Raw genomic sequence first — 57,671 nt, 5'->3', positions numbered from 1 at the left:
TCCGTGCCTAAGCAACCCAATTGCTGAAAACTTTCGTACATAACCCGAAAATCTTGAGCAAGCCATTCAGGCAGCATCGTAACCGCTTGCTGATACCATGCATCTAGATTATCTCCGGCATACCGTACAGTAGTGCCCATATGGCGACTATAGGTTTCAGCAATTGCTTCTCCTGTTAACACTTCGGTTCCATACAGGGGGTAAGTCTTTCCTTCATATCCGCTAAGAAGAAGTGCATTTGCGGCTGCATAAGCGATATCACCTGTATCCACTCGGTGCAATCCTACCGAGCCAAGTGGTTGAGGATAAATTCCGTATTGAAGAATTGCTTCACGAAACGAGTAATCATTTTGAAAGAAGTTATTTGGTCGTAAAATCGTGTATTTCATGCCTGATTGCTTTATTGCGTCTTCGATCCTAATCTTACTTCTTATATGAGGGATGTGTATCATATGGTCATATAGTGGCGCCGACAAGTAGACGATTTTGGAAACACCAGCATTTTTGGCCGCATCAATTGCTGTAATTGCCTGGCTCGTTTCGGTCCTGGACATACCGATTAAGAGAAAAACGGCATCCATTTGATCGAATGCCCGATCTAAGCACTCAGGGGCTTCCAAATCCCCTTGAACCCACTCTGCATTTTCATACAAATGCTGCGAATTGACTGGATTCCGTGAAAGGATGCGGACGGAAGCATTGCGGTTGAGAAGCTCCGGAACCAGATGACTTCCTACAGTACCTGTACCTCCAATAACCAGAACATTCATAACCTATAACCCAATCCTTTCTGTTTTGTTTTCTTCCAGTGCGGCTTGCAGTTGCAACCAGGCTTTTTGATCCAAGCGAGACTCTGCTAATCCCAACATTCCTGCATACGCTTCTTTCGGTGCAAATTTCTTCATTTCGCTAAACATCCCTACCCGATCCAGATGGCTGATCGCTGGAATCATATAGTGCATAAAAATCGACATCACTTGCGGCGGAATGGATGAACGAATATTTATAGAGATTACTTTTAACTGGTCATCACTCAAATTCTCCCATAACGCCTCCATTCCAGGTCCCTCTTCGTGTTGAAGATGGATCAAGTAATCAGCGGTAAAGCGGTTCAAATCTTTACCAATTTGGTACCAGATCTTCTGATGGTGGGAGGGATCTTGCTTATTCATATCCAACTGATCCACAAGTTCAATAAGCTTCTCAAGCTTTAGTTCCAATACACTGTGCTGTTCCTCCAATTGATGCAACGTCTCAGGTGCATATTTTTCATAGGCTTCATTCAGATGCGTATCCTCATCTCTCGAGTGGGCATCTAGAATGAGCACGATCCGCCGAAACTCTTCAACAAATGAATTCACTCTTTCCTTATCAGAACCATCTACCGATCCTGCTTGATAACATAAACCGCTTAATGCCAGGCGGATACCCTTGTGCACTTGAGCATAAATATCAAAACGACCTAACATGTTTAACTCTCCTTTGTGTTTATTATTTATGGAACATTCGTTCACATGAATAAAGTACCATCATTGAAATTAGGAGAGAATCGAGTAAATTACGTATTCATTTCATTTGAATTACGTAATTTTTGCTTTTTACACCGTTAATACGTAATAAGCCGCTACTACCAGACTAGGTCGGGTGAGTAGCGGCTATCCTCAGTAATGGGTTTTGATTATTTTTCAAGTGACTGATCGTAATTCATCAAATATTTAACCAGGGAGGCTCTGGAGTTGATATCAAGTCGCCTGTAGATTTTTTCAAGATGGGTACTTACAGTCCGTGGACTAATGATTAGAGATTCCGCAATTTCGATGTTTGTTAATCCTTCCGCAACCAAACGGGCAACTTCCATTTCTCTCTTACTCAATTCTGTTTCTTTGTTCGCAGAGCTCTTCGTGCCAGGTTTAGGAAAGCGGACTCCAAGTTTTTTCATAATTGCTTGCGTCATGTGCAAATCATAGTCAGCATCCAGATGTTCAAATATCTCCATACATTGAAGTAATTTATTTTTGGCTTCTTCTGGATCGTCCTCCAGTATCATGTCGGCATGGATACGTATTGATCGTGCATATTCTAAGGGTATGTTTAGTGCTTTGAAATAGTTGGCTGCTTCATGGATGTGGATCAACGAGGACTCCTTGTTTCCTAAGGCAAAATGGACCTTACTAAGTAATCGTTCTCCTAAAGCCCAAGAGAAAAGATTTTCTTCCATCTTGCCAAGCAAAAGTTCCTTGGCCGTTTCCAAAGCCCCCATTTGATCACCGGCGGACAATTGAATCTCTCCCCACAAGGCCATATTTAAAAAAGGAAGTGCCACGTAATAGGGTTGAGTTCGATTCATCAATTCATAGAACTCCGCTGCTCTTTCTGTACCCAAGGCAATCATCATCTCGGTCGGAGCGAGCATATCCATTACGTGCCCGTCTTTTGTAGGAAAGGCAGGAACAAGACGCTTCATTTCATCAAGGCAAAGCTGGGCTTCCGTGAAATTTCCCATCCATGCATAAACGATCCCTTTGGTAATATGTGCATAGATTAACGGCCTGCCAACGTCGATTCTCCTTGCTTTAGCGAAGCTCATCTCAATTTTGGGTAAAGCCAATTTCCAATTACCGCTTAAGAGATCTGCGAGAGCCTGTATCCAGTAACTGCGGATCTCGTATTCCAGAATACGCATTTGCTTAGAAACTTCCAAGGCTTTCTGTGAATAGATTCTGCTTAATTCGTATTGACCGCAGAAGATAAAATTAATAGCACTTACGAAGCAACCACGAAACAGCGTCTCATCCTCAACCTCCATCTTTCCAAGCTCTTCAATCAATAATCGAACCCTACCAGGCATGTAATTTTCTTTGTAGACGTAGGACGTCCAATAATCGATTTCCGCAACTTTTGCTTGTGCGGCGGCTTGGGGCGTTCCAACCAGCTTGTGAACCTCTTGAATCTCTTCATAAACCTGGTAATATTCCTCTGATCGTTTGAGTCTGCTTAAAAAGATCAGACTTGTATGCAAAAGTTTGTAGCGGATTTCAGGGGAGTCAGATAGTCTTCTAGCGATAGCCAAACCATCTTCTAAATATTGCAGGGACTGCTCGATTTCTCCTGATTCCCAAAAAATATTCGATAATAACCCGTGCAAGCGTGCAATTTCTATCTGGTCGTCATATTGAACATACGTGCGTATCGCCTCCAGACAATATCGCTGGGCCTCACTGCGTTCTCCCAACATTTTATGAGCTTCTCCCAGGCGTTTGAGGAGGAAAGGTATTCGGCTTTTTTCCTCTGTCATCTTTTTGGTTTGGATCATCTCCAGGACAGCCTTATAATACTTTGCGGCAGATGCATAAGCGTGCAGCAAAAGGGATCTCTCTGCTTCCTGGAGGAATACCATTATGGTGCGAGCAGGATCTGCTTCAGGCCCAGCACCATAGTACAAATGAGCCAAAAGCTCTACATCATTAAAGCTGCTCTCCTCCAGTACTTCAATGAAAAACTTATATGCACGCCGACGAACCATAATGGGGAGCTCGTCAAAAACAACTTCCTTTACTAAAGCATGGTAGATACCGTAATGTACCTCCATCTCTTGAATTTCTTCAAAAATAAGTCCTGCAGATTTGAGCTTTTGGATGGATAATAAAAAATCATCCTCACTCATTTGTGTGAGACGATGGAGGATTCGGTGGGATACAGTCCCCTTCGATATGGCAGCATAGAGGAGGACTTTTTGATCACTGGAATTAATTCTTTGAATACGCCCTTTAATCAGCTCTTTAATTCGATAGGGAATGGTTTCGATTGAGTTAATTGAGAGAATCCAGGCCCCGTCTTGCATCGATAATACACCTGTTTCAAGCAGCGAAAGGAGTAATTCATCAATAAACAAAGGTACTCCTTCAGAATGTTTCATAATGAAAGCAATAAAGCCATCCGGTAAGGCTGTACCCAGTCGGTTTGTAACCAGACGGGTGACTCCCTGTTCACTCAGGCGGTCAAGGTGGAATTCTTTAAAAAATTCTTCTTTACGTAAGGATTGAATAAAGTTACTCGCAGGTGTATTAATAGATAGACCAAACGTATCAATGGTTAACACCAGTAACAGAGGCGAGTTATTCATTCCACGGCTCAAGTAATGGAGAAATTCCAGGGAAGCAGGATCAGCAAAATGCAAATCATCCTGAATAATTACAAGTGGTTGTCCTTCCGCCATTCTTTCCACAAGACAGACCAATGATTCAAACAGACGTGTCTTTTCTAATGCAGGATCGCCTACTTTTGGTGGCTCAGGGAACTGAAAACGGCGAAACAGTTTCCCTAAGTCGGGCAGGTCTTTCGTCCACGTGGTTACTTTCTCTGAATCTACACCTCTGAAATTCTGATTACACATTTCGATAATCGGTGTATATGCAGTATCACTCCCGACAGAGTAAGAGCGGCCATGAAAGACTTTGCATCGATGTTCACTTGCTATATTCATGATTTCCTGGGAGAGCCGGGTTTTCCCAATACCAGGCTCTCCCATGATAGTAACAATAGAGCCCTTTCCATCTACCAGGTTAGCAATCATTGCAGAAATCTGGGTTACGTGTTTCTCTCTCTCAACAATCGGTGATTTCATTTCTGTCATTTTTGGAAAACAATCCTTCCCCGAGAAGTCGTGGTTCATTCGATATCTCAAGTAATAAATTCCTCGTGATACAACTTTTCCCTTTATATTTCCTGTTCTTACATGTATATACAAAAGCTAAAAAACAATAACTACGTCATTCACCTGATAGATGACCTGCATCATTTCACGTACAATTATCCTTAGTATGAATTACAAGTAGGGAGTGTTTGTTTCTGCGTAGGATCATTCCATTTTCAGAAGCGCAAGCAGAGGATGCTATTGGCGGAAAGGCCAAAAACCTTGTGCTTCTGTATCAGTCGCAATTCCCTGTTCCCAAAGGTTTTATCATCAAGTCATATGCGTTTGAGCTTATCCATCATAAAAATCAGGGACCACATTTGATTATTTCTGAGCTATTGCGTCAAGAAATTGAGGAAGCGTATCAAAAATATGTGACCCCTCCTGTGGTCGTTCGCTCTTCCTGCGCCACAGAAGACCTGGAGCTGGCCTCGTTTGCCGGACAATATGAAACGATTCTATCTATTACTTCGGATAATTTACTAGAATCGATCAAGCGATGTTGGCTTTCGATTTATCAGGATCATGCCCAATCGTACCTGACACAGAGATTCTCTCAAGTTGACGAGGCACCAGCAATGTCCATAATTGTTCAGGAATTAGTAAATGCAGATGTAGCCGGGGTTATTTTTAGTAAAAACCCTATTACAGGAAATGGAAATGAAATTGTAATCAATTCGAATTTTGGATTGGGTGAGGCAGTAGGTTCCGGCCTTGTTACCCCAGACTTTTTCATCCTCTCAAAACAAGGCACATCGATTCGTAAAATGGTACTGGGCGAAAAAGAGTGCAAGATTGTCCACAAGCAGGATGGGACACATTCAGTCGCAACGACCCCTGAAGAAAAATCGAGTTTTAGTTTGCGTAGTGAACAGTTGCATGAATTGCAGAAAGTAACCGTGGCCATTGAAACGCTTTTTGGTCATCCCGTTGATCTTGAATTTGCGTACAAACAAGGAAAACTCTATATTCTGCAAGCAAGACAGATTACAACCTAAAGGAGAAAAGAATGAGTACCCATTTATCAGAATGGAAGAAAACCTTGATACTGGGCGAAAGTGAAAAACAGCAAAGATTTTGGATGCTAGATGATACTCACTTCTTCAAACCACTTACGCCATTGTTTGCCTCTTTTATGATACCAGCCGTAACAACAGGAACAAAAAGGGCATTTGAAAACATGAAAATGCCAATTACGCAATTTTTAGTCAAGTCCGATCATGGCTATTATTATCAAACGATGCCTCTTCACCCAGAGCCATATGAAGAGAGGATTATCAAGCATAAGAAAATAATGGAGGCGTCTTTTCCTCAGATCAAGTCGAATATGGATCGCCTCGTGAATGAATTCTTTATGCCATTTTATCAGAAGTTGTTTGAACGATCTGTTGGGTATTTATCGCTGAAAGAAGCCTTGCACTATGTAGAAGAACTACAGCACTTCTATACGAAAGCATGGCAATACCACTTTGAAATCGTCATTCCCAGAATATCTTTGGTGATTGCATTGGAGGAAGTTTACAGGCAGGTGACCGGGGCAAAGGACACAAAGGAGATCTACGATTTCATGCAGGGGGTAATGAATATGTCCCTCGAAACCGATCGTGGGTTATGGTTATTAGCCAAGCAAGTGAAATCCTCTGCCGTTCTATGCTCTCTGCTTACTTCATCCAAGAATCCAATCGAAACGCTGGGTCTTTCCACGGAGGGAAGGGAATTTCTGAAGGATTTTGAGGATTTCTTAAGTATCTATGGTCACCGAACGACTCGCACTCATGAGTTCACGGAAGAGACATGGTTTGAGAATCCAGCCATTGCCCTGTCAATGATTAAGAACTACGTTCAAATCGATTACGATTTCGATGGACAGTTCAATCAAGTGATTGCTGAACGCAAAGCAAAAGTGAACGATCTGTTCGAACGTCTTCCTGCTGGGGATATGACAAACCAGCTTCATACTATGTACAATTGGGCATTAAACTGTTGGGGTGTTGACGAGGATCATCATTTTTATATTGATGCGATGTTGGCTGCAAAATCACGATACTTCCTTAAAAATGTAGGGCGCACCTTGGTTCAGCATCAGATTATTGCATGTGATGAGGATATTTTCTATTTATACCTAGACGATTTGCTTGAAGCTTTATTTGAGCCGAGAGCTCTCGATGAGGTCGTTCGGCAGAATAAAAAAAGATATCAACATTTTCTGAGCCTACAGCCGAAGCCATTCTTTGGTACCCCACCCAATTTACCGCCTGATCCGGTAATTGAACGGATTTTTGGAATGTCCCAGAACGTAATAGTCAATCAAACCAAATCCTTCAAGGGATATGCTGCTTCTGCGGGATTGTATACGGGAAAGGTCAAGGTCATTTACGGGCAGGAAGATTTCTCTAAGCTTGAAAAGGGCGATATCCTCTTGTGTAAAACGGCACCACCTTCGTGGACGGTTTTATTTTCAATTGCGGGAGCCCTCGTAACCGATGCTGGTGGTATTCTGTCGCATGCCAGCATCGTTGCCAGGGAATATAAACTTCCTGCAGTGGTTGGAACAAAGGTAGCAACATCTATCGTAAAGGAAGGGGATCAAGTCACGGTGGATGGTACGAATGGAGTTGTTTACTTCGGTTCATAAAATACTGCATATAAATCAGCCCAAGTACAATGGTACCTGGGCTTTTGTCTTTTACGATTAATGATGATTTTTTACTACTTCTTGTCCGCGCACATTCCAAGTAAGGGCAAAGATGATGGCTGCAAGTGCACAAGAAGCTGTTAATAAAATAAATCCTGCATTCCAACCAGATGCATCTACGATGACACCCATTAAAGCATTAGCTGTTACAGTACCGCCCAGGTAACCAAATAATCCAGTTAGTCCTGCTGCAGTACCGGCAGCTTTTTTGGGAACAAAATCAAGTGCTTGCAGACCAATTAACATGACCGGACCATAAATTAAGAAGCCAATTGCAATTAAGCATAGCATATCGATAGTTGGGTTACCTGCAGGATTAAACCAGTAAACAAGAACGGCAACCAATACCCCTAGCATAAATACAAATCCAGCAGGTCCACGGCGTCCTTTAAACAGCTTGTCTGAGATCCAGCCACACAAAAGCGTTCCTGGGATACCTGCCCATTCATATAAGAAATAGGCAAAGCTTGTCTTGCTCATACTGAAACCTTTTTCTTCACTTAAGTAGGTTGGTGCCCAGTCTAATACACCATATCTAACGAAGTAAACAAAAACGTTGGCAATGGCGATGGCCCAAACCCATTTATTATTTAAAACATATTTGAAGAGAATTTCTTTCGTAGTTAATTCAGTTTCGAACGTTTTTTTCGTAGCACTTGGATAATCATCGCGGTACTCTTCAATTGACGGTAATCCTGCAGATTGTGGTGTATCTCGCAACAAGAAGTAAGAAATGATGGCAACAATAATGGCTACTAGAGCGGGTAGAATAAAAACGCCTTCATACCCGGCGGCGGAGCTTCCGGCAATTCCAGCCCATATAGCAACACCTATACCAGCAAGCGGTGCCATTAATCCTCCTCCAACATTATGCGCTACGTTCCATATTGCTGTTTTATTTCCTCTTTCATTTACACTAAACCAATGAACAAGAATACGACCTGATGGCGGCCATCCCATTCCCTGAAACCAACCATTTAAAAACAGCATGATAAACATAATAGCTACAGATGAGGTGAAGAAAGGCACAAAACCTAATAGTAAACTAATGATTGCAGATAGAATTAGCCCGGCAGGCAAGAACATCCTTGGATTACTTCGGTCCGAAATGGTGGCCATCACAAATTTACTGATTCCGTAAGAAATGGCAATGGCAGATAGCGCAAAACCGAGCTCCGCTTTGGTATATCCTTCTTCGATCAAGTAGGGCATAGCAAGCGAAAAGTTTTTTCGAATTAAATAATACGCTGCGTAACCAATGAAGATTCCCAGAAAAACTTGAAGTCTGAGTTTCTTGTACTCAGAATCAATTTTTTCTTCGGGCAACCTGTCAATAGGCGGAGCTGGCTTGAAAAGTGAGAGCATCTCTTTACCTCCTTAGTATTACTAACGATGAAGAAAATAAAAAACCCATACTTTAATGGCGCTCTCTAAATGAAAGCGCTAAAAAAGTATGGGTCTCCACTTCTCCGTCATCGTTAACTTGTAGAAACAATATTAATAGTTGCTGCAAACGTTGTCAATTTTTTTTCAAATCATAATGATAGTTTGTTAGAATTCACCTATTCTTGGGATAATATCCGCTTCTCCCCGGTAATCGCTTGAATCGGATCGATATTTTGAGTGAATTCGAGGGTACCGATGTACTGTCCGTTCTCATCACGAACAGCGAAATAGCGAATATACACATATTTATCACGGAACTTGATCCAGAAATCCTCGCTGTCTTTCTTTCCGGATTTAAAATCATTCAGCAACTCTTCGACGATATGAGCGCTCTTTGGCGGGTGGCAATTTTGAACGGTACGCCCGATAACCGCCTTGGTTCGTGCAAAGATCCGTTCTTTCCCGTGGGAGAAATAGCGGACAACATCGTTATGATCAATGAAGGTAAGGTCTACCGGTAAATGGTTAAATAGTAGCTCAAGTTGCTTTAGGGACAGAATTCCTGTCTCCATTTTAATGTAGCCCTCAGAAATGGCATTTTCATCCAGTTCTAATCGTTCAGGCTTCCATTTTTCAACGGAACTAATCAGGCAATATCCGATTTCATCACTCTCATGAGCAATTTTAATCCATTCATCTTCGGTAAAATGATTCATGGCCATTGGGAAAAGAATTTCTTCTTCTCTGTAGATCATTTGATGGACTTCATTGATAAAGTAGTTGCAGCCATTGATAACGACTTGTTTGTCTCCGTTGTAGTTTACTAATTTTTGTTTCGTTTCTTTGATGGCATCACGGATATAATCATTAATTCTCCACATATTCGTAGATGGACCGAAAATACCGTACTTTTCGAGATAAGGGAAAATCAGATGCTCTTTGCGCATATAGTGCTTATCAATGTCGAGCAAGAGATTGATATCTTCCAAGAGCATGTAAATATGATCAGCAGAGTCGTCCTGAATAAATTGTGTCAAATGCGGTTGTAGACGGGAATGTAACAGCTTCTCAAGTTCTCGATTTTCTAGTTTGAATGTATGAATCGGATGTCCTGGCTCTTCCTTGGGAAGGGGGAGATCTGTGATATTCCCTTTCAGAATGGACATATGTCCGGAAGACAAATGCAACTCTTCACTTTTTCCAAGGGATCCATTCTCGACGAAAGTACGATGAAGTTCGGAAAGCTGTGAGACCTCATCAATAGTGACTTTCCCAATCTTTTCATCGAACTGGGCCTTTACCTCGTCTACACTCTTTCCGCTATGAAGATCCGTAAAGATCTCTTTTAGTTTTTCCTGGCGTTCTGATTTTTGATTTATATGTTGTTCACGGTTGTTGATTAGCTCGCTCATAAGATGCTCCTTTACTTGAGAATTAGCATTATGTGGCTGATAAACTTTCTCATGTTCAAGGTAACATGTATGGCGATAATAGTTCGTGATGGGGGTCACAAAGAGAAAAAATCTATGGCAGTTTGACTTCAAGTTCGATTGAATAGATCATTAATTCATACGGGTCTTGGAAATCAAATACGATGGACTCAGCATACTGGCCTGTGTTTCTCACGTTTATCAGCATAGGCACAGGTGTCTGCCCATCGGGAACCCATCTGGCCGTAGCCTTGTATCGACCAATCGGCACACTGCTCAGACCGTATCCTTCTGCTATTGGCATAGCGCGTTTCGTTATTGTTTGACCGGTACTGCCGTCCAGCAACGGGGAAACAGGCGTGAGTGTCACTTCGATTTCGCCTACCTGGGGTGGAGGCAGATTTTCATCATAGGGATTCGTGAAATCTGCAGTATAAAGCAAGACATTGCCATTAGCGGTTTTCCAAGTAAAGTTACGAATGGCCCCAGTATTACCTGCAAATGGCAAATCGGTGTCAGAGCTTAAATTGAAGCCGTACATCTTGCCGTTATATTCATGCTTGATATCGGCACTCATATTCCAACTGGTGGCAATGCGTTCCAATTCTATCCGATAGCGCCCATTCTCGTCGGTGACTCCTAAAATATTGCTGTTATAGAGTAATTGGTTATCCGCATAAATCATAACTCCTGGTTGTGGATGACCTTGCTTGTCGACTACTTGACCTTTCACGACATAAGGTTCTATTTTCTCTTTGGTTGGCGTTGGTTTGGCAACTTTATCGCTACCTCCACCACCGTCTCCGATTTGAATCGTCGTAACGCCATGATCATTGGAGTATGAAACTTTATAGCCGCTGTTCTCCGATACAAAGCGCAATGGGACTTCATATTGTTGAATAACGCCTAAAACGATAAAACCGAAAAGGATTACAAAAATTGAACTTAGTATCCATGTTCTCCTCATGAATGATAACTCTCCTTTATCGCTTAATAGTTAATTTTGCGATGAGGCCACAAAATTCTGCAAAAGTTGCTTTCATATGAAGCTGCAATGCTTTAAATATATGTGGTACAGTAATAGGTGCTGTAGCTTGTCTGGAACAAACAAGATTGATTGGAGGAAATATAGGATGTCTACTTTGCCAAATTGCCCAAAATGTAACTCAGAATACACGTACGAGGATGAAAATCAATTGGTGTGTCCTGAGTGTGCCCATACCTGGAGTTTGAATGAAGGAACCGAGCAGGGTGAAGAGCAAAAAGTTGTCAAAGATGCCAATGGAAATATTTTGAACGATGGAGACACTGTAACAGTCATCAAGGACCTCAAAGTAAAGGGAACCTCATCCGTCGTAAAAATTGGGACAAAAGTGAAGAATATACGGTTGGTTGAGGGAGATCATGATATTGATTGCAAGATCGATGGTTTTGGTGCTATGAAGTTAAAATCGGAGTTTGTTAAAAAGGTGTAAGAGGTTGCAAAGAAAATTATGGACGTGATTAAGCCAGGCGCAAAGCTTGGCTTCTTTTTTTGATAGGATGAATATCGCTGACAATTGGCTCAATACCGCGCCTAAATTTGTAAAAATTCCGACAAATGGTTTATATATTCACAGCTTGACTGTATAATGAGTTTATGTAAATTTTTGGTATTTTACATAAACAAAATTACCATTTGTGGGGGAATAAGATGAAAAAAGCAATCTCACTCGCAGTAGCGTTAAGCTTAGCGGTTCCCGTAATGAGCACAACCTATGTTTCGGCGTTAACGACTCCAGTGGTGCATGACTACAATAAAGAAATTCAGGTGAACCAATTCCGACCACATGGCGGAGACAAGGCAGAAGTAGCAGAAGTCTTAACAGCATTGGTCAAAAATTTTGCCAATACAAAGGAACTGGAAAAGCTGTTGGCTCAAGACTCGGCCTTAAAAGACGGGGTGAAGGAATACCTGACTGGACTCTCACAGTTCAAAGAAATAAAGCTTGTTGAATCAAAAGTGGAGAAGCTGTATACCGTTACGGACTATGATGCGTATAACAAGTACCGTGCGATCGTCAAATTCAAATACCTTGGCTATACGAAAGATAATAAGGTCATTGAAAAAACAGACTACATTGGTTTGGCAAAATTGGGTAAGGAAGCGACTGACTGGAAGCTGTGGGGCGTTCTCTGGAAGGATACGGGAATTGATGTCTCGGATGTGAAGCTGGTCCAGCTTGAAAAGCCTGCAAAAGGGGAAGAAATTTGCGTTGTGACCACGGATGCAGGGGTAATCAAAATCCGACTATTCCCGGATAAGGCGCCGAAAGCAGTGAAAAATTTCAAGGAGCTTGCACAAAAAGGGTTTTATAATGACAGGGCATTCCATCGGGTGATCAACGATTTCATGATTCAAATTGGTGGTCAAGAGGGCACGGAGGAAGAGAACGAAACTGTATTTGGTGGGGAATTTGAGGATGAATTCAACAAAGATCTCTTCAATTTCCGGGGAGCACTTTGTATGGGGAATGCAGGGCCCAATACGAACACCAATCATTTCTACATCGTTCAGAGTCCAAAGGTAGATCAGGAATATCTTGATTTATCGGCGCTCCCACTGAATGCGGAAGCGAAGTACAAGGAGATTGGCGGACGTGCATATCTCGACATGAGGCATACCGTATTTGGTCAAGTATTTGAAGGGATAGAGGCAGTGGACAAAATAGCGATCCAAAAAACAGATGAGAACGGCAAGCCGATTCAAAACGCAATGAAAATACTGAAGGTTGAATTTGTGAAATACCAATAGAGAAACGAAAATAGCGAAGTAAAGAGCTATGATACGAGCTAAGCACGCATTGTGCCTAGCTCACTTTTTTGCGTAAAATTGACGGTTTTCCTGTGTTCCTAAAAATTTTCCAAGACCAGTTTGCCAATCATATCCCCGGCAAGTACCTTCTCATGTGCCAATTGCAGGTTGGCGGCATTGATCGGCTCCAGGCGTTGGGTCATGGTAGTTTTCAGTTTCCTGTTATCAACAAGATCAGCTACTTCATTAAGCAGGAGATGCTGTGCGAGCATATCATCGGTTTGAAACTTGGCTCGGGTAAACATCAGCTCCCAATGAAATGAGACGCTTTTCGAGAAAAGTAAATTCAGGTTAACGGGCTGACTGGCTGGAACAATGGAACAGATTTTGCCTTGTGGGCGAATGGCCTCAGACATGTTCTCCCAATGCAAGCTTGTATTGTTCAGACAGAAGATCGTATCGACTGCATCAAAGCCAAGCGTCTTTAACTGCGGGACAAAGGCTTCTCGATGATTGATCATGTAGTCAGCACCATGCTCTTTGACCCACTGAGAAGATTCTTCTCTCGAGGCAGTTCCGATGACTGTTAATCCGGCAAGTTTGGCGAGCTGAGTTGCAATAGACCCTACACCACCCGCGGAACCGATTAGCAGAATGGACTTGTTGCGATTTTCCTCTTCCTTTCGACTGATTTCCAGTCGGTGAAACAATCCTTCCCATGCAGTGAGTGAGGTTAAAGGCATAGCGGCTGCCTCTGCAAAGCTAAGGCTTTTCGGTTTTTTGCCCACGATACGCTCATCGACGAGATGGAATTCACTGTTACACCCGGGGCGATCTACATCGCCGGCATAATAGACTTCGTCGCCAGGCTGAAATAATTCGCAATCAGGCCCGATCTGTTCGACGATTCCCGCCGCATCCCAGCCAAGGATTTTCGGCTTATTCTCTTTATTTGCATTGGAACGGGACTTCACATCGGCAGGATTGACCGATATGGCTCTTACTTTTACCAAAAGATCTCTGCCAGAAGGACGTGGCTTTTCTATTTCAAGATCGATCAGGCTTTCCTGACCAGAGAGTGTGCGGGTAAACCCGACTGCCTTCATAATTTGCTGATTACTCATTTAATTCATCTCCCATGGGCTTTAGCCAGCTATCATGCAACCACTTTTCCGTCACTCGGCCATTATTCCAGACAATCCCCTGTTCAAAAGTAATTACTCTTCCACCGGGACCAACGATTACCCAGGCGTAATCATCTTTTTCATTCAAATAACACTTGTATTTCATGCCCGATACGGTGACGGTACGTTTATCGATGTTTCCTGTACCCGTCAAGGAAATTACTTCGTCATGCCTGTCAATCCACAGGTTCTGCAATTTCTCAAACATACCTGGCTCGACCTTTTCTAAAAATGCTCTGGCAATGGCGGTTGTTTCTTCTTTGCTTGGAAGCTTCCCTTCCGTCAATCGTTGATCCATCCAAGTAAATCCAAGGAGGTTATAATTGTTTTTTTCAACAACAACTGAAAAATGCTCACCGCCCAACCCATTATTTTCTCCTGAACGTTTTTCAAATCGGAAAACCCATACGTCGGTTCTGTTTTGTTTTTGACTTTGAACGGTTACTAATGTGTACTCGTCTGGAACAGTCAATAATTCAAAAACCCATTCCAACGCATTGCTATATTTTTGGTCTAATGGTTTGTTCATTTTGATCACCTTCACAGTTCGAATAGAATGGAAAGGAAAAGGCACCCCGATTGGTTCGTTACACAAACCAAATGAGGGTGCTTATTTGCTGTAATGTAAGGGCTATTCAGGGGTGGATATTGGCTGAGTAATTCGGCTCTTTTCTAAAAAATCCGGGTCAGATGCAACTGTACCTGCTTGCCCCCAATTTGCTACCGGTGTTTCCCGTAAAATAACCAGTACTTTGTCAGGCGGAAGATTGAACATATTAACAGTTACGTCGGACAATTCCTTCACCCATTGTTTTTTTTGTTCTGCTGTAAAACCTTCCCAACAATCAATGTTGATAATCGGCATGAAAGCCCACCCCTTAGACAAATGGTTTCCAAATACTTGAATGTAGTTTGGTTGCATTTATTGTAACAAATCTACAATTAATGTCAATAATTTTCCTTCCGTTGTAAATATACTTCAAATGACGTAAAATATTATCAGGAAAAACTACAATAGAAAGTGGTTATTTTATGAGCGGAAATGAACAAGCAGAAAACATCTTGCTGGACTTTGAATTGTTAGGAAAATTGGTTGTTGGTATTGGAGAAGTGTCAGACATAACAGGGGTTCCACAAAGACAAATCAGGTACTGGGAAGAAAAGGGGATTATTCACTCCTCCAAAGAAGGGGAAGGGACAACAAGGAAATACGACTATTTAAACATCAAAAAGATTCTTTTGGTGAAGGAATTAATGGATGATGGCTTTACCCTGGATGCAGCATCGAGGAAAGTAGAAGAACGAATGAGGACAATTAACGAAGTGTTTGCGAAGCTTTCCCATCGAGGTACAAAAAAAAGCGATGAAGAATAACCCTGCATATTTACTAATGCAGGGTTGTTCTTTCAACTTCAACGATCACTCGAAAAGGCTATTTGGATGGCTTTTGGCTGATCAGCAACTCCCTAAGTGCTTCATCGAATCTGGCAGTATCCTTTGACAGAAGCCATTTGTCAGGAATCAGAAAAAAGCTGCAAGAGTTACTATGTAAATAGCTATAGATGATCTGTGCTTCATCAATTTCATTTCTACTGACTTCTGAGAGAAATGAACGGGGTTTTGCCTTGAAGATGTCCAAAATATTAGTCTTGATCTTTTCAAGCAGGTATTCGATGTCTGTGCTTTCCAGATCATACTTTTCACGGTAAAGTATTTCGCTCTGTTTAATCAAAAAAAACTTGGCTGTACGATCATGTAGGTGCTCGATGACTGCGATTAACTGATTTTCTATCGTGAATTCGATTACTTTTTCTTTGTTGATGAGACTGTTGATTGCATCGATCGTGTTTCGATATTTGGCGGCCGTCTCAAATTCAAATGACTCGGCAGCCTCGAACATGCTTCGCTTTATTTCTTCCAATAAGCTTTTGTCTGATCCATCAAGTAAATCGGCAATCCTTTTTATCATGCGATTGTACTCTTCCACCGCACTTCCCCCTGCGCACATGCCAATGCACAAACCAAGTGAATGGTTCAAGCAGGCTGTATGCTTGGAAGAAGGGCTGCTGCACAAGATTTTGCAGTATTCCTTTATCCCTTGAAGCGCTCGTTCAACCGTGGTCCTGCTCGCTGTGTAAGGGCCGAAGTATAGATTCCCTTTTGTTTCGCCGGGATGATTGGTTATGACGAGACTGCGTAGCCCGTGCTCCATTTCTATGCCAATATAGGGATAAGAAAGCGGGCTCTTCATCTTCTTGTTGAAATGCGGCTTTAGGTCCTGGATTAATTTGCATTCAAGCATGAAAGCTTCAAATTCTGTGTCGGTAAGAATCAGTTCAAGATCCTTTATGATTTGGACAAGCTTTTTAACCTTTGGAGAATGAGCTTTCGAGTTATGAAAGTAAGACTGCACTCGATTTTTTAAGTTTTTTGCTTTCCCTACATAAATGATCGTACCAAGGGAATCTTTCATCAGATAAACGCCAGGGGAAGAGGGCAGGTTTTTTAGTTTTTCTTGTAGATTCATTGTACGTTCCCCTTTCAAGGCTTCCGTTGACCATAGTGATGAGAGGCTGAACACAGTCATACCTATATTGACACAAAAGCACAGAATATGGTATTTAAAAGATGGTTAGCACTCAAGTTGATAGAGTGCTAAAAGATATTCAGTTATCATTTTGAAAGGAGAACCACAAATGGAAAAAAAGCAATTTCAAGCAGAATCAAAACGGCTTTTGGAAATGATGATTAATTCCATTTACTCTCAGAAAGAGATCTTTTTACGAGAGTTGATTTCGAATGCTAGCGATGCCATTGATAAGATATATTACAAAGCGTTAACAGACGAAAATTTACGTTTTGATCAGGACAGCTACTATATTAAAGTAGAGGCTGACAAAGAAAACCGGACGCTGAAAATCTCAGATACGGGAATTGGGATGACAAAGGAAGAGATGGAAAATAATCTGGGGGTTATTGCAAAGAGCGGCTCTTTGGCATTTAAAAATGAGACTGAATTGAAAGACGGGCACAATATCATCGGACAATTTGGTGTCGGCTTCTATTCTGCCTTTATGGTAGCGGATGTTGTCGCAGTCACCAGTAAACCGTTAGGCAGCAGTGAGGCGTATAAGTGGGAATCTCAAGGCGCAGACGGATATACGATTGAGCCTTGTGCAAAAGCTGAAGTGGGAACAGAGATCATTCTTAAAATCAAAGAGAATAGCGAAGATGAGAACTATGACGAGTATCTGGATGAGTATCGTTTAAGAGCAATCATCAAAAAATACTCCGACTTCATTCGCTATCCGATCAAAATGGACGTTTCAGGCAATAGGCTCAAAGAAGGCAGCGATAATGAATTCGAGGAGTATCGTGAAACACAGGTAATCAACAGCATGGTTCCGATCTGGAGAAAGAATAAAAACGAACTTACTCCAGAAGATTACGAGAACTTTTATATGGAAAAGCATTACGGGTTTGACAAGCCGATCAAACATATCCATATCAGTGTCGATGGAGCCGTAAGATACAATGCGATTTTGTTTATCCCTGAAAAGATTCCATTTGATTATTATTCCAAAGAGTTTGAAAAGGGATTAGAGCTGTATTCCAATGGCGTATTGATCATGAATAAATGTCCTGAATTACTTCCTGACTATTTTAGCTTTGTCAAAGGTATGGTTGATTCCGAGGACTTATCTCTCAACATCTCTAGAGAAATTTTACAACATGACAAACAATTGAAGCTCATCGCCAAAAACATCAAAAGCAAAATCAAGAGCCAATTGCAAAGCTTGTTAAAAGACGAACGGGAGAAGTACGAAGAGTTCTATCAATCGTTTGGCAGACAGTTGAAGTACGGGGTTTACAGTGAATTCGGAAGTGAGAAAGAAGTATTGCAAGACTTGTTGATGTTCTACTCTTCCACAGCGAAGAAGCTGGTCACACTCGACGAATATGTATCCAGAATGCCTGAGGACCAAAAATATATTTATTATGCATCTGGTGAGTCAAATGAACGAATCGAGAAACTCCCGCAAACAGAGTTAGTTGCTGAAAAAGGGTATGAGATTCTGTATTTCACCGATGATATCGATGAATTTGCTATCCGTATGCTGATGACGTACAAAGAGAAAGAATTCAAATCAGTATCAAGCGGTGACTTGGGGATCGAAGCCGATGAGAAAAATACTGATGCCGAAACCAGCGAAAACAAAGACCTGTTTGACTACATGAAAAATACGCTGGCAGGCAAAGTAAAGGATGTACGAGTATCCAAACGGCTAAAGACCCATCCAGTCTGCATCTCTACGGATGGTGAAGTGACCATCGAAATGGAAAAAATACTAAAAGCTATGCCGGCAAGCCAAAACATTCAGGCCGAAAAGGTCTTGGAGATCAATACCAATCACGAGGTCTTCCAATCATTGAAGGACGCTTTTGAAAAAGACAAAGAGAAGCTCGCCTTATATACCAATCTGTTGTACAACCAGGCCCTTCTGATTGAAGGCCTGCCCATCAACGACCCTGTAGAGTTTACCAATAATATATGTAAAATCATGGTGTAAAAAAACAGTCCCCTCAGCTGAGACAGTAGATTCAAGACGTGCTACTGCTTTGTCAGAGGGGGCTATTTTGTGTTTAGTCTTATTAAACCAGTGGAAATATGCTTTAAATATGGAAATAGCAATACAACTGGTTTATGATATGTAGGAATATTTGGAACACAATTTGGTGCAGGTGGTGTCGGTTGATTTTACTAGACTACATAGTTAATCTCTCTATTTTTTCATTAACGGTAAGTACGCCGTTAGTCATTCGCTCGTTCATCAATCATAAGCCTCTCAAGCAGCTTCACCTCTGGGCAGGTTTATATGCAGGAGTCGTTACATTTTTTATTGTCATGATGTCTATTAAGCAACATGGATATTCCTATGATTTACGATACGCTCTTGTTATACTGGTTTTTGCCTATCTGGGGCCTGTTGCTGGAATCATTACCGGAAGTTTTGCTTTGCTCACCAGACTTGCCTTTGGCAGTAACTGGCCTCCAGCTATTATCGGTTGGATCTTGGCCATGGTTGTATTCTCCGGCATCCATTGGTATGCTTCACTCCTCACACCCATAAAAAAGAGTGTGATCATGTTTGTAAGCTATATAGCTGTTTATTTGATTTCCGTATTTAGCTTTAACATACTTACCGATGATCTGCTCTTTCACTTTCAATACCTGGTGTTTGTGATGTTAGGAGTCGCTATAGGCGGATTATTGATTGAGTCGTATGAGAAGTTGCATCGTATCATTATAGAAAAAAAGCATATGGAGAAGTCATTAGAAGCAAGTGAATCCAAATACCGTTTAATCGCAGAGAACACTTCGGATTTGATCATGGTGATGGACAAAGAGCATAGGATCAGTTATTTTTCTCCTTCTCACGAGCTCGTATTAGGATATCAAAGCGATGATTTAAAGAATATTGCATTGTGTATGTTAATTCATCCAGATGATGTAGACATGTTCCGAAATACGATTAAGCTGATGTTTGATAATCACGAATCTCACTCGATGGAATTCCGTTTTAAACACAAGGATGGTCGGTGGATCGAATTTGAGTCCCGCTGTATGCCTGCCAAAGGAGATAACAATATCATCGAGCATCTCGTCATTGTCAGCAGAGATATCTCTGAACGGAAAAAAGCGGAGGAGTTTCTTTTGCAATCGGAAAAACTGTCGATCGTCGGGGAGCTGGCAGCAGGAGTGGCACATGAAATAAGGAACCCGCTCACGACCATTAAAGGATTTATCCAGCTTTACAAGAGAGAAAATAGTTCAATCGGATATAGTGAGTTGCTTCTAAGTGAACTCGAACGTATTGAGTCGATTACGAGCGAACTGCTTTCTTTGGGGAAACCGCAAGCGACCCAAATGGTTCGTGCAAATTTGCGAGAATTGATTGAGAGTACGCTTGAGCTGCTGTCCCCTCAAGCCCTGATGAGCGACATTGAATTTAAACTGAGCAGTGAGGGATCAGTTTTTTCTGTGACTTGCGAACAGAATCAAATAAAGCAAGTGTTTTTGAATATTCTCAAGAACGCCATTGAGTCGATGCTGGACGGGGGAGAGATTCACATTCATCTGCGAAATGGTTCCAAGGGGGAGTGTATTATTTCTGTTCAGGATCAGGGCTTCGGTATCCCTGAAGAACTGCTTCCTCGTTTAGGTGAGCCATTCTATAGCTTGAAAGAAAAAGGCACGGGGCTTGGTCTCATGATCTGTCATAAAATTATTAAGCAACATCAAGGCAGCATCACGTATCAGAGCAAAGTAGATGAAGGAACCCTGGTTGAGATCAAGTTGCCATTAGCGAATTGAGAGAGAAATAACATACGTCGAGATGTTTTCCACAGAGAAAAGGCATATACATAACATGTCCAAGAAAAAATTGGAGGTGATTGTATATGCCTTTTACTCATAAAGCCTTGGCTATCCTGCTAGGAAGTTTGATTTTATCGATCGGAATCAACTTTTTTCTGTCCCCCTTCGAAGTGCTTGATGGTGGGATTATTGGAATCGGACTCATCTTTAATTACCTTTGGGGAGTTAAGGCGGGTCTGACCATTATCTTGTTTAGTGTGCCGATATTGGTACTTGCGTGGTTCAGAAACCGAAGTTACTTTTACAATAGTATTCATGGCATGCTGGTTTCATCGTTTATGATTGACCTGTTGGAGCCATTTAAGCAAATTGTCATCGTCAATCTCCGCCTGCCCTCCCTCTATTCTTCTGTGCTCGGTGGGATTTTAGTTGGAATTGGCATTGGAGTCATGCTGAGATACGAGACAAGTACGGGAGGAACGGACCTGTTGGCACAGTTTTTTGCTGATAAATTCCGACTGAATGTAGGGATCGTCATTTTTTTAATTGATTCGATTGTTATTCTTATGGGTGGTTTACTAGTGTCAAAAGAGACATTTTTGCTTTCTGCCTTGGCAATTACAGCAGTAGGATTTGCAACAAGTGTGATCCAATCCCCCTCGTTCAATCGAGATGCATAAGCCTTTGCACCTGTTTGGACAGAGCAAGCAATATCAATCCAAGGGCAATCGAAGCCAGTCCGAGGTAAGTAAAGATTTCGAGATAGCCGAAGGAAGTGGTTAATGAGGCGATGTAGCCGGCCAAATAGTTTGCAGCAGCGTTGCTCAAAAACCATACGCCCATTAGTAATGAAGCGATTTTGACAGGTGCCAGTTTGCTTACAAGCGATAATCCGATAGGCGATAAGGCAAGTTCGCCAAGCGTATGAAGCAGGTACGTAACGACCATAAACAGCATGCTTGCCTTTACAGTCGTATCCGTTTCGCTGCTGCCAGTAATCATCACGGCTGGAATCATGACCATGAACCCCAACCCAAGTAGTATCAAACCAAAAGACATTTTGGTTGGAACGGAAAAGTCACCACGGGGTGTACGAGATAATTTGAGCCAGAAAGATGAAACCACTGGTGCCAGCAGCAGGATAAATAATGGATTTAGTGATTGGAAAAAGGATTCGGGTACTTCATAGCCGAAAAACATGCGGTCAATATGATCCTTGGTATAGAGCGTAAAGGAAGCACCTGCTTGCTCAAACCCGGCCCAGAACATAACGGTAAAGCACGCCAGGATCAAGATAACGGCCGTCCGTTGCTTCTCTTGACTGGTTAAGGGCTGTGTACTGTTTTGGTTAATAGACGGGTTTTGTGCCCTGACTGGCTTCGTGCCTCTGTCGCCCAAATACTTTTGAGATAGCAGATTAAAAAGTAACTGACCAATAACCATGCCAATGGACGAAGCTAAGAATGCATAGCGAAAGCCAAAGGTTTCGACCCCTCCTGTTGTCGAGTGAAACAGGTTGGCATAGATTACCCCAGCCACTAATGGAGAAATGAAAGCCCCAAGGTTAATTCCCATATAAAAAATCGTAAAGGCGGAGTCTTTTCGTGGATCATTTTTATCGTATAGCTCCCCGACAAGTGTAGAGATATTCGGTTTGAAAAAACCGTTGCCAATAATCAAAAGCAGCAAGCCAAGATACAATCCCCAAGTTTCATGAATGGCAAATAAGGAAAAGTCACCAATTGCCATGGCAACCCCTCCAATAGTAATGGCTGTACGAAGACCAAAAAATCGGTCTGTCAGATATCCTCCAATCAAGGGAGTGAAGTACACCAGTCCGGTATAAAAACCGTATAACTTCAGCGCCGTGGCCCTGTCCATTCCCAAGCCGCCACTGATTAATTCCGTAGTAAGATAGAGGACAAGGACGGATCTCATTCCGTAGTAGCTGTAGCGCTCCCACATTTCAGTAATGAACAGCAAATATAATCCCTTAGGATGCTTGTGAGTTGATCTGGTTTCAAAAGCAGAGTCCATGTCGATTGCCCTTCCTTTGTGATGCTTTTTGCTAATAATCTCTCCAAAGTTGGCAAGATGATTCTTTGCGAGGCTTAGTCCACTGGATTTGCGTGTGTTTGAAAAGTTTTTTTGCAATTGTGATTTGTTATTTGCTATTAATTAAGTGGAGAAGAAAATCTGTGATAATCAATGATTTGAAGGAGAGTTTCCTTTGCTTACTAAAGCGATGCAAATATTACAACAATACTTTGGCTATTCGTCCTTTCGCCCGGGACAGGAGCAGATCGTAGATAGCATACTCTCCGGTCGTGATACGGTAGGCATCATGCCGACTGGAGGCGGTAAGTCAATCTGTTATCAGGTGCCAGCGATGCTCATGGACGGTGTCACGATTGTCATTTCCCCACTTATCTCGCTGATGAAGGACCAGGTCGATGTATTGCAAAGCATGGGAATTCCCGCTACGCAAATAAACAGTTCGCTTGGATTTCGAGAGGCTGCCAATCGGTTGGAGAAAGCACGCCAAGGAGAGTACAAGCTATTGTATATAGCACCGGAAAGGCTGGAAGCGGAGAGTTTTTTAACGTTGCTGCATGAGATGCCGGTTCCGTTTGTGGCAGTCGATGAAGCACACTGTGTATCACAGTGGGGACATGATTTTCGTCCCAGTTATCTAAAGATCACAAGCTTTTTGCAGGCTCTTCCGAAAAGACCCATCGTTGCGGCACTAACTGCTACAGCCACTCCTGAAGTAACGGAGGATATTCGCAAGCAGCTTTCTCTAGAGGACGAGCAGGTGTTTATCACCGGTTTTGGCAGGGATAATCTAATCTTGTCCGTTCGCAAGGGAGAAAATCGCAGAGATTTCGTGCATGAGTATCTAAAGGCCAATCGACAGCAAGCAGGGATTATCTATGCTTCGACGAGAAAAGATGTGGACGAGCTATACGAAAATTTGCTTAAGCGAGGACATTCCGTGACCAGGTATCATGCCGGCCTGAGTGAAGTGGAGAGAGCAAGGAATCAAGAGGCATTTCTTTTTGACGATGTTACGGTCATGGTCGCTACCAATGCTTTCGGGATGGGTATCGATAAATCAAATGTGCGGTATTGTATTCATTACAACATGCCCAAGAACCTGGAGGCCTATTATCAGGAAGCGGGAAGGGCCGGACGGGATGGGGAGATGAGCGAATGCATTCTGCTGTTTCATCCGCAGGACATACAGACCCAATCCTTTTTCATCGAACAAAATCAGCAGGGAAGCGAGCGCAAGCCGTATGAATACAAGAAGCTGTACGCCATGGTTGAATATTGCCGGACACCCAAATGCCTGCAACAGACGATTCTTCAATATTTCGGTGAAACTTCCGCCAGTACGTGTGGACAATGCAGCAACTGCACCAATGATCAGGAGCTAGTGGATATAACTGTAGAGGCACAAAAGATCTTCTCCTGTGTGAAAAGGATGAAAGAACGCTACGGTGCCTCACTCATTGCCCAGGTGCTGAAAGGCTCCAAAAATAAAAAATTGATCCAATTTGGCTTGGATCAATTACCTACGTACGGAGTGATGAAGGAATACACGGAACAAGAGATCGTCGATATGATCCAATTACTGATTGCAGACGGTTACTTGACTGTGAAAGAAAGCAAATATCCTATTGTCATGTTGAGCGACCGAGTGGTACCTGTACTGCGTGGAGAGGAAACAGTATGGCAAAAGATTCTGCTTCGCCCGAAACATCAGCAAGAGGATAATGACGACTTGTTTGAGCGCCTGCGCCAGTTGCGCAAGGAAATATCCCAGCAGGAAGGGGTACCGCCCTTTGTCATTTTCCATGACAGTACGTTAAAAGAGTTAAGCCGGTTATGCCCTGATGATAAACAAGCCATGCTAGCGGTAAAAGGGATTGGTGCTTCGAAATTTGAAAAGTATGGACATCAGTTCCTTGCGCTGTTGCAGGAATACAAGGCTGAAACAAGTGTGGGAATATAGAAATCATGTTTCTGGAAAGTGGAGGCACTATGCTGCAAAAGTTTGGTTTTACCCAGTATGAGAGCAAGGTGTACGAAATCCTGTTATCGAGTGACGAGCCAATGGACGCTACACTCATCGTCAAGCATTCGGGTGTGCCAAAAGCAAAAATATACGAAGTGATCACCCGTTTGATTGAAAAAGGGCTGATTCTGGATTCTGTCTCTGAAAAGAAGAAGCAGTACACGGCGCTGTCCCTGAGTCTGGTCATTGAAAAGCTAACGACTGAATTTAAGGAAAGTATCGATCAGCTAAAAGCTCGCTCAACGAAAAAGTCTTTTACCGATGACAGGGTCTGGAGCTTGAAGGTAGACTCTTCGATCCGTGTACAATGCAAGCAACTCTTGCAGGAGGCAAAGGAATCCATTCGAATCTCTGTGTGGAAAGAGGACTTTAATGAATATTTGCCTATCCTGTTGGAAAGGGAACAAAGCGGAGTAAAAGTAGAAGCGCTTGTGGTTGGTGAGGTCAAAGCACCCCTTGCCAATCTCAATATCCTGACTCCCAATGAAGAGCATCGTGTATTGGAGCCCAACCGGCTGATCATTATCGATGATGAGGAGATTCTGTTTGCCGGAGTAGAAAACCATGCGTGGCAGGCGATGAAAACCAAGTCGAAGCCATTTGTTAAATTCTTTACCGAGTTTTACTACCATGATGTGGCTTTGACAAAAATTACGAGAAAATATGAAGAAATCCTGATGCAAGATGTAGAAGTCAGGAATCTCTTGATGCAACTGCGTTATTAGCATAGAAAAAAGGCTCTTACCAGAGATCAATGTACTGTCTCAGGTAAGGGCCTTTTCCCTTGTGTTCAATCCTTATTCTGCAATCAAGGCATCCAAAGCCATGATAATCATATCGTTAAAGGTAGTTTGGCGTTCTTCTGCTGTTGTTTCCTCTCCGGTAAAAATATGGTCACTTACTGTCAGAATGGCAAGCGCATTTACTCCGTACTTGGCAGCAAGGGTATACAAAGCGGTTGTTTCCATCTCTACTGCGAGCACGCCATAGGTGCCCAGTTTTTCAACCATATCCATGCTGTCACGGTAGAAGACATCGGCAGAAAGCACGTTGCCGACCCGGATGGGCATGTTCTTTTGTTTGCCGACCTGATGTGCCTTTTGCAAAAGCTCGAAGTTAGCGCACGGAGCATAATCGAATCCAGGGAAGTTGAGGCGATTGATATTGGAATCGGTGCACGAGGTCATAGCGAGAATGACATCCCGTACCTTGATGTCTCTTGCAATCGCACCGCACGAACCTACTCGAATCAGGTTTTTTACACCGTACTCACGGATCAGTTCATTTACATAGATGGAGATCGAGGGAAGTCCCATACCTGTACCTTGAACAGATACCCTTTTCCCCTTATAGGTTCCGGTAAAGCCGAGCATACCACGGACTTGGTTGTAGCAGGTAATATCTTCGAGGAAATTTTCAGCGATATATTTCGCACGCAGCGGATCTCCCGGTAAAAGAATGCTTTCTGCAATTTCACCTTGTTTTGCATTGATATGAACGCTCATAATCGTATGGCCTTATTGCGGAATGTAAACCCGAATACGACCATGTACACCTCCTTCAAGTGATTTTTATAATGGATGCATCTCTGTAGCAGCTTTGGGTTTGCGAGTAATCGAAAACCATGCACAAAACAAGGCTAACAGTGTGATCAATCCGCCGACCAACGCATTTTCAGTGACAGAATACTCACTGATCACAAAGCCGCCAATGGTGGAACCTAGGGCAATTCCCAGATGCAAAGCGGAATTGTTCAGACCTTGCTGGATGTCAGATGTTTCAGGAGCTGTTTCAATCAGGTAGGCCTGCTGTGCAGGAGTAACAGCCCAACTCAGCATGCTCCAAATCATCATGACCAGAATAAAGAGGGTCATCGAGAATGTAACCTTTGGCAAAATGAAGAGAACGATGGTAAAGAGAGAGACCATGATTAAAATGCTCTTTTTCGATCCCCATTTGTCTGCTGCCCATCCTCCGACTCCGCCGCCCAACACTGCAGCAATCCCAAACAGGAAATAGAAGATGCTGATCCAGTTCGCATCAATATGCAGGACGCTTTGCAAAAATGGAGTCAAGTATGCATACAACGTCAGATGTCCCGTTAAAAACAACAGTGAAGTTAACTGGGCGGACAACGTTTTTGTATTTTTCAACGTGCCAAGCTGCTGACGTAAGGGGATAATGGGCTTTGGTTCTATTTTAGTTAAAAATGCAAAAATCCCCAACATGGATAGAATCGTAAGAACGGCAATCAGCAGAAAAATGAATCTCCAGCCAAAATGGGTACCGATGACAAGACCTATCGGGATTCCCAATACTAAGGATGCACTGATTCCCATAAAAATGACACCAATCGCTCGTGCTCGATACGTTTCTTTTACGATTCCCGATGCAAGCGTTACACAAAGGACGACAAGAAGAGAGCCACTCGCAGCAGAGATCACTCGAGACAGCATCAAAATCGAGAAGGTAGGGCTCAGATAAGCAACCAGATTCCCGAGAAAGAATACAAATAGTGTCCATAAGCAGAGTGCTTTACGCTCTATTTTTGCTGTCAATGGCAGCAGTATTGGAGCAGCAATGGCAAAAACAAGGGAAAAAACCGTGATAAGTTCTCCTGCTTTACTGACTGAAATGTGAAAATGGTTGGCGACCTGGTCCAGTATTCCGCCAATGATCAGCTCAACCATGCCAACGACAAACGAAGCAATTGCCAAAAGATAAACGCTGAAATTCATTCAGGCAACCTCCTTTCTGCGAGGGATAATCCATGGTGATTGGTTACCACTAACATAGTAACCTTTATCGCAGTTACCACACAAGTATATTTTTAAGGATAAAAACAACATTTTTTCTATGCGTACTTAACATAATTTCATATTTTGGACTATATTGAGGTAAAATAATTCTGATAAAATAAAACCAATATTACTAAAATTCTTTAGGAGAATCGTATGGAACCTGATAAATTAAACAAGGTAATTGAGGCAGCCAAGCTCTATTACCTGCTTGATTATAATCAACATGATATTGCCAAGCTTTTGGGAGTTTCACGGCCTACTGTATCGAGGTTATTGCAGACTGCCAAAAACGAAGGAATCGTTCAAATCAAAATCAGGGATGCAACCGATGATATTAAAAATCTGTCCGAAAATCTTGAACAAAAGTTCCAGCTAAAAAAAGCTATTGTGGTTTCCATCCCACAGTATGAGAACAATATCATCAAGAATTATCTAGGGGAAAAGGCGGCATCCTACCTTTCTGAAATTGTAAAAGAGGGCGACATTATCGGGGTGACATGGGGGACAACTCTTTATCATGTTGCGATCGAGTTGAAGCAGATGTTCGTGAACGATGTCAAAGTGGTTCAATTAAAAGGCGGGGTGAGTCATTCACAGACTCACACGTATGCGTCTGAAATCCTCTATCTTTTCGGGAAAGCATTTAACACCAATCCGCTTTATTTGCCGCTGCCTGCAATTGTAGATCATGTGGTGGTCAAGCAAGCTATGGAGGCAGACCGTCATATCCGAAAAGTAATTGAAATGGGCAAAGAGGCCAATATTGCCATGTTTACCTGTGGCCCGATCAAGTCAGAATCTCTTTTGTTTCAATTAGGCTATTTTACGGAAGATGACTTAGAAATGTTGTATTCCAAAGCGGTCGGGGATATCTGTTCACGTTTTTTTGATATAGAAGGAAACATATGTAATGAAAGCCTGAACGAACGGACGCTGGGTATTAACCTGGAAGAGTTTAAAAAGAAAGATTACTCCATCCTTGTAGCCGGAGGAGCACAAAAGATCGAAGGGATCTACGGCGCCCTCAAAGGAGAGTACGCCAATGTATTGATTACTGACCAATACACGGCGCAGTTTTTATTAGACAAAGAGAAATAAATTGAACGAAGCAAGACACCCCTGTCCCATACGGTAGGGGTTTTTCTATGTCACAAAGCGCTCATATACCTTTACAATTGTTCAGTGATTGATTTACATATGTTCAAAGAATGTGTTATAGTTGCTTTGCAAAGTTTAAAAACAGTGCTTTTTCTCTAAAATGAAAGCGTTAACGGTTATACATCATTATTTCTGGAGGGCGCTAGTATGAGAATGGTTGATGTCATCGAGAAAAAACGGAATGGTCAAGAGCTGACGAAGTCTGAAATTCAATTTTTGATTGAAGGTTACACTAACGGAGAAATTCCTGACTATCAAATGTCAGCATTTGCTATGGCTGTCTATTTCCAAGGGATGACCCAAGCAGAAAGAGTATATCTGACAGAAGCAATGGTTCAGTCTGGCGACCAAATTGATTTATCCCAAATCGATGGAATCAAGGTAGACAAGCACAGCACTGGTGGCGTTGGTGACACGACTACTCTTGTATTGGCTCCACTCGTAGCTGCTTTAGGGGTCCCAGTAGCCAAGATGTCTGGTCGAGGTCTCGGTCATACAGGTGGAACCATCGATAAATTGGAAGCAGTGCCAGGGTTCCACGTTGAGATTACGAATAGTGAGTTCATCAACCTGGTCAACAAGAATAAAATCGCCGTGATTGGTCAAAGTGCCAATCTTACTCCAGCAGACAAAAAGCTGTATGCCCTGCGAGATGTGACAGCGACAGTGGATTCGATTCCGCTAATCGCCAGTTCGATCATGAGCAAAAAGATTGCAGCAGGAGCAGATGCCATCGTCCTGGATGTGAAGACAGGCAGCGGTGCTTTTATGAAGAGTCTGGAGCAAGCCGAAGAGCTAGCAAAAGCGATGGTCGATATCGGCAATGGGGTAGGACGCAATACCAAAGCCATTATTTCTGATATGAGTCAGCCTTTGGGATACGCAATCGGCAATGCGCTGGAAGTGAAAGAAGCAATCGACACGTTACAGGGGAAGGGCCCTGAAGATCTGCATGAATTATGTATGGCTCTAGGTAGTCACATGGTGATGCTGGCTGGTAAAGCAGATACGCTGGAAGCAGCACGTGCCATGCTGGAAGAAGTCATACGTAACGGAAAAGCACTGGATGCTTTCAAAACATTCCTTTCCTCCCAAGGTGGGGATGCCTCCGTTGTTGACGATCCTGCCAAGCTGCCGACTGCGAAATATTTGATTGAAGTTCCAGCGAAACAAGCAGGCTATATCGCTGAGATCACTGCAGAGGAAATTGGCGTTGCAGCGATGATGCTCGGTGCCGGTCGGATCACGAAGGAATCTGCAATTGATTTGGCTGTAGGCGTCGTTCTTCACAAAAAAGTGGGCGATCCGGTGAGCGAAGGAGAAGCTCTCGTTACGATCCACAGCAATACAGAAAATGTAGCTAACGTTATGGAGAAGATCTATGGGGCCTACAAGACTGTAAATGAAAAGGTAGAGGCACCACAGTTGATTTATAAAGAAATTCACTAATCGATTGAAAAGGGAAAGGATGAAAAACCAAATGACTACTGATTTAGCAAGAATGATTGACCACACGTTGTTGAAAGCAAATGCAACTGAAGCGGAAATCGTGAAATTGGCGGAAGAAGCAAAAACTCATCGTTTTGCCTCCGTCTGCGTGAATCCAACCTGGGTAAAAACAGCGGCTGCCATCTTGAAAGATACGCCTGAAGTGAAGGTGTGCACAGTGATTGGTTTTCCTTTGGGGGCCACTACCAAGGAAGTAAAGGCATTCGAAACTGCGAATGCGATTGAAAATGGTGCTACTGAAATTGATATGGTCATCAATGTGGGTGCTCTTAAGGACAAACAGTACGATCTGGTGGAAGCGGATATCAGAGATGTGGTAGACGCAGCAAAAGGAAAAGCCCTCACCAAGGTAATCATTGAAACAGCACTTTTGACCAAAGAAGAAATCGAAAAAGCTTGCCAGCTTTCGGTTCAAGCGGGTGCTGATTTTGTTAAAACATCGACAGGCTTCTCCACTGGTGGAGCAACCGTAGAAGATGTTGCGTTAATGAGAAAGACAGTTGGGCAAAATGTGGGAGTGAAAGCTTCGGGCGGAGTAAGAAGTCTGGAAGATGCCCTTGCCATGATAGAGGCAGGAGCAAACCGCATCGGAGCAAGTTCTGGCGTGGCAATCATAAAAGGGCAAGCTTCTACATCCGGGTATTAAAAATACTCCATAATAGTGAATTGGGTTAGTCCTACTGGGTGAATTGGGACTAGCCTGATTCCCCAAAAAGAAATTGCTGCCATTGCTGTTGTCGGCGATACAGAGGGACCCATTTCACCATGTGGGGCATGCAGGCAAGTGATTGCTGAATTCTCTACAGAGAACACCAAAGTGCTACTGGCTAATCTAAAAGGGGAAGTTGCAGAGACAACGATTTACGAGTTGTTGCCAGGATTCTTTTCATCCAAGGATCTCAAAAAATAAATGAATAGCACACACCATTTTTTCCTGTAATTGAAAGCGGATACAGATAAATAACAAAATCAGAGATTGGATATCATCTACGTGGAGGCTACCATGAATTACTTACTATCAATCGTAGGTTTATTGGTTGTGTTTGCCCTGGCTTTCTTGGTCAGTAACAACCGCAAAAAAATAAAAGTGAAACCGATCCTGATCATGGTCGTGATTCAGCTTTTACTGGCTGGATTACTGTTAAACACTCATTTTGGCCTGATTTTGATTCAAGCGATAGCCAAAGTCTTTGAGAAATTGCTTCAATACGCCAATGAAGGAGTCTCCTTTGTATTTGGCGGTATTGCCAATGAAGGCTCTTTCCCATTTTTCCTCAATGTGTTGTTACCTATCGTTTTCATTTCGGTATTAATCGGGATCTTCCAGCACCTGAAGATTCTTCCGTTTATCATGAAGGGCATAGGATTGCTTCTGAGTAAAATCAATGGAATGGGTAAATTGGAATCTTATAATGCGGTTGCTTCTGCTATGGTAGGGCAATCGGAAGTCTTTATTACGGTGAAAAAACAGTTGGGAGTTCTCCCTGCCCATCGCTTATATACGTTATGTGCATCAGCAATGTCTACAGTGTCCATGTCCATTGTGGGTGCATATATGACGATGATTGAACCGAAATATGTCGTAACCGCCATCGTCCTTAATTTATTCGGGGGCTTCATTATTTCTTCGATTATTAACCCATATACAGTAGAAGATCGAGAAGATATCTTAATTGTGCAGGAAGAAGAGAAGCAATCCTTCTTCGAAATGCTGGGCGAATATATTATGGACGGATTTAAAGTAGCTATTATTGTAGGCGCCATGCTGATCGGTTTTGTTGCCTTGATGGCTGCGATCAACCATACGTTTGAATTGTTGTTCGGGATCTCCTTCCAACAAATCATGGGTTATATCTTTGCGCCGATTGCGCTTATCATGGGTGTTCCGCTTGCAGAGTCGGTTTCAGCAGGTGGTATTATGGCGACCAAGCTAATCACCAATGAGTTTGTGGCGATGATGGATTTGGGGAAAATAGCGTCCACCTTTAGTGAGCGCACTCTCGGGATTATTTCTGTTTTCCTCGTTTCTTTTGCTAACTTCTCATCCATCGGAATCATTGCGGGAGCGGTAAAAGGGCTGAATGAAAAACAAGGAAATGTGGTTGCACGCTTTGGCTTGAAGCTGTTGTATGGAGCCACGCTAGTAAGTGTATTGACCGGAGTAATTGTGAGTATTGTAATATAACGCAACAGAGTGTTTAGTTACCGTGAACTAAACACTCTGTTTTTTATATCTCACATAAGTAAACCTGCTCTGTATACAACCGTAGCGATTGATTCCATATGAGTTGCAGCTTCTCCCATTCCTGCTCATTTGACTTCTCACTATAAAGCAGTTCAAGTGGTATTTTGAGATTTAAAAGACGTCCGTTTACCTGGAATCGTGTTACTCCTGCTGGAAGAATCCGCCCTTCATTTATCACTTTCTCAAGTTGATCAAAGGAAACTGCCTTGTATTTTATCAGCACGGTTCCTTTGTCCGGGTACAGGCAACTGTCAGCGGGAATCCGTTGCACCGCTCCCTTCTTGCTGTATGAGGTGACAAGTTTATGCCATATGATCAGAAAATCCTGTTGACCAACTGTGTCTAGGAATAATCTATTTCCGAACTCATCAACAGTCTCGATTAGCCCATGTTGATTTGTCACTTCGTTTTCCTGTAGCCAGTTTAGATCTGAATCCTGAAAAAGCTTTCTCCATGAAGCGTCAGCACGGACCAGATGATGCCATGCTTCAATGGAGAAATCGGATTTTTGGGCTATTTGCACAGGGACTTTTGCACATCCTAGCAATCGAAGAGCACTGATACGATGAACTCCATCCAGCACAAGATAGCGCCCGTCTTTCATTTCTGTTACCAAGACCGGGTGACGAAGGAACCCATCATGCTTAATTGCTTGACTGGTTCGCTCAAGTCTTGAAGGTTCATGCTCTTCATGAAGATACAATTTGTCAATATCGATAAGTTTTAGTGATAGCAATACCTCTGACATGAGAAATCCTCCCGTTTCCTATGAACTCTTGGCACTTATTTCATTACAGGTATGTTTGTCAAATAAATATGTTCCGGATGAGGATGACTGAGGAAATCATGATGAGAAATAGCCCAACCGTAAGCTCCGGCGTATAGAAACAGAATGACGTCGCCGACTCGGATCTGTTTTACTTGAGCGTCTTTGGCAAATACATCTTTTGGCGTGCAAAGCTGGCCAACGATGGTCACTTCACTTTCCCAAAGTTTTTTTCGTTGAAAAGGATACTTCCATGTCTCTTGTGCCAAGACGAGAAATGGGTGGTTATGCTGCCAAGAGACAGGCAGGCGAAAATGTTGAGTACCGCCTCTTACGATAACGAAGTTCTTGCCGTGGTTTCTTTTGATGTCAATTACTTCTGTGGCATAGTATCCGCAAGCAGCAGTTAAAAAGCGTCCGCATTCAAAGATGATTGTGGTGCGCTCTTTGTTCCGCCGTTGAATTAACGCAGACAAACCGTTTACAAAATGACTCCATGCAAATTGTTTATCTAATTCTGCGTAATTGATCCCAATACCACCGCCGACATTGATGTAGGTAACGGTGATTCCGTATGTGTTAGACCAGTCATCCACCTTGTCAAAATAATATTCGATCAGAGATAAATGACTTTGGTCGTCCAATTGGTTGGAAATCGAGTGTAAGTGAAACCCTTCCAGCGAAACATGTTCGCATGACAAAGCCAGTTGGATTGCCTCCCCTATTTCAGACTCATCGATCCCGAATTGTGTAGGCTTCCCGGCCATGGCAAGGGTCGCTTGTGGAAAAGGTCCGGCTAGATTGACACGCAGGAGTATCGATACTGTGCAATTCAGAGAGCTGGCAATCAGGTTAATTCTTTGTAGTTCATTGATGCTTTCTACGTGGATCAACTTTACTTGATGCTCGATAGCGCCCCTGATTTCTTCATCTGTCTTGCCAGGCCCCCCAAAGATAACAGGAATGGAAGCATCAACTGCTCTGGCTTTTTTCACTTCCCCAAGCGATGCAACCTCTAGCCCGTATACGTGTTTGCTTATCGTTTTTACAATCTGGGCTTCCGAATTGGCTTTCATCGCATAGAACAAGCGGCAGGAGGGAGGAAGTGAGCGAGCCACTTCCTCGACGTGCTGCTGTAAAGCATCCAGATCATAGATATAGGCGCAAATCGGGTTGTCTTGTGTGTTTTTTTTTTCCTCAATAATCTGGATCAGTTTATTCATACGTCCAACTCCTTCAAAGCAGTGTAAAGGGGATTTGGTACGCTATGTTCCCTAATATGGGATTCTCCGCACAGTCTGCGGATCGTTAATTGACCCACAAGCACTTTTTCGGTAAAAATATTGAGTGCTTCAAACAGATACTGTAGCTCTGGAAACTGCTTCTGATAGGAGGTAATCGTCTCTGCAGCAATTGTCCAGAATGCTTTTTCAGATATTCCGTAGTACTCTTCCAAAAACATGGAAAACTCCGAAAGATTGATGTGAAAGAATGCATCATGTAAAAAGTCAGTAACTTCACTAGCCTGTTCTGTTGCCATGGAAGAAATGACATTGGAGTGAAACGCTGGAGGTGCCTTCAAATGAGGTTGTGACGTCTTGTCTGCGAATTCACCTGTATAATAGCGAATCCCTCCTGGAAAATCGCGTAAAGCTACGCGTGTCGGAATTCCGCCACGGTGAATCAGTACCATGTTTTGTGCATGTGATTCCAGGGCGATCCCGTGAGCAAACAGTAAATGGACAAGCGGAAGGATTGATACTTGCAATACTTGACTCAGCCAGTTCTTCCAACCAAATTCTTGTATCCATGGATCAATAAAAGGAATGCCATCAGCTCCGACATGGTATAGTGCTGTGTACGGTACGGCAACTTCATCTGAAGTAAGATAGTGCTGAATGTTTTCTCGCCAGATGGCTCCCAGTGAACCGTACATGCTCTCCTGAGTAACCTCAGGCAGTTGGTCATCAGCAAAGTACACCCCTAGCACTTCTTTTAAAAACACCACACGCAATTCATCCTGTAAGTACGAGTCATTTTTTCTGACGGATTCAAGCCAATCGGAGACAATAGAGGCATTCTCTACATGATGATGGCCCAGTATACGGCTTGCCGATGTGTTTCGGATGTTTAACGAAACCTTTACATAGGCCTTTTCGGGAGAGGTCCGGTTGGTTAAGGTTCTGATTGATTGTTGAGGACTGTACTGATCCGTCCCTTCCCCTAAGAGAACGATTTGTCCTGACCGGATTTGCTCAAAAAATGTGGTCGAAATTTTCTCTCTCCACTGCCATGGATGAATAGGCACAAACACGAATTCATCAGGATCGTATCCCTGATTCTGTAGTCTATCGACAAAATGTTTGTGATCTTCTTCTCCCAGTTCGCTTCGAAAGAAATCCTGGGTATCAAGCTCATCTGATGAAGAAATGACCGCCCTCTTTTTTTGAATGGCTACCCAGATGAGTTTCATCAAAGGTTTGAAGTCAGGTCCATAAGCAGCATTATCTGCGAGATCGAAGCCAATTCTTGATTTATAGCATGGATGATAGGGATGCCCGTCAATAATGTCTCCCTCCAGCTCTGCGAAACTTTGAGCAGGAGATGCAGGCTCTCGGTTCTTTTGCTGATGCTTTGCTACTGTATCTTTTACATGGGTCTGCATGATTTCGTTAATAAATGTGTGCAATTGTTCCGGTTCTTCCTTCATAAAGGGAGCTGTCTCTAGTAAAAAAGTTGTCAAACACTCTGCCTCAGTTCCCCTGCCATCCTCCACCCTCATAACAGGCTCTTTGGTTAAGCGGACTCTGCCATAGCTCATTTTCCTTTGGCCGTGGCAGACATATTGTACGGATTTCCCTTTCTCACTTTGACCCTCCAATACGTACCCTGGCTTACCGTCAGGAAGAGTTTGTGGTTTTTCCTCTACAATTTCTTCATAGATGAGCGATTCAATGATTTGTCGAAAAATCCGCCTGCGTACTTCAACATACTCAGGAGATTGCAAGGCTTCCTGAATATCCAACCGCTCTAGTTCAAACGAATTCGTTTCTGTAACAACTGGATTCATTGTTTCACCTCTTCATTAGTAAGTGATGTATGCTCAGTGACCTGGCAGAAATGAATAGGATTGGGGATCTGCACATAGAGTGGTGTTTCACCAATTTTTTGGAATCGGCTTACGAAATTTGCTTTGGCTGGAAGTGTTTTTCGATGCAATAGATCATTGATATATTTGGTCATTCGCTCAGAGGGTGTTTTCTTGCTTTCTTCGAGCAAGACATTGCGAGCCACTCTCCAGAAGACGTACTCATCCTGGTTACTGTATTTAGCCAATGTCCGAACAACATACCCGAGGTGGTTGACAAAGAAGTAATATTGCAGACGGAACCACGCCTCTTCCTCCTGATAGAGAACAGGGCTGTCAGTAGCAATCAGTGTTTTCGTCCAGCCATGGCGCAAAGCCATGTCACGGTCAATGCTGATTCCTTCCAGATCACGAACGTACAATCTAACAGGGAGCCCTTTCTCAAGCATAACCAGTGAGTTTTGTGCATGAGCCTCCAAGCTGATCCCTGCTTCGGCAAACATGGTAAGAATCGGGAGCATGCTTATGGTGAGGTACTGTTGGAACCAGTTGGTAAGGGAAGGTAGCTGGTTTTCCTTGTTTTGACGAATGGCTTTAAATAAGGTGGGTTCGGCTTCTCCCGGTGGTGTTTCCATCAAAGAACCAACGACAAAAATGGTACTTCCTTGTCGGCGAAGCTCTTCGGGATTTCCTCGGAAGACAACGGCGGCGGCTTCCATGACTCGTTCATTTTCCGAATCAGGAATCTCTGCTAGAGATACAGTCCTGAACCCGTAATCCATTAATACCTGGAATTGCTCGTTTTCGAACCGATCCTTTACTTCTGCAACGATCTTCGATGCGTCGATTGTGCGTTTTACTTGTTCATACGTATTGACTCTGATGAAATTGGTTATGCGGATCTGAAGCGGCAATTTGAAAAAATAGTTGTGTGAAGGGTCCCAGACGGTTCTGACGGAGGAAGTTGGATAGACCCTGTTTCCTAATGGCCCCAGGTCAATGATCTTTTCCTGGTGGAGGAGGTCCTGAAAATGCTTTTGCTGCAAAAGATAATTGGCTTGCCAAGGATGGCACGGAAGCAACTCATACTGAATTTTATCAACACCTAGTATTGATGCAGCTTCATCCCGAATGCTTTGCGGGATGCACGTTTCTGCATGATTCACATTAGGCTGATGAACCCACTCTTCCCGAATGAATTCTGGAGATACAGCGAGATAGTGGAGAGTGAAAGACGTCCCCAGTTCTGGAGAGAATCGATGCATATCCAGTTGAGTGAAACCTTCCTGGCTTTTTGGGGTGGGGTGAAACGGATGGCCATAATAGAGAGACTGTTCCGAAAGAAGAAAGTCCAGAGGCTGATTCTGTCTATTCGGCGTGGAGCGGGATTTCCTGATATAACTGATTGTGTTTTGTACGCTGTTTTGCATGTGATGAAGCAGTTCATTTTTTTTATGGTGACGAATCGATTCATCTGTTTCCAGCATCGAGAGCTCGTCAAGAATGAGCTGCAAGATCTGGTGACCATCTAGTTTGCTATAGGTAAACTCTTTAACTTGATAGAAGGAGGAACCGTACGAGTGATGCCCTCCTGCTGACCAGAAAGTTAATTCTCCAACCAATGTTGCGCTGCTTTTTGGCAGATGGAGGTAAAAAAAGTTGTCAGTTTCAAATGGAAGAGAAAGCTGTGACCCATTTTTCTCTAACCTTGGATCAAAAATACCGTTTTCACGGAGATAGGCATTTACTATTCTTTCAATCGTCGCTTGTTCTGCCAATTCATGATCCAGAGACTGTTTTGAATGTTGTACATCTTCGAGACGTGTCATATTTGCTGAACACTACCTTTCTTGTGTAGTGATGAAATCATGATCCCAACCAGGATGGAGGAAAGAATAAACACGGTGCCCATGAAGGCGATAATCCATGCAAAGGGGAGGTATCCACCAAGTAGGCCTCCACTGAAAGATCCGGCTATCTGACCAGTTACAAGCAGGCTGTTTGTGATACCGATGCTCAGTCCCCGATTGAAGTCATCTGACGTGCGAATCACGATCAAGATCACCGATTGAATCAGTGAGCTGAAAAAGAAGCCTTGAAGAATGCGAAGCAAAAATAGCCATGCTACAAAAGGCAGACACGCTTGTGAGATGATGAGCAGGCCACAAATTGCAGATGCCATGACAAAATTCTTTTCCACCGGGGAGCGGTCGTTTTTCTTCCCCCACCAGGAGGAACCTAACAGGGTTCCGAAATGAGTTGCTGCATCGAGTAAGCCTATCCACATGGTTGGAGAAGAAGAGAAGGTAGAAAATGTGGACACATACGGACCAAACACCGCAAGTAAGCCAAACACCCCGAACTTGGCAGCAATTCCACCAAAGAGAAATGCCCTCAGCGTGGGATCACTCATCAGATTCTTGAGAGCTGGAAAATAACCAGAAGATGGAGGTGAGGATTGCTGTTCTTCTCTTTCGGATTCCTTCAACAAAAAACCGGCCAGTATGCCGCATATCCCTGTCAAGGCTCCAGTGAAGAATAGCATCGGACGAAATCCCCACTGATCGGCAAGTATTCCTCCTAATAAAGGCCCTATAAGTGATCCGGCTGCTACCCCATTTTGAAACCTGCCGAGATACAACCCTTGCTTATCTTTTGGCGCTGCTGACCCGATAAAAGAGGTGCTTGCATCAGAAATCCCTCCAAATGCGCCCTGGCAGAGCCGGGAGAGAAAAAATTGCAACGGGGTTTGAGCCATCCCCATGCACAATAAACTTACCGATAATCCTAACAAGGAACGGACGAACATCCACTTTCTGCTCCAACGATCACCCATTCTTCCCCAAATCGGGGAAGTAAGTGCATAGGCGATTGCAGGCGCTGCTAATGCCAATCCACTCCACAGAAGATTTGTTTTGGTGTCATTTACTCCGATTTGCTGCATGTAAAACGGCAAGAATGGGGTAATTCCCGTTAAGCCGATAATCGTAATAAACTGTCCACTCCACAAAATTCGAAAGTTAGCTTCCCAACTTCGTGTGGTCGCTAGCTGCTCCATGTAGAAACCCCGTGATTATGCATCCATCAATATAAAGAGAGTTTTGTTCCGATATTCGATTCCAATGCCTTTTGATACAGTTTTTGTGCGCAAGCAATATCTTCAATGGCCATTCCCATCGGATTGAGGATAATAATTTCTTCGTCCGTTTCCCGACCACTCTTTTCACCGATGAGGATTTGCCCCAATTCTGCATGTAGCTGTTCTTGGGAGAACTTGCCTTCCAGCACAAGCTGGTTAATCACCTTTTTCTCTCGATTGGATTGATCCCAGTCATCCACTACCACTTTGTCAGCCTTCACGAACACTTCTTTATGTACATCCATGATGGATACATTGCTGACGAATGCTCCTTTTTGCAGCCATTCGAAAGGAATATATGGTTGATCGGTTACTGTGCAAGTGACGACAACTTCTCCTTGGCGGACAGCTTCTTCGGCAGTTGTTTCAACAGAAAAGGTAACTTTCGCAAATGTTTCAGACAGGCTCTGAACCAATTGCTCAGCTGCTTGTTGATTCAGATCAAACAGATAGATCGTTTCAATCTGTGGGAATTGTTCAAGTAACGCTTGTAATTGTCGTTTCGCAATAATACCGCAACCCATGCACGATACCGTCCGGAATTCTTTTTTTGCCAAATGACGAGCAGCCACTACTGTAACAGCAGCAGTCCGCATGCTGCTAATGACCCCTGCTTCCATCACAGAAACAGGATAGTTTGTATTCGGGTCATTAAGAATGATGAGGCCGCTTGCCCGTTCAAGACCTCTTAGAAGTGGATTGTCATGCTTGCTTCCAATCCACTTGATCCCAGAGACAGCAGCATCTCCCCCGACATGAGCAGGCATTGCAATGATGCGATCAGCGATGTGGCCATTTTTTTCATTCGCTCGCAGATATGGTTTCAATGGCTGCACAAACTCTTTTCGAGCATGTTTGGCTAATACTTCCGTAATTGCCTCTACATAAATAGCAGATGAGTCCCCACCGAGGCTGCCGATTGCGCTTCTATTCAGGTAAAGAAGAGCAGGCGAATCACTTGATGTGAAATCTATTTGTTCATTTTTTGTCTCAATCATGGGAAAAGCTCCTTTCCATTTGTACGGTATTTTTAGGGAGTGTGTAATTGGGAAACCCAATCGTTGTCATAAACAGTGTCCAGGTAGCGGTCTCCCCGGTCAGGCAAGATGACGGCAATACGATAGGATGGGGGAAGAGACGGAAGCAGCTTGCGTACGGCTGCAATCACGGAGCCAGAAGACCCTCCGGCAAAAATCCCTTCGTGATACAGAAGATCCTTGCACCCTTGTACAGATTCATGGTCATTCACGTAAATGACTTCGTCGATTTCATCGCGATTTAGCAATTCTGGTACACGGCTGGAACCGATTCCGGGCAGTTCCCTGGGAGCCGATGGGGCGCCGAAAATGACAGAACCAACGGCATCGACAGCAACAATTTTAATGTGAGGAAATGCTTCCCGCAGACGTCGTGCGTTTCCCATTATGCTTCCAGTCGTACTGACAGCAGCAACCAGGCAATCTACTGGTCTATCCAGTTGTTCTACAAGCTCGCTTCCTGCGCCGTAATAATGGGCTTTCCAATTCATTTCGTTGGCATATTGATTAATCCAAAAACTGTTGGGATCTGTTTTTAACAATTCCTGCACTCTACGGATGCGGGTTTTTAAATATCCACCCTGATCATCCGGTTCGCTCACCATATCAACATTTGCACCAAGCTGTTGTAGGATTTTCAAATTGGCAGTCGTTATCTTCGGGTCAACAACGCACGTAAACGCTAAACCATAGACTCTGGAAACCATCGCAAGGGCAACTCCCAGATTGCCAGAAGTGCTTTCGATGATGTGTGTGCCAGAACGAATCGTCCTATCCCGAAGACCCTGCTCAATAATATAGCGTGCCGGTCGGTCCTTCATGCTTCCGCCTGGATTCATAAACTCCAGTTTGGCAAAGACTTCAACTCCACTATTGGCAAATAACCGTTTCAGATGTACCAATGGAGTATGCCCGATGCAATCCACGATTGAGGTAGTCGGTTTTTGTTTGGTTACCATTTTTTGGGTCATTAAACAAACCTCCTAGTATTCTCTTGGCCATGTTTGTTTACTAGTGGACCCCCTATTATTTACAGTGATACAAAAACCTTGCTATAATTAAGAAAGGACCTTTTTTTTTGCACAACAAAAAAAATAGGGGTATCCTACCGCACGCCGTTATCAGGTTGCACCGGCCAAAGTCGACCTGGTAACGGCTTTTCCTTTTTCCTATCCAATTGCCCTAGTTGCATGTTTCGAATGTGTACAAGCAGCTTTACTACGATTTGATCACCTCTCACCGATTTCCATTTTTTTCAATTCGTTACTAGTTTATTGGTAATGAGAATCATTGTCAATGAACAAATGTGTAAAAAATAAAAATCCCCCCTCCCTAACAAGAGTAGAATCAAAAATTTCTACTGTTATGGGAAAGGGGGATTTTCATATTTTATCTGCTGAAATAGCTGCTGAGAACTTCCTTGATTCCAAGCGGATTTTTTCGCAGATCCTTGGCACTGAAGAATACATCTCCCTGAACTTCAGGGAACTGCGTATTGTATTGTAGCTGATTGATTATTTCCTGGGCAGATTGCCATCCAGCTTCTTTTGTTCCCAACTTATAAGGAGAGTGACCAATGTAGAGTTTGACATTGGTATTTTTCACTTCGTTAGCCCACCAGGATACTAGCTTGTCGTACTGGGCAGGAGTGAACGAGAGACTCCAGTAGATTTGTGGGGTGACATAATCAATCCATCCCTGTTGAATCCACGTCCGCACATCGGCATGCATGTGGTCATAGGCAGTCACACCTGCCTTGGTGTCTGAGCCTGTACTATCGACAGATTTGTTGCGCCACACCCCAAATGGGCTGATACCAAATTGGACTGTTGGTTTACTTGCGTCAATTGATTCTCCCAGTTGCTTGACGAACTGGTTAATGTTATCACGACGCCATTCTGCTTTTGTGGCAAACCGACCGCTGTTATTTTTTTGGAACGTCGCATCATCGGGAAAAACACCATCGGAAGGATAGAAGTAGTCATCGAGATGCACGCCGTCAACCTCATAATTATTCACAACTTCCATAATCTCCGCAATAATTTGTTGACGAGCTGCTGGGATGCCGGGATTGATGTACAGCTTGTTTTTGGCATTCACAATCCAATCAGGATGAAGTTTTGCTACATGATTAGAGGCAAGCTGATCTATTTTCGCATCAGGATTGGCCCGAAATGGATTGAACCAGGCATGAAATTGCATTCCTTGCTTATGTGTCTCTTCAATCATGAACGCAAGTGGATCATATCCAGGGTCTTGTCCTTGTTTTCCTGTCAAATACTTGGACCAGGGAACGAAGGCAGAGGGATAAATCGCATCTGCGGAAGGGCGTACCTGAACAAACACCGAATTGATTCCCATACCTTGTAGTTCTTGCAATAACTGAATGTACTCCTGTTGTTGTTTCTCACGATTGCTGATCGAACCGCTGGACGGCCAATCGAGATTGTATACGGTAGAGACCCACACGCCTCTTAGGGAAGAACTCGAACTCGGTAGATTCCCAATAATATCAGGCGGAGGACCTTGATCTACTGGCTCATTTGACTGGATGGTGCCAGATTGTAATGCGATTGTACGGGTCGCTTGGTCCCAAGAAACTTGGAGGCCCAGTTTTTCACTTACAAAACGAAGTGGAACCATGATGCGTCCCTGTTTGTTCTGAACGGAAGCATCCAGAGTTACATGGTTGCCGTTTACCAGAGCGTGCTTTTGATCTGTGGCCATTTTAATGATCATTTGATTAGAAGTAATTGTTGCTGTTTGGTTGCTTTGTGTCCAAGACACTTTCGCCCCAAGGCTTTCACTGATCACTCGCAACGGAACCATCGTGACATTTTGTTTCGGTATTATGTAAGGGGCAACATCACTGTTTACCTGAGTACCATCTAAAAAGATGCTGATACGGTTAGCCGTTTGCGCATGAACTGTATTGTTTGTTGAAGGGACGCATAACACGAACAAGAAAAGCAGGGTAAACCATTTACGAAGATGCATTCTTAGAATCCTCCAAAACTAGTTGATATTCTGACAACTCTCTCTATTAGATGTAGACGTGTAACTCCCGTGTTTGTTGCACATTTTTTTCCTGATTTGACAGGAGGGGCAAACACTGCGAAGCTTACCATAGATGAACAACCGGGGCAATAGTAACCCGATTGAAAGGAAGTTACATATGAGCAAGACTTTGATATTGGCGGAGAAGCCTTCCGTCGGACGTGATATAGCACGAGTTATGCAATGCAATCAGAAAGGAAATGGATTTTTTGAGGGGGAAAAATACATCGTGACGTGGGCGTTGGGCCATCTCGTTACGCTGGCTGATCCCGAGGTGTATGGTGAGCAGTACCGTTCATGGCGTCTGGAGGAATTGCCGATTCTCCCTTCGTCGATGAAGCTGGTTGTCATTAAAGAGAGCAGCAAGCAATTTCAAATCGTCAAAAAGCAATGTACCCGCAATGATGTAAAGGAGATTGTCATTGCTACGGATGCCGGTCGTGAAGGGGAGCTTGTCGGCAGATGGATTCTCGAAATGGCTCACGTCAAAAAGCCGATCAGACGACTGTGGACATCCTCGGTTACGGACAAGGCGATCAAAGACGGATTCCGTAATCTGAAACCCGGCAAGGAATACGAGAATCTGTACGCATCGGCTGTTGCCCGAGCCGAAGCTGATTGGGTGGTAGGCATCAATGCGACACGTGCTTTGACGTGCAAGCATAATGCCCAGCTCTCTTGCGGGCGAGTGCAGACACCGACACTTGCGATCATTGCCAAGAGAGAAGAAGAGATTCGAAGCTTTATTCCGAAAGAATTTTATGGAGTGGTCGCCGTAGCTGCAAATAAGCTGCGACTGCAATGGCAGGATAGCCAAACGAAGGACGTACGGACGTTTTCCCGAGAGAAGAGAGATCAAGTCTTGTCTTCGTCAAAAAACAAAAGTGCCGAAGTAATAGACGTATCCAAAACAAATAAAAAGAGCTTTGCTCCACAACTGTACGATTTGACTGAACTGCAGCGGGATGCAAATAAGCTTTTCGGCTATTCGGCAAAAGAGACGCTGTCGATTATGCAAGGACTCTATGAAAATCACAAGGTGCTGACGTATCCTCGTACGGACTCCCGTTACCTGTCATCCGACATCGTAGATACCTTGAAGGATCGCCTGCAAGCCATTCAAGTGAAGCCCTATGCTCCGGTGGTGGCTAAAATCCTGCGCACGCCGATTCATCCTAACAAGTCGTTCGTCGATGACAGCAAAGTTTCCGATCACCATGCCATTATCCCGACGGAACAGCCAGTTTTCCTCGGAAAGCTGAGTGACAAGGAACGAAAGATTTTTGATCTTGTAGTCAAGCGCTTCCTGGCCGTTCTGTCACCACCTTTTGAATATGAACAGACGACCATCAGAGCAAAGATTGGTGAAGAAATCTTTGTAGCAAAGGGAAAGCGGGTGCTTGCTCCTGGCTGGAAAGAAGTTTACGAGCATGATGTGGAAGAAGAGGAAACCAAAGACGGCATAACCGAACAATTATTGCCAACGATCAATAAAGGTGATCGGTTAGCCATTACGTCCCTTTCCGAGACAAAGGGAGAGACGAAACCTCCAGAGCCATTTAACGAGGCAAGTCTGCTGTCTGCCATGGAAAACCCGGTAAAATATATGAATAACGAGGACAAAGAACTAGTGAAGACAATCGGGGAAACGGGTGGGCTGGGAACGGTAGCGACTCGTGCCGATATTATTGAGAAGCTGTTCAACAGTTTCTTGATCGAGAAGAAGGGAAGAAGCATCTTTATCACCTCAAAAGGAAAGCAGCTTCTCGAATTGGTTCCAAAGGAGCTGCAGTCCCCTACGTTAACGGCAGAGTGGGAGCGGAAGCTCGGGCAAATCGCCAAGGGTACACTCAATAAACAGGCATTTATCGCTGATATGAAAAACTACGCAAAAACAGTGGTGCAGGAGATCAAGTACAGTGACAAGAAATTCAGACATGATAACCTGACCCGGACGAAGTGTCCCGAGTGTGGGAAGTTTTTATTAGAGGTAAACGGCAAAAAGGGTAAAATGCAGGTATGTCAGGATCGAGAATGCGGCTATCGGAAAGGTGTCGCTAAAGTAACGAATGCCAGATGCCCGCAATGCCGTAAAAAGCTGGAGCTGCGTGGAGAAGGCGAAGGACAAATCTTTGTGTGCAGTTGCGGACATAGGGAAAAACTGACGACCTTTAATGAACGAAGAAACAAGGAAAAGGGAAGCAAAGTGTCCAAGAAAGAAGTATCGAACTACTTGAAACAACAGGACAAGGCCGATGGGGAAGGGATGAACACGGCCTTACGAGATGCGCTTGCTAAGCTGAAGCTGGATGAGTAGAATGGAGACCGCCCTATCCATGTAATGAGGATGGGGCGTTTTGCTACCTAGACATGGTATACTTTTCAAAAAAAGGGAGGGGTAGCAATGATTGAAAAGGTGGTACATGCGATTCAGGATGATTATCCAGATGATTTTGCCTGGTGTTACGGGTGTGGTCGGTTAAACAAGGACGGTCATCATTTCCGTACAGGTTGGCAAGGAGAGAACACGGTAACGATTTATATACCGCAGACTCATCATATGGCGTTGCCGGGATTCGTTTATGGCGGGCTGATTGCCTCGTTAATCGATTGTCACGGAACAGGATCGGCTGCGCTGGCATTGCATCGCAAGAATGGGCATGAGCCGGGAGACGGATCGGAACCGCCTCGTTTTGTGACGGCGTCCCTAAAAGTTGATTTTCTAGCGCCAACTCCAGACGGCGTTCCTTTGAAAGCGATCGGGACTGTACAGGAAATCCACCCCAAGAGGTGGAGCGTTCAAACGGAGGTCTATGCGAATGACACCCTTTGTGCCCGTGGCGAAGTCATTGCTGTGGTAATGCCAAGTACCTTTTTACAGAAAGAGTAAGCAGGGTGAGTTAGCTCAATGAATTATTTGAAAGAGATCTCGATCTTGAAAAGGAATTTTCCAGCGCAAAGAAACAACCATCCGTTTAACCTGCCATGGCTGGACAAAACCGAAACGATCGAAATTAACCATAGTGTTACTTTTTTTGTAGGGGAAAACGGGTCAGGAAAATCAACCTTGTTAGAAGCAATCGCCTACCAATGTGGCTTTAACACAGCAGGAGGCAGCAGGAACAATAGCTATCATGTCGATGCGGCAAGCTCCACATTGGGTGAGTACATTCGTTTATCCTGGCTCCCCAAAGTCACGAACGGCTTCTTCTTTCGGGCGGAAAGCTTCTATCACTTTGCTTCCTACCTTGAAGAAGTAGGCATGTCTCCTGCGTATGGTAGTCGCTCCTTGCACAAACAGTCCCATGGAGAATCGTTTTTATCGTTGTTTCACAATCGGTTTCGAAACAAAGGGATTTACCTGTTGGATGAACCAGAGGCAGCGCTATCTCCCGCAAGACAATTGGCTTTTCTCGGCATCATTCGTGATCTGGTCAAAGACTGTAATGCTCAATTCATCATTGCCACTCATTCTCCCATTCTGATGGGCTTTCCCGGTGCTCAGATATTGAGTTTTGAGGAATCAATTTCAGAAGTAGCCTATGAACAAACGGATCACTATATCATTACGAAGAGCTTTCTCGGGAACAGAGAGAAGTTCTTACGAGATTTGGACTGCGATTGATAAGCAAACAAGGCATCTGATGTAGGTGGAGGATGCCTTGTTTTTCTTTCTCATTCACGACGAGTTACCATTCATAACGGTATTAATTTTAACTACTTGCTCTAGAAGAGGCATGACACGCTCCAAATCGAACAACTGGTCAATATGATAAATCCCGTGCGGTAGATTGGAACGATAAACGACATCTGCTACAGCAGCAGCTACCTTAGCAGTAATAATCGCCTCGTTTTTCCCTTGGGCGAAGCACTCGATGAATACGTCCTTTCCATTCTTTTTGCCCCGAGCATCGATTTTTAGGGCAAACATCTCTTTACCGAATCGTAGTTTACCGAATGATTGAACGGCTGCCTTGCGAAACGGCTTCGCCTTTAGCAAACGAAAAACTCCCGATGCTCTCAACCAGGCAAGCAACTGTGTCATTACTGGGGAATCGAAACAAAGACGTGTGGAAACCGATGGAATCCCTAGTGTCTCGGGAATAGAATGTTGGTCCGAGAAATTAAAGCGGTAGGCTTTTCTATGTCCTAGGTTTGATCCGAAATAGGTAGCTTTGCCATCCGTGAAGCTGGCAACTGCTACTTTGCTGCCATTTGCTACGACTTCAAAGCTGGTGCTCAGGTTATCGATTGTCCATTCGATAGCTGCTTTCCCATGCTGATCTCCCAAACCTAGCATAATGCTGATGTCGATCAATTCAGTCTGATCCATTAGACGAGTAGCATGGAGAGCAAGCAGATTTGTCAGACCTGGCGCAAGACCGATGCTTAGAACGGCGGTTGAGTGATTTGCTGAGGCTATTGAGTGCAAGCTTTTCACCTGAGAAAGAAAGGATGAGTTTGCGGAAATGTCTATATAATGAGTTCCGGTTTCGAAACAAGACTGGACGAAGGCGGGGTTTTCCTGGTCCAGACACATAATGATCAGTTTGACGGAGTTCCAAACATCCGGATGAACAGGCTCTCGAATATCCAACTGCATCGGTTTGACCTTCCCACCCGATGAAAGGGAGAACTGCTCTGCACGTTCTAAACTCCTTCCTGCTGCAAACACTTTGCCCGGATAGATCTCTGCCAACTCCCTGCAAATGGTTTGCCCCACATGACCATACCCTCCAACCACGACAATATGTTCCTTCATCAAAATCTCTCCCTGCTACTAAAATGTGGTTTGTACTATGGCAAGCCCTAGTGCTGCTCTGCGGGGACATGCTGCATAATGGAGCTTGCTTCAATATAGTATAGTTACTAAACTAAATGGGCAAAAAAAATTTATCTCTGGAGAAAATCACATAATTTATCTATACACTTCTCGAAAATCTCAATCTCATTTTCGCTTAATTGACTCCGAAGGTTTTCATAAAATTGGACATGTACTTCTTCGTGGGCTGTATAGGCCTCCTTTCCTTTGTCGGTTAGTGAAATCACAATTGCTCTTGAGTCTGTCGGATGCGGAGTGCGAGTCACGAGTCCTTTTGCTTCCAAACGTACGATAAGCTGTGTGACGGCCCCTTTCGTAACGCCCAGGCGAGTTGCCAGCTCACTCATCAAAATACCGCCATCATATCCGATCGCGTCAATGGTGTGGATTTCGCTTGGTGTCAAGGTTCCTGCTTTCCCAAAAGCTTGGGGTTGGCGTTCAAGCCGCCTGAGTTGCATAATCAGTCGGCCAATTTGGTGACTTCCATGATAATTGTTGTTTGATTGATTGAATTTATCCATGGAATTTAGTATAGTATCTAAACTTAATTCTTGTCAATCAGCCGTATTCACAATCGAACTTGCTTTTTCCAAGCACGAATGCTGACTCTGTAATAGAGCCAGCACAGGTAATTTTTTATTGTTTCGGAACTGCTTCCAAAATGACCAAAGGGGAAGGAGTTGCAATCACCCGGTTTAACTCAAATCCGGCAGTTTCAAAGAGTTTGCCAAACTCAGCTTCCGTCCGTTCCTTGCCTCCTGTCATCACCATCATCTCGATATCAATCAATTTGGCAGGCGATGGCTGATTTCCCTCTGGAATCAGATATTCGATCACAAGAAGTTTTCCATGGTCAGGGATTGCTTGACGACAGTTTCTTAGGATGTGAACGGCTTGCTCATCAGTCCAGTCATGAAGGACAAATTTCATCAGGTAGGCATCAAAGCCTGCGGGAATCGATTCAAAAAAGTTCCCCGTGATAAATTCACAGCGATCAATAGGTGTAGCACCAGTGAGAACGGGCGGCATATCAAACAAGGCACCGTGTACATGTGAATTCTTCTGTAAAATCATCTGTAACAGGCTGCCATGACCACCGCCTATATCGATAACTGTACGAATTTCAGAAAAATGATAGCTTTCACATACAGGAACATTTACCATATCAGATAGTCCTGTCATCGTTTTGGAGAACGTCAGAAAATCATCCGGGTGATCCTGAAAATATTCGAAGACCGATGAGTTATGTGCCTTTGCAAATGCGGTTTTTCCCGTTTGTACACTTTCGAGCAATTCTTCCCAGGCCTGAACGTGATAGGGGGAACCATACATGATTGCTGCGTTTCGAAGTGAACCACGAACATCGGACTGGAGAAGAGAACCCATAGGGGTAAGCTCAAAAATGCCCTTCTCGGTTTCCTGAAACACACCAACGCTTGCTAATGTGCGTAAAAGGCGGTACAAATTTCTTTCATTCGTCGAGGTATCCACGGCTAGCTCATGGATGCTGCGTGGACCATCCTTCAGATAATCGGCTACTCCAGTAGAAGCTGCGACATAAAGGCACTGCGAAATAAATCTTCCTGTAATCATTTGAAACAATTGGTTGTCGGGTGTCATACGATCTCTCCTGATCTATGCTGTAAATTTGTCTTTCTTTGCGGTGCTGATTGAAATCTCTGAAGCCTTGACGTTGAGCAACACGTTAATCACAAACAGGATGATGCCTACAGTTAAAATATTCGCTCCAATCACAATTACTGGTTCTACTGTTGGATTGCCTGATTCGAGAACCACGAGACCAATCATCATCACGGGCAAGCCAAGGTTGTGCAACCAGAAATGCCATTTTCCCAGACGACTTTCTCCTGCTTTCGGAAATAACACATAAATGACTCCTGCCAAAGCTAATGATACCCAGCCCAACAAGTTGATGTGAGCGTGTGATGGAGCGAACTGGAATTGCTGAGTCATCGACATAAACATTCCCATAAAGACCCCAATTAGAAAATAAATAACTGCGATTTTAAGAAACCGAGCTCCCATGCAATAACTTCCTTTCTTTTCCTTTTTTTTGCTGTTTGCTCATATAATGTAACAAACGAAGATTCAGAAAAATACTATACCTTCGGATAAAATCGGTTGTATACTAAAGTGTATATCCAAAAATTAGGTGGTTAGCCAATGCACAGTGAACGGGTTGAAAATGACATTGATGATATTGAAAAGCAGTTTTTAGTTGGTCGTAAGCAAGAAATTGAAACATTCATGCAGTTTCTAACTGGGAAGCGACAAGAGAAGATCATTAATATTTTTGGAATGGGCGGTGTGGGGAAGAGTTTCCTGCTCGATGAGTTCAGACGCATAGCAATTGGTCATGATGTGAACTATGTGGAAATTGACGCAAGGGACTTTATCCATACGCCAGAAGGACTGTGTGGGCATATTTTATCCTGTTTTAATCAGACGCTATCTGGTTCCTCTACATCCATCAACGATTGTATAAATCTCCTGCATCAGGAAGTTCCACGCAAAAAAGTAATCCTCGTCTTCGATACCTATGAGGAATTGGGCGAGCTGGAGCACTGGTTCAAGGAGCATTTCTTTCCGAAACTGCCTCCGGGGATACTCGGTATTATCTCTGGCAGGTATCCGCTGCAAAATTCCTGGTTATTGTCCCCTGCATGGCGCAAGCTGATCTATCGGATGCCTTTGGGAGAATTGAATTTCTCTGAAGTGAAGGAGTATCTGCAAAAGTACGAAATCGATGATAGCTTGACGTATGATATTTGGAAGAAAACAAAAGGGCATCCCCTCACTTTATCCCTTGCTGCTTACAATGCCTCAGAGGTTAGCGGAATGGGAACGGATGAAGACATCTTTTCCGTAGTTGTCCAACTGTGGCTAAAGGAAGTACCGAACGAACAAATGCGTCAATTGGTAGAAGCGGCTGCTGTATTGCGGCAATTTAATCAGGATATCCTTTCCTTTGTGGTAGACAGTTCGGTTCAATCCACGGAGTTTTCAGACGTGATTAACCTGTCGTTTGTAAGAAAGGTGAAAAGAGGATGGATTTTTCATGACCTGGTGCGGGCTGCGATTGGCCAGGAGCTGCGAAAGCGCACACCAGAGCGATTTAACGAACTGTGGAAAAGAAGTGCTCTTTATCACTACAACAAAATTATGAAACAAGCGAATCAAGGAGACGTGGAGTGGGAGAGCAGTGAATGGTTTTACTACCTTGGAACAAATATCATTCATGCATTCTTTTATCAGGCTACGTCGCCTTATTACTTTGAGCCGCTGGATCAATCGAACTTCGCAGAAGCCCAAGCGTATATTAATTGGCGCAAACAGTCAGCAAAAGATGACAATGTTGTATTTTCGACCCCGGATACTACGGAAAAATTTGAGTTTTTTATGACGGAACAAGAGAATCTGATGCCTTTGAGGCACGTAAATCTGCAAGAACTTTATGAAATTGATCCAGGTATCGTTAAGCTGTTTCGTAATGCCGAAGGTCAGGTTGCAGGTCTGTCAGTTGCGATTCCGATCAACGAGAAAACAGTTGATTACCTGTCTAACAATCCCTTATCCAGTGCCTACTTTAAGAGTCTGGGAGCGAAACAGGTAAAGGAATTAAAGGTGCCTGAGAATACAAAAGCAGGCTGGTTCGTCAAGTCGATAGATATACCGAGCTTTGAAGATGAGACCTCGAGGGCAGCAGCCGGATTGCATTTTATTTCTCTCTTTCTGTCAGGAGGTTTTATCGTAGCATCCCCTCCGCCATTACCGATGTTTCGGGATATCCATCTCAGTCTGGGGTGCAGTGTAGCAGAGGGTGTGTACCATACAGACTACGATGGAAAGACGCCAACTCCGACATATGTTTTGGATACGAGGGGAAATCGACTGAAAGAGTATCTAACCAAAATGCTGCACCAGCTAGGAATCCAACCAGAAGAAGAGGAAAAGGAAGAGCAGGAAGTGGTGGAAGAGTCGGGATCAAATACAAGGTCTATTCTTACACCAAGAGAGCAGGAAATCACTTCATTACTTTTGGAAGGACTCACGAACAAAGAAATTGCTGACCGCCTGTACATTAGTGAGATTACGGTGAAAAAAGCTCTCTCTCTCATTTTCCAAAAAACAAACAGTAAAAATCGCAGTCAATTAGTGAAGAATTTGATGAAGTGAGACGAAAACAGAACAGCCGGCTACACCAAATTCATGGTGTATCGGCTGTTTTTAATTCGTTTACCCAGCACTACATTCTATTTCAAGAATAATGTAATAAAAATAGACAACTCTGTTTAGAGGGGGAATGAGAATGGGAACCCAGAAGACGGATCTGATGAAAATGAACATATTCTCGTCCAACTCAAGTCTGAATAGTACGGATCTAAACGAGAATTTCAAGATCATTGAAGAAGAATTCAATGATCATAGTGTAAATGTGAAGTGGTTCGGAGCAAAAGGTGACGGATCAACAGACGACACAACTTCAATCCAGAATGCTGTCAACCATGTTAAAAGCATGGGGACAGGTACGGTTTATTTTCCTGATGGAACATACATGATTTCAGCTACAATCAACGCTGACTTCGGGCACTTTGCTCTTGTTGGTGCAGGAGGAAGCAGGTCCGTTATTCGTGGAACTGCCGCGCACAATGGTGTCCTCGTTCAAATTGGAAATCGGATGGGTAACAAACGTGACAACGTAGTGTTGAGGGGCTTGACGTTTCAAAATTCGGGAGGTGACGGGCTGCATCTGGAAAGTGTCAGCTCCTACCTGATTGATGACTGTCAGTTCAAGTACAACAAAGGACACGGATTATATGCTTATCAGTCATGGGTGGGTGTAGTCCGTGCCTCCCAGTTCTATCGGAATGAGATAGACGGTTTTTATTCCGATACCAATGTACAAGGGCTTAGCTTTACTGGTGCCCACTTCATCGAAAACAAGCGCAATGGGCTCTATGCACCCAGGAAGTCATCGATCACGGGGTGTATTTTCGAGGAGAATGTCGAGACGGATATTTTGATCGAAAATCGCCAAGGTCTCTTCCTGGGCGGAAACTATTTCGAGGCTGGGCTAGACTCGGGACATCGAATTAAGATTGTTGATTCAAATGGCATTACACTGGAAGCAAACGGTATAGGCGACAATCGATCAAGCGTATATGTAACGGGTAATTCCCGAAATATTACGATTTCGAACTCGTATTCAAGCTATGACTTCGATGATGCATTCTATTCAAATTACAGGCAGACTTACATTGATGCAGATTGCAAAAAGATTCGTGTCTATCGAAATCATGGTCCTGTTGTCGTCCATCCGAACGCAATCAAGCAGGTTGACTTTGGCAATCGGTCGAATGTACGCGACTTTAACTTTCCTCAGGGAGAGTTCAACACGCTTATAGGAGGAATTCCCGCAGGATGGGCTGTTTACAACGGAACGCCAACTTGCACCATTATTCCTTCCATCGCAGGAGAGTGTGCCAAAGCATTGCGAGTGACGTTTCTGATGGCAAAAGGCATGTATTTTTTCAGAACAATCTCTGGTCTAAAACCCAACACGGTTTATACATTAGCTGCCCTGTTTCAACTTCAGAGTGACGGAACCAAGGGACACTTCGGATTCTACGGAGCGCCTGAGACAACGTTACTTCCTTCTGATCGTCGTCACTATTACAACTTCAATGGCGGCCCTACTGTAGCGACGGCCGCATGCAAAAGTGATGCAGCAGGCAAATTAAAAGTCGGTTTTGGCTCGAATCAAGCATGTACGTATGATATTGAATGGTTCTCCGTGCTAGAGGGCTATTACGATCCTGACACGTTTCCGCGCAAATATGATCGATTTCAGCCAAACGTGCTTCAATCACCAGACGGGTCGTACTTCCTGTTGAAAGTCGACAATCAGGGTGCAATAAGTACCCAGAAATTATAAAAGAGAGCAAAAAGAGTGTGCCATTCATTTGTGTGGCATGCTTTTTTTATTTTCATCTTCAGAAAAAGATAGCCCAAAGTTAAGAAATTCTTAAGTTTTATGCTGAATGAATGTTAAGATTCGTCCATTACAATGTTGACATGATCAAAATACAGTAGTGAAATGCTATAGAAAGGAGCGTGAAACAAGATGAATCCGTATTATGTACTCGTTGTCGATGATGAGAAAGAGATTCGAGATGGGATTGAAATATATTTAAAGAATGAAGGAATCGTCGTCATCAAAGCGCAGGATGGTATTGAAGCAATTGAAAAGTTGAATGAACATGACATACATTTAATTATTTTAGATATTATGATGCCTCGGTTAGACGGGATTTCTACTACATTTAAAATCCGTGAAGAAAAGAATATTCCAATCATCATTTTGAGCGCAAAAAGTGAAGATACAGATAAGATTCTCGGCCTGCAGGTAGGGGCTGATGATTATGTTACGAAGCCGTTTAACCCACTGGAGCTGATCGCGAGAGTAAAATCGCATCTGAGAAGATATGTTACGTTGGGGACATATGAGGGCAGTGACAAGGTGATTGATCTGAAGGGGCTTACGTTGGACCAATCTGCCAAAGAAGTCACTGTTCAAGGGGAATCCGTCAAATTAACACCAATCGAATATAAAATCGTTGAACTGCTCATGACGAATGCGGGGCGCGTGTTCTCTATTAATGAAATCTATGAGCGTGTATGGAAGGAACCCGGTTACAATGCCGAGAATACTGTCGCCGTCCATATCCGAAAAATCCGGGAAAAAATCGAAATTGATCCGAAAAACCCGAGATACTTAAAGGTGGTGTGGGGAATTGGATATAAAATGGAAAAATAGTATTTCCATTGCCGTTTGGCTTCTACTTTTTTCTTATGGATTAAATGGGGTCATTTCGGGGCTGGATAAGGCCGGTGAATATAGCAAACCAGACTATTTTCATACGCAGCAATTTGAGGCTGAGTTGGATCAATTTGTTATGTACCTCAGCATGTACGAGCTGAATGAGACCGTTAAGGAAGATTTGAAAAGGAAAGTGGCCGTTACAGAAGACGAGATTAACGAGCATCGCTTTCGGTATGGTGATTTATCACAACAAATTGCCAATATTAAAAGTCAGTACGAGGATCGGATTCAGGAAGCAATAGCTACAAAAAATAAAGAAGTAGCGGATGCTTTGACTCTAGAAAGAGACAAAAAAATTACCGACATTAGCCAAAATTTTACCAGTGATGATCATGTACGGGCCAAGATCGTCAAAGAAAAAGAAAAAAAGATTGATGATTACTTTCGACAAGTGGAGAATTACCGATCAGAGTTTGCAAGGTACAAGACGGCATTTCTCTATTATTTAAAAGATACCCAATCAGGGAAAGTGCATACGAACGTCAATGTTACGAATACCTCGTCTTCCACAGACGTTTTTTCGCAGCAGGATACGTTGTACATTCGAAACTATCCTTCCTCCACTTTTGATTTTCTTACAGTGGGAAGGGGTTATAACTTTATCGGTTTTGATGAAGTAGTAACACCACTTCTTGAAGGAGAGACAAGGACGTTTGAGGGGCAGATTGCCGTCCCGCAAAATTCATCTTACTCTAGTGCCATTCTTGCAAACTACTATGAGTTCCAACAGAAGCAAACCATATTCTACATTTACACAATTGGTGCGATACTTGCGTTAATCATAAGTATCTTGGTCGTAAAAAGAACGCAACTCATTGGGTCTGCGATCACTCTCACGGAGAAATGGTCGCCCTACTACAACCGAATCCCATTAGACCTGCGGATAGCGGTGTTGGGCTTTACCGGTCTACTCTTACTGGTTTTTTTGTTAAAGAACAGCGCGCTTTACTACTACGAAACAATATATAGTGCAATTGAAAACAAGCTGATTGATTTAGTGATGACAGCCGTTGTTCTTGGATTAGCGCTGGTGCAAGGTAAGTTCCTCTTAACGAGATACAAAAAGGGGGAGAACCTAAAAGAAGACTGGCAAAAAAGTATTCTCAATCGGTTATTTCAAATGGTACGGGATGTATTCCTTAACCGTCGAGTCGGAACACAAGTAATCTTGCTACTTATGGTTGTCTTTTCTTTTGGGGCAGGTGCGATCATATGTATTGTCGAGGAAGACTTTATTGCTGTGTATCTTCCAGCACTTTTAGTAATTGGAATTCCACTATTTATTGTCATCATGAGACGAATTGGCTATTTTAATCGGATCATCGCCAATGTGAATGAGTTGGCGAAAGGAAATTACGAGCCTGACCTGCCAGTGAACGGGAAATCGGTGCTGGCAGTACATGCAGCCAACATCAATACATTAAAGCAAGGTGTCAACCTTTCTCGCAAAGAGCAGGCTAAAAGTGAGCGGTTAAAAACAGAGCTGATCACCAATGTGAGTCATGACTTGCGTACACCCTTAACATCGATTATTACGTACACCGAGCTACTTAAGTCGCCTGACCTGACCAGTGAAGACCGTGATGCGTATGTCCAAATCATTGACCGCAAATCCAAACGGTTAAAAGTACTGATTGATGACTTGTTTGAAGCTTCCAAGATGGCGAGCGGCAGTATTGAGCTTGTAAAAGAAAAAGTAGATGTTGTTCAGCTTTTGCAGCAAGCACTTGCAGAACACAATGAGACAATCAGTGAATCAACCTTGCATTTCAGGATAACAAAACCTGATATACCGATATATGTGATTGTTGATGGACAAAAGATGTGGCGGGTATTTGATAACTTGATCGGGAATATCCTTAAATATTCACTAGAAAACACCCGGGTGTACATTTCAGTAAAAACGCTGCAGGACCAGGTCATCATCTCGTTTAAAAACGTAACAAAGTATGAGCTTGGCGAAGATATCGATGAACTGTTCGAGCGATTCAAACGAGGGGACACCTCCCGTCACACAGAAGGCTCCGGGCTCGGACTCGCCATTGCCAAATCGATAGTAGATCTGCATGATGGCAACATGGAGATTGAGGTTGATGGTGATTTGTTCAAAGTAACGATTACGCTACATTCTCGTTTCCAATAAACAGCAAATAATCCCTTACGGATAGCAGTAAGGGATTATTTTTCTTTTAGCTGATCATTTAGTTGTCCTACAGCAAGGGCATGATATTTCCACAGAATTTTTTTAATCTCAGCAAACTGTTCTTCCGTACATTGGATCATAACGGCTGCTTCAGCATCACATGCAGAGGATTTTGAGTGAGTTTTCCTTCTTTGAGAAAAGTAATATAAACTATAGCCGACAGTAAAACCACTCAGAGTGCCAATCAATCCCCAAATGATCGGTCCCCAGGTCAGAATAAACCCAACACAAGCGCCGATAACAGCACATCCAGTGGCACAAGCCATCCCCACCTCAAAAGAGTTGGATACAACGTCCCGC

At 43.4% G+C, this 57,671-nt stretch carries 46 protein-coding genes and 2 pseudogenes (1 of these 48 running past the window's edge); 22 read left to right on the top strand and 26 right to left on the bottom strand.

Translation table 11 applies throughout. The annotated features are described in order from the left end of the window. The 3 genes from ACPW7N_RS20000 to ACPW7N_RS19990 all read right to left on the bottom strand — a co-directional run. Positions 1 to 770, bottom strand: the 5' portion of a protein-coding gene (locus ACPW7N_RS20000; protein ID WP_425652953.1) for an SDR family oxidoreductase. The gene continues 97 nt to the left of window position 1, outside the view; 770 of the gene's 867 nt are visible here — the first part of the coding sequence; the start codon lies at positions 768 to 770; the stop codon falls past the left edge of the window. Between the two features lie 3 nt (positions 771 to 773). Further along, positions 774 to 1,469 carry a hemerythrin domain-containing protein gene (locus ACPW7N_RS19995; protein WP_425652952.1) on the bottom strand — a complete coding sequence of 232 codons (696 nt, stop codon included), beginning with the start codon at positions 1,467 to 1,469 and terminating at the stop codon, positions 774 to 776. 209 nt (positions 1,470 to 1,678) lie between these two features. Further along, entirely contained in the window at positions 1,679 to 4,633 is a 2,955-nt protein-coding gene (locus tag ACPW7N_RS19990; RefSeq protein ID WP_425652950.1) for a helix-turn-helix transcriptional regulator, read from the bottom strand. Between the two features lie 209 nt (positions 4,634 to 4,842). Between ACPW7N_RS19990 and ACPW7N_RS19985 the strand changes: the two genes are divergently transcribed. Beyond that, positions 4,843 to 5,691, top strand: a complete 849-nt coding sequence (locus ACPW7N_RS19985) for a PEP/pyruvate-binding domain-containing protein (RefSeq protein WP_425652948.1) — start codon at positions 4,843 to 4,845, stop codon at positions 5,689 to 5,691. 11 nt (positions 5,692 to 5,702) lie between these two features. Continuing rightward, the gene (locus ACPW7N_RS19980) at positions 5,703 to 7,328 is read left to right on the top strand and encodes a PEP-utilizing enzyme (protein WP_425652946.1); all 1,626 of its coding nucleotides are present in this window, start codon (positions 5,703 to 5,705) and stop codon (positions 7,326 to 7,328) included. 57 nt (positions 7,329 to 7,385) lie between these two features. Here ACPW7N_RS19980 and glpT read toward each other — a convergent pair whose 3' ends face one another. The 3 genes from glpT to ACPW7N_RS19965 all read right to left on the bottom strand — a co-directional run bounded on the left by glpT (position 7,386) and on the right by ACPW7N_RS19965 (position 11,171). Then, complete coding sequence (gene glpT / locus ACPW7N_RS19975; RefSeq protein ID WP_425652944.1) at positions 7,386 to 8,753, bottom strand: glycerol-3-phosphate transporter; 1,368 nt, start codon at positions 8,751 to 8,753, stop codon at positions 7,386 to 7,388. 197 nt (positions 8,754 to 8,950) lie between these two features. Continuing rightward, the gene (locus tag ACPW7N_RS19970; RefSeq protein WP_425652942.1) at positions 8,951 to 10,186 is read right to left on the bottom strand and encodes a DUF438 domain-containing protein; all 1,236 of its coding nucleotides are present in this window, start codon (positions 10,184 to 10,186) and stop codon (positions 8,951 to 8,953) included. Between the two features lie 112 nt (positions 10,187 to 10,298). Then, positions 10,299 to 11,171: a carboxypeptidase regulatory-like domain-containing protein gene (locus ACPW7N_RS19965; protein WP_425652940.1), complete on the bottom strand. Its 873-nt coding sequence runs from the start codon at positions 11,169 to 11,171 to the stop codon at positions 10,299 to 10,301. A gap of 166 nt (positions 11,172 to 11,337) precedes the next feature. Between ACPW7N_RS19965 and ACPW7N_RS19960 the strand changes: the two genes are divergently transcribed. Then, positions 11,338 to 11,679 carry a zinc ribbon domain-containing protein YjdM gene (locus ACPW7N_RS19960; RefSeq protein ID WP_425652939.1) on the top strand — a complete coding sequence of 114 codons (342 nt, stop codon included), beginning with the start codon at positions 11,338 to 11,340 and terminating at the stop codon, positions 11,677 to 11,679. A 218-nt stretch (positions 11,680 to 11,897) separates the two neighbouring features. Continuing rightward, the gene (locus tag ACPW7N_RS19955) at positions 11,898 to 12,998 is read left to right on the top strand and encodes a peptidylprolyl isomerase (RefSeq protein ID WP_425652937.1); all 1,101 of its coding nucleotides are present in this window, start codon (positions 11,898 to 11,900) and stop codon (positions 12,996 to 12,998) included. A 98-nt stretch (positions 12,999 to 13,096) separates the two neighbouring features. Here the strand turns inward: ACPW7N_RS19955 and ACPW7N_RS19950 are convergent, their stop codons facing one another. The 3 genes from ACPW7N_RS19950 to ACPW7N_RS19940 form a co-directional block, all read right to left on the bottom strand. Then, positions 13,097 to 14,122, bottom strand: a complete 1,026-nt coding sequence (locus tag ACPW7N_RS19950; protein WP_425652936.1) for a zinc-binding alcohol dehydrogenase family protein — start codon at positions 14,120 to 14,122, stop codon at positions 13,097 to 13,099. Beyond that, positions 14,115 to 14,711: a YcdB/YcdC domain-containing protein gene (locus ACPW7N_RS19945; protein ID WP_425652934.1), complete on the bottom strand. Its 597-nt coding sequence runs from the start codon at positions 14,709 to 14,711 to the stop codon at positions 14,115 to 14,117. Before ACPW7N_RS19945 ends, ACPW7N_RS19950 begins: the two co-directional genes overlap by 8 nt. Positions 14,712 to 14,813: 102 nt before the next feature. Beyond that, positions 14,814 to 15,047 carry a tautomerase family protein gene (locus tag ACPW7N_RS19940; protein ID WP_425652932.1) on the bottom strand — a complete coding sequence of 78 codons (234 nt, stop codon included), beginning with the start codon at positions 15,045 to 15,047 and terminating at the stop codon, positions 14,814 to 14,816. A gap of 167 nt (positions 15,048 to 15,214) precedes the next feature. Between ACPW7N_RS19940 and ACPW7N_RS19935 the strand changes: the two genes are divergently transcribed. Next, the gene (locus ACPW7N_RS19935) at positions 15,215 to 15,556 is read left to right on the top strand and encodes a MerR family transcriptional regulator (protein ID WP_425652931.1); all 342 of its coding nucleotides are present in this window, start codon (positions 15,215 to 15,217) and stop codon (positions 15,554 to 15,556) included. 58 nt (positions 15,557 to 15,614) lie between these two features. On the opposite strand, the gene ACPW7N_RS19930 is transcribed toward ACPW7N_RS19935, so the two are convergent. Beyond that, a complete protein-coding gene (locus ACPW7N_RS19930) occupies positions 15,615 to 16,709 on the bottom strand; it encodes a GIY-YIG nuclease family protein (protein ID WP_425652930.1) in 1,095 nt (364 codons plus the stop codon). A 169-nt stretch (positions 16,710 to 16,878) separates the two neighbouring features. On the opposite strand from ACPW7N_RS19930, the gene htpG reads away from it, so the two are divergent. From htpG to ACPW7N_RS19915, 3 genes are all read left to right on the top strand, one after another. After that, positions 16,879 to 18,753, top strand: a complete 1,875-nt coding sequence (gene htpG / locus ACPW7N_RS19925) for a molecular chaperone HtpG (RefSeq protein WP_425652929.1) — start codon at positions 16,879 to 16,881, stop codon at positions 18,751 to 18,753. Positions 18,754 to 18,935: 182 nt separating this feature from the next. Further along, positions 18,936 to 20,558, top strand: coding sequence for an ATP-binding protein (locus ACPW7N_RS19920; protein ID WP_425652927.1), 1,623 nt, complete (start codon positions 18,936 to 18,938; stop codon positions 20,556 to 20,558). An 86-nt stretch (positions 20,559 to 20,644) separates the two neighbouring features. Then, the gene (locus tag ACPW7N_RS19915; protein ID WP_425652926.1) at positions 20,645 to 21,241 is read left to right on the top strand and encodes a YitT family protein; all 597 of its coding nucleotides are present in this window, start codon (positions 20,645 to 20,647) and stop codon (positions 21,239 to 21,241) included. Here ACPW7N_RS19915 and ACPW7N_RS19910 read toward each other — a convergent pair. Continuing rightward, positions 21,225 to 22,598, bottom strand: a complete 1,374-nt coding sequence (locus ACPW7N_RS19910) for a peptide MFS transporter (protein ID WP_425652924.1) — start codon at positions 22,596 to 22,598, stop codon at positions 21,225 to 21,227. The two genes, ACPW7N_RS19915 and ACPW7N_RS19910, sit on opposite strands and share 17 nt — an antisense overlap. Before the next feature lie 193 nt (positions 22,599 to 22,791). On the opposite strand from ACPW7N_RS19910, the gene recQ reads away from it, so the two are divergent. After that, entirely contained in the window at positions 22,792 to 24,579 is a 1,788-nt protein-coding gene (gene recQ, locus ACPW7N_RS19905) for a DNA helicase RecQ (RefSeq protein WP_425652922.1), read from the top strand. A 29-nt stretch (positions 24,580 to 24,608) separates the two neighbouring features. Further along, positions 24,609 to 25,367: a TrmB family transcriptional regulator gene (locus ACPW7N_RS19900; protein WP_425652975.1), complete on the top strand. Its 759-nt coding sequence runs from the start codon at positions 24,609 to 24,611 to the stop codon at positions 25,365 to 25,367. Between the two features lie 72 nt (positions 25,368 to 25,439). Here the strand turns inward: ACPW7N_RS19900 and deoD are convergent, their stop codons facing one another. Together deoD and ACPW7N_RS19890 are read right to left on the bottom strand one after the other, a co-directional pair. After that, positions 25,440 to 26,147, bottom strand: coding sequence for a purine-nucleoside phosphorylase (deoD, locus tag ACPW7N_RS19895; RefSeq protein WP_425652921.1), 708 nt, complete (start codon positions 26,145 to 26,147; stop codon positions 25,440 to 25,442). 66 nt (positions 26,148 to 26,213) lie between these two features. After that, positions 26,214 to 27,380 carry an MFS transporter gene (locus ACPW7N_RS19890; protein ID WP_425652919.1) on the bottom strand — a complete coding sequence of 389 codons (1,167 nt, stop codon included), beginning with the start codon at positions 27,378 to 27,380 and terminating at the stop codon, positions 26,214 to 26,216. A gap of 216 nt (positions 27,381 to 27,596) precedes the next feature. Between ACPW7N_RS19890 and ACPW7N_RS19885 the strand changes: the two genes are divergently transcribed. The 5 genes and pseudogenes from ACPW7N_RS19885 (at position 27,597) to ACPW7N_RS19865 (ending at position 32,295) form a co-directional block, all read left to right on the top strand. After that, positions 27,597 to 28,541: a sugar-binding transcriptional regulator gene (locus ACPW7N_RS19885; protein WP_425652917.1), complete on the top strand. Its 945-nt coding sequence runs from the start codon at positions 27,597 to 27,599 to the stop codon at positions 28,539 to 28,541. A 207-nt stretch (positions 28,542 to 28,748) separates the two neighbouring features. Then, entirely contained in the window at positions 28,749 to 30,050 is a 1,302-nt protein-coding gene (locus ACPW7N_RS19880; protein ID WP_425652916.1) for a pyrimidine-nucleoside phosphorylase, read from the top strand. A 31-nt stretch (positions 30,051 to 30,081) separates the two neighbouring features. Further along, positions 30,082 to 30,756, top strand: a complete 675-nt coding sequence (gene deoC, locus ACPW7N_RS19875; protein WP_425652914.1) for a deoxyribose-phosphate aldolase — start codon at positions 30,082 to 30,084, stop codon at positions 30,754 to 30,756. Between the two features lie 69 nt (positions 30,757 to 30,825). Next, a pseudogene (locus tag ACPW7N_RS19870) lies at positions 30,826 to 31,020 on the top strand (cytidine deaminase family protein); the annotation flags it as partial. A 93-nt stretch (positions 31,021 to 31,113) separates the two neighbouring features. Then, positions 31,114 to 32,295, top strand: coding sequence for a NupC/NupG family nucleoside CNT transporter (locus ACPW7N_RS19865; protein WP_425652912.1), 1,182 nt, complete (start codon positions 31,114 to 31,116; stop codon positions 32,293 to 32,295). A 43-nt stretch (positions 32,296 to 32,338) separates the two neighbouring features. Here ACPW7N_RS19865 and ACPW7N_RS19860 read toward each other — a convergent pair whose 3' ends face one another. From ACPW7N_RS19860 to ACPW7N_RS19825, 8 genes are all read right to left on the bottom strand, one after another. After that, positions 32,339 to 33,103, bottom strand: a complete 765-nt coding sequence (locus tag ACPW7N_RS19860) for a ParB N-terminal domain-containing protein (protein ID WP_425652910.1) — start codon at positions 33,101 to 33,103, stop codon at positions 32,339 to 32,341. A gap of 35 nt (positions 33,104 to 33,138) precedes the next feature. Next, entirely contained in the window at positions 33,139 to 34,344 is a 1,206-nt protein-coding gene (locus ACPW7N_RS19855; protein WP_425652908.1) for a type III PLP-dependent enzyme, read from the bottom strand. Next, complete coding sequence (locus ACPW7N_RS19850) at positions 34,341 to 36,191, bottom strand: IucA/IucC family protein (protein WP_425652907.1); 1,851 nt, start codon at positions 36,189 to 36,191, stop codon at positions 34,341 to 34,343. The genes ACPW7N_RS19855 and ACPW7N_RS19850 overlap by 4 nt, the downstream gene beginning before the upstream one ends. Then, the gene (locus tag ACPW7N_RS19845; protein ID WP_425652906.1) at positions 36,188 to 38,038 is read right to left on the bottom strand and encodes an IucA/IucC family protein; all 1,851 of its coding nucleotides are present in this window, start codon (positions 38,036 to 38,038) and stop codon (positions 36,188 to 36,190) included. Before ACPW7N_RS19845 ends, ACPW7N_RS19850 begins: the two co-directional genes overlap by 4 nt. Then, entirely contained in the window at positions 38,035 to 39,267 is a 1,233-nt protein-coding gene (locus tag ACPW7N_RS19840) for an MFS transporter (RefSeq protein WP_425652905.1), read from the bottom strand. The genes ACPW7N_RS19845 and ACPW7N_RS19840 overlap by 4 nt, the downstream gene beginning before the upstream one ends. 26 nt (positions 39,268 to 39,293) lie before the next feature. After that, on the bottom strand, positions 39,294 to 40,346 hold the full coding sequence (sbnB, locus tag ACPW7N_RS19835; protein WP_425652903.1) for a 2,3-diaminopropionate biosynthesis protein SbnB: 1,053 nt from the start codon (positions 40,344 to 40,346) through the stop codon (positions 39,294 to 39,296). Between the two features lie 32 nt (positions 40,347 to 40,378). Next, a complete protein-coding gene (sbnA, locus tag ACPW7N_RS19830) occupies positions 40,379 to 41,356 on the bottom strand; it encodes a 2,3-diaminopropionate biosynthesis protein SbnA (protein WP_425652901.1) in 978 nt (325 codons plus the stop codon). A 418-nt stretch (positions 41,357 to 41,774) separates the two neighbouring features. Further along, the gene (locus tag ACPW7N_RS19825) at positions 41,775 to 43,382 is read right to left on the bottom strand and encodes a family 10 glycosylhydrolase (RefSeq protein ID WP_425652900.1); all 1,608 of its coding nucleotides are present in this window, start codon (positions 43,380 to 43,382) and stop codon (positions 41,775 to 41,777) included. Between the two features lie 178 nt (positions 43,383 to 43,560). On the opposite strand from ACPW7N_RS19825, the gene ACPW7N_RS19820 reads away from it, so the two are divergent. The 3 genes from ACPW7N_RS19820 to ACPW7N_RS19810 all read left to right on the top strand — a co-directional run bounded on the left by ACPW7N_RS19820 (position 43,561) and on the right by ACPW7N_RS19810 (position 47,067). Then, positions 43,561 to 45,759, top strand: a complete 2,199-nt coding sequence (locus tag ACPW7N_RS19820; RefSeq protein WP_425652899.1) for a DNA topoisomerase III — start codon at positions 43,561 to 43,563, stop codon at positions 45,757 to 45,759. Between the two features lie 87 nt (positions 45,760 to 45,846). Next, positions 45,847 to 46,332: a PaaI family thioesterase gene (locus ACPW7N_RS19815; protein ID WP_425652897.1), complete on the top strand. Its 486-nt coding sequence runs from the start codon at positions 45,847 to 45,849 to the stop codon at positions 46,330 to 46,332. Between the two features lie 18 nt (positions 46,333 to 46,350). After that, positions 46,351 to 47,067 carry an AAA family ATPase gene (locus ACPW7N_RS19810; RefSeq protein WP_425652895.1) on the top strand — a complete coding sequence of 239 codons (717 nt, stop codon included), beginning with the start codon at positions 46,351 to 46,353 and terminating at the stop codon, positions 47,065 to 47,067. A 54-nt stretch (positions 47,068 to 47,121) separates the two neighbouring features. On the opposite strand, the gene ACPW7N_RS19805 is transcribed toward ACPW7N_RS19810, so the two are convergent. The 4 genes from ACPW7N_RS19805 to ACPW7N_RS19790 all read right to left on the bottom strand — a co-directional run bounded on the left by ACPW7N_RS19805 (position 47,122) and on the right by ACPW7N_RS19790 (position 50,310). Further along, positions 47,122 to 48,204, bottom strand: a complete 1,083-nt coding sequence (locus ACPW7N_RS19805) for a saccharopine dehydrogenase family protein (RefSeq protein ID WP_425652894.1) — start codon at positions 48,202 to 48,204, stop codon at positions 47,122 to 47,124. A gap of 131 nt (positions 48,205 to 48,335) precedes the next feature. Beyond that, on the bottom strand, positions 48,336 to 48,785 hold the full coding sequence (locus ACPW7N_RS19800) for a MarR family winged helix-turn-helix transcriptional regulator (protein WP_425652893.1): 450 nt from the start codon (positions 48,783 to 48,785) through the stop codon (positions 48,336 to 48,338). Positions 48,786 to 48,900: 115 nt separating this feature from the next. Beyond that, complete coding sequence (locus ACPW7N_RS19795; protein WP_425652891.1) at positions 48,901 to 49,884, bottom strand: methyltransferase; 984 nt, start codon at positions 49,882 to 49,884, stop codon at positions 48,901 to 48,903. Between the two features lie 15 nt (positions 49,885 to 49,899). Beyond that, positions 49,900 to 50,310, bottom strand: a complete 411-nt coding sequence (locus tag ACPW7N_RS19790) for a cytochrome-c oxidase (RefSeq protein WP_425652890.1) — start codon at positions 50,308 to 50,310, stop codon at positions 49,900 to 49,902. 138 nt (positions 50,311 to 50,448) lie between these two features. On the opposite strand from ACPW7N_RS19790, the gene ACPW7N_RS19785 reads away from it, so the two are divergent. From ACPW7N_RS19785 to ACPW7N_RS19770, 4 genes are all read left to right on the top strand, one after another. Further along, the gene (locus tag ACPW7N_RS19785) at positions 50,449 to 52,461 is read left to right on the top strand and encodes a LuxR C-terminal-related transcriptional regulator (protein ID WP_425652888.1); all 2,013 of its coding nucleotides are present in this window, start codon (positions 50,449 to 50,451) and stop codon (positions 52,459 to 52,461) included. A gap of 133 nt (positions 52,462 to 52,594) precedes the next feature. After that, on the top strand, positions 52,595 to 54,220 hold the full coding sequence (locus ACPW7N_RS19780; RefSeq protein ID WP_425652886.1) for a right-handed parallel beta-helix repeat-containing protein: 1,626 nt from the start codon (positions 52,595 to 52,597) through the stop codon (positions 54,218 to 54,220). 189 nt (positions 54,221 to 54,409) lie between these two features. After that, a complete protein-coding gene (locus ACPW7N_RS19775) occupies positions 54,410 to 55,102 on the top strand; it encodes a response regulator transcription factor (protein WP_425652884.1) in 693 nt (230 codons plus the stop codon). Then, positions 55,080 to 57,311: a sensor histidine kinase gene (locus ACPW7N_RS19770; protein ID WP_425652882.1), complete on the top strand. Its 2,232-nt coding sequence runs from the start codon at positions 55,080 to 55,082 to the stop codon at positions 57,309 to 57,311. The genes ACPW7N_RS19775 and ACPW7N_RS19770 overlap by 23 nt, the downstream gene beginning before the upstream one ends. Before the next feature lie 35 nt (positions 57,312 to 57,346). Here ACPW7N_RS19770 and ACPW7N_RS19765 read toward each other — a convergent pair. Continuing rightward, a pseudogene (locus ACPW7N_RS19765) lies at positions 57,347 to 57,671 on the bottom strand (hypothetical protein); the annotation flags it as partial.

Origin of the sequence: Brevibacillus nigriterrae (genome assembly GCF_049846925.1) — a bacterium.
Taxonomy (GTDB): domain Bacteria; phylum Bacillota; class Bacilli; order Brevibacillales; family Brevibacillaceae; genus Brevibacillus_H.
The sequence above is the reverse complement of the archived record's forward strand: the minus strand, read 5'-3'. Positions and strand labels throughout refer to the sequence as shown.

Bases quoted from the DNA above. Each gene is read 5' to 3' on its own strand.
- ACPW7N_RS19995 (WP_425652952.1), bottom strand. From the start codon at position 1,469: ATGTTAGGTCGTTTTGATATTTATGCTCAAGTGCACAAGGGTATCCGC.
- ACPW7N_RS19990 (WP_425652950.1), bottom strand. From the start codon at position 4,633: ATGACAGAAATGAAATCACCGATTGTTGAGAGAGAGAAACACGTAACC.
- ACPW7N_RS19980 (WP_425652946.1), top strand. From the start codon at position 5,703: ATGAGTACCCATTTATCAGAATGGAAGAAAACCTTGATACTGGGCGAA.
- glpT (WP_425652944.1), bottom strand. From the start codon at position 8,753: ATGCTCTCACTTTTCAAGCCAGCTCCGCCTATTGACAGGTTGCCCGAA.
- ACPW7N_RS19970 (WP_425652942.1), bottom strand. From the start codon at position 10,186: ATGAGCGAGCTAATCAACAACCGTGAACAACATATAAATCAAAAATCA.
- ACPW7N_RS19965 (WP_425652940.1), bottom strand. From the start codon at position 11,171: ATGAGGAGAACATGGATACTAAGTTCAATTTTTGTAATCCTTTTCGGT.
- ACPW7N_RS19960 (WP_425652939.1), top strand. From the start codon at position 11,338: ATGTCTACTTTGCCAAATTGCCCAAAATGTAACTCAGAATACACGTAC.
- ACPW7N_RS19955 (WP_425652937.1), top strand. From the start codon at position 11,898: ATGAAAAAAGCAATCTCACTCGCAGTAGCGTTAAGCTTAGCGGTTCCC.
- ACPW7N_RS19950 (WP_425652936.1), bottom strand. From the start codon at position 14,122: ATGAGTAATCAGCAAATTATGAAGGCAGTCGGGTTTACCCGCACACTC.
- ACPW7N_RS19945 (WP_425652934.1), bottom strand. From the start codon at position 14,711: ATGAACAAACCATTAGACCAAAAATATAGCAATGCGTTGGAATGGGTT.
- ACPW7N_RS19940 (WP_425652932.1), bottom strand. From the start codon at position 15,047: ATGCCGATTATCAACATTGATTGTTGGGAAGGTTTTACAGCAGAACAA.
- ACPW7N_RS19935 (WP_425652931.1), top strand. From the start codon at position 15,215: ATGAGCGGAAATGAACAAGCAGAAAACATCTTGCTGGACTTTGAATTG.
- ACPW7N_RS19930 (WP_425652930.1), bottom strand. From the start codon at position 16,709: ATGAATCTACAAGAAAAACTAAAAAACCTGCCCTCTTCCCCTGGCGTT.
- htpG (WP_425652929.1), top strand. From the start codon at position 16,879: ATGGAAAAAAAGCAATTTCAAGCAGAATCAAAACGGCTTTTGGAAATG.
- ACPW7N_RS19915 (WP_425652926.1), top strand. From the start codon at position 20,645: ATGCCTTTTACTCATAAAGCCTTGGCTATCCTGCTAGGAAGTTTGATT.
- ACPW7N_RS19910 (WP_425652924.1), bottom strand. From the start codon at position 22,598: ATGGACTCTGCTTTTGAAACCAGATCAACTCACAAGCATCCTAAGGGA.
- ACPW7N_RS19900 (WP_425652975.1), top strand. From the start codon at position 24,609: ATGCTGCAAAAGTTTGGTTTTACCCAGTATGAGAGCAAGGTGTACGAA.
- deoD (WP_425652921.1), bottom strand. From the start codon at position 26,147: ATGAGCGTTCATATCAATGCAAAACAAGGTGAAATTGCAGAAAGCATT.
- ACPW7N_RS19890 (WP_425652919.1), bottom strand. From the start codon at position 27,380: ATGAATTTCAGCGTTTATCTTTTGGCAATTGCTTCGTTTGTCGTTGGC.
- ACPW7N_RS19885 (WP_425652917.1), top strand. From the start codon at position 27,597: ATGGAACCTGATAAATTAAACAAGGTAATTGAGGCAGCCAAGCTCTAT.
- ACPW7N_RS19880 (WP_425652916.1), top strand. From the start codon at position 28,749: ATGAGAATGGTTGATGTCATCGAGAAAAAACGGAATGGTCAAGAGCTG.
- deoC (WP_425652914.1), top strand. From the start codon at position 30,082: ATGACTACTGATTTAGCAAGAATGATTGACCACACGTTGTTGAAAGCA.
- ACPW7N_RS19865 (WP_425652912.1), top strand. From the start codon at position 31,114: ATGAATTACTTACTATCAATCGTAGGTTTATTGGTTGTGTTTGCCCTG.
- ACPW7N_RS19860 (WP_425652910.1), bottom strand. From the start codon at position 33,103: ATGTCAGAGGTATTGCTATCACTAAAACTTATCGATATTGACAAATTG.
- ACPW7N_RS19855 (WP_425652908.1), bottom strand. From the start codon at position 34,344: ATGAATAAACTGATCCAGATTATTGAGGAAAAAAAAAACACACAAGAC.
- ACPW7N_RS19850 (WP_425652907.1), bottom strand. From the start codon at position 36,191: ATGAATCCAGTTGTTACAGAAACGAATTCGTTTGAACTAGAGCGGTTG.
- ACPW7N_RS19845 (WP_425652906.1), bottom strand. From the start codon at position 38,038: ATGACACGTCTCGAAGATGTACAACATTCAAAACAGTCTCTGGATCAT.
- ACPW7N_RS19840 (WP_425652905.1), bottom strand. From the start codon at position 39,267: ATGGAGCAGCTAGCGACCACACGAAGTTGGGAAGCTAACTTTCGAATT.
- sbnB (WP_425652903.1), bottom strand. From the start codon at position 40,346: ATGATTGAGACAAAAAATGAACAAATAGATTTCACATCAAGTGATTCG.
- sbnA (WP_425652901.1), bottom strand. From the start codon at position 41,356: ATGACCCAAAAAATGGTAACCAAACAAAAACCGACTACCTCAATCGTG.
- ACPW7N_RS19825 (WP_425652900.1), bottom strand. From the start codon at position 43,382: ATGCATCTTCGTAAATGGTTTACCCTGCTTTTCTTGTTCGTGTTATGC.
- ACPW7N_RS19820 (WP_425652899.1), top strand. From the start codon at position 43,561: ATGAGCAAGACTTTGATATTGGCGGAGAAGCCTTCCGTCGGACGTGAT.
- ACPW7N_RS19815 (WP_425652897.1), top strand. From the start codon at position 45,847: ATGATTGAAAAGGTGGTACATGCGATTCAGGATGATTATCCAGATGAT.
- ACPW7N_RS19810 (WP_425652895.1), top strand. From the start codon at position 46,351: ATGAATTATTTGAAAGAGATCTCGATCTTGAAAAGGAATTTTCCAGCG.
- ACPW7N_RS19805 (WP_425652894.1), bottom strand. From the start codon at position 48,204: ATGAAGGAACATATTGTCGTGGTTGGAGGGTATGGTCATGTGGGGCAA.
- ACPW7N_RS19800 (WP_425652893.1), bottom strand. From the start codon at position 48,785: ATGGATAAATTCAATCAATCAAACAACAATTATCATGGAAGTCACCAA.
- ACPW7N_RS19795 (WP_425652891.1), bottom strand. From the start codon at position 49,884: ATGACACCCGACAACCAATTGTTTCAAATGATTACAGGAAGATTTATT.
- ACPW7N_RS19790 (WP_425652890.1), bottom strand. From the start codon at position 50,310: ATGGGAGCTCGGTTTCTTAAAATCGCAGTTATTTATTTTCTAATTGGG.
- ACPW7N_RS19785 (WP_425652888.1), top strand. From the start codon at position 50,449: ATGCACAGTGAACGGGTTGAAAATGACATTGATGATATTGAAAAGCAG.
- ACPW7N_RS19780 (WP_425652886.1), top strand. From the start codon at position 52,595: ATGGGAACCCAGAAGACGGATCTGATGAAAATGAACATATTCTCGTCC.
- ACPW7N_RS19775 (WP_425652884.1), top strand. From the start codon at position 54,410: ATGAATCCGTATTATGTACTCGTTGTCGATGATGAGAAAGAGATTCGA.